The organism is Bacillus sp. FSL M8-0025, assembly GCF_037975475.1.
Lineage (GTDB): Bacteria > Bacillota > Bacilli > Bacillales > Bacillaceae > Bacillus > Bacillus subtilis.
On the sequence record NZ_CP150258.1, the window covers coordinates 2,118,314 to 2,174,573 of the forward strand.

General features: G+C 42.9%; 66 protein-coding genes, 1 other RNA gene and 1 riboswitch (2 of these 68 cut by a window edge). Of the genes, 16 read left to right on the plus strand and 51 right to left on the minus strand.

Annotated features, from left to right (window positions below):
* From ilvD to MKX38_RS10655, 4 genes are all read right to left on the minus strand, one after another.
* On the minus strand, nt 1-143 hold the 5' portion of the coding sequence (gene ilvD, locus MKX38_RS10640) for a dihydroxy-acid dehydratase (RefSeq protein WP_009967560.1). Its footprint begins 1,534 nt before the window's first position; 143 of the gene's 1,677 nt are visible here — the first part of the coding sequence; its start codon is at nt 141-143; its stop codon lies off the left edge, out of view.
* 288 nt (nt 144-431) lie between these two features.
* Entirely contained in the window at nt 432-1,565 is a 1,134-nt protein-coding gene (locus MKX38_RS10645; protein ID WP_032722021.1) for a conserved virulence factor C family protein, read from the minus strand.
* Nucleotides 1,566-1,624: 59 nt separating this feature from the next.
* Nucleotides 1,625-2,242, minus strand: coding sequence for an Mn(2+)-dependent (deoxy)ribonucleoside pyrophosphohydrolase (hdhQ, locus tag MKX38_RS10650; protein WP_003230787.1), 618 nt, complete (start codon nt 2,240-2,242; stop codon nt 1,625-1,627).
* Nucleotides 2,243-2,257: 15 nt separating this feature from the next.
* Nucleotides 2,258-2,740, minus strand: a complete 483-nt coding sequence (locus tag MKX38_RS10655; protein WP_339187115.1) for a glutathione peroxidase — start codon at nt 2,738-2,740, stop codon at nt 2,258-2,260.
* A gap of 342 nt (nt 2,741-3,082) precedes the next feature.
* On the opposite strand from MKX38_RS10655, the gene metA reads away from it, so the two are divergent.
* From metA to cspD, 4 genes are all read left to right on the plus strand, one after another.
* Complete coding sequence (gene metA, locus MKX38_RS10660) at nt 3,083-3,988, plus strand: homoserine O-succinyltransferase (RefSeq protein WP_339187117.1); 906 nt, start codon at nt 3,083-3,085, stop codon at nt 3,986-3,988.
* A 230-nt stretch (nt 3,989-4,218) separates the two neighbouring features.
* Nucleotides 4,219-5,367, plus strand: a complete 1,149-nt coding sequence (locus MKX38_RS10665) for a diglucosyl diacylglycerol synthase (RefSeq protein WP_003246153.1) — start codon at nt 4,219-4,221, stop codon at nt 5,365-5,367.
* Nucleotides 5,368-5,447: 80 nt separating this feature from the next.
* Entirely contained in the window at nt 5,448-5,579 is a 132-nt protein-coding gene (locus MKX38_RS10670) for a hypothetical protein (protein ID WP_339187120.1), read from the plus strand.
* Between the two features lie 30 nt (nt 5,580-5,609).
* Nucleotides 5,610-5,810 carry a cold-shock protein CspD gene (gene cspD / locus MKX38_RS10675; RefSeq protein WP_003230776.1) on the plus strand — a complete coding sequence of 67 codons (201 nt, stop codon included), beginning with the start codon at nt 5,610-5,612 and terminating at the stop codon, nt 5,808-5,810.
* Between the two features lie 51 nt (nt 5,811-5,861).
* Here the strand turns inward: cspD and degR are convergent, their stop codons facing one another.
* Nucleotides 5,862-6,044, minus strand: a complete 183-nt coding sequence (degR, locus tag MKX38_RS10680; RefSeq protein WP_003230774.1) for a transcriptional regulator DegR — start codon at nt 6,042-6,044, stop codon at nt 5,862-5,864.
* Between the two features lie 155 nt (nt 6,045-6,199).
* On the opposite strand from degR, the gene MKX38_RS10685 reads away from it, so the two are divergent.
* Nucleotides 6,200-6,469, plus strand: a complete 270-nt coding sequence (locus MKX38_RS10685; RefSeq protein ID WP_004398863.1) for a DUF2564 family protein — start codon at nt 6,200-6,202, stop codon at nt 6,467-6,469.
* Between the two features lie 27 nt (nt 6,470-6,496).
* On the opposite strand, the gene MKX38_RS10690 is transcribed toward MKX38_RS10685, so the two are convergent.
* Both MKX38_RS10690 and MKX38_RS10695 read right to left on the minus strand, forming a co-directional pair.
* Nucleotides 6,497-6,679 (minus strand): zinc-finger domain-containing protein, encoded by a 183-nt coding sequence (locus MKX38_RS10690; protein ID WP_004399003.1) that lies wholly within the window; start codon nt 6,677-6,679, stop codon nt 6,497-6,499.
* Nucleotides 6,672-7,352, minus strand: coding sequence for a ribonuclease H family protein (locus MKX38_RS10695; RefSeq protein WP_017696925.1), 681 nt, complete (start codon nt 7,350-7,352; stop codon nt 6,672-6,674). Before MKX38_RS10695 ends, MKX38_RS10690 begins: the two co-directional genes overlap by 8 nt.
* Nucleotides 7,353-7,434: 82 nt before the next feature.
* Here MKX38_RS10695 and MKX38_RS10700 point away from each other — a divergent pair, with 82 nt between their 5' ends.
* The 3 genes from MKX38_RS10700 to sspL are packed head-to-tail and all read left to right on the plus strand — an operon-like array spanning nt 7,435 to nt 8,692.
* A complete protein-coding gene (locus tag MKX38_RS10700; RefSeq protein ID WP_144530220.1) occupies nt 7,435-8,124 on the plus strand; it encodes a queuosine precursor transporter in 690 nt (229 codons plus the stop codon).
* The gene (locus MKX38_RS10705; RefSeq protein ID WP_080529452.1) at nt 8,124-8,522 is read left to right on the plus strand and encodes a reverse transcriptase-like protein; all 399 of its coding nucleotides are present in this window, start codon (nt 8,124-8,126) and stop codon (nt 8,520-8,522) included. The genes MKX38_RS10700 and MKX38_RS10705 overlap by 1 nt, the downstream gene beginning before the upstream one ends.
* A 41-nt stretch (nt 8,523-8,563) precedes the next feature.
* Nucleotides 8,564-8,692 (plus strand): small, acid-soluble spore protein L, encoded by a 129-nt coding sequence (gene sspL, locus MKX38_RS10710; RefSeq protein ID WP_256682843.1) that lies wholly within the window; start codon nt 8,564-8,566, stop codon nt 8,690-8,692.
* A gap of 7 nt (nt 8,693-8,699) precedes the next feature.
* Here sspL and exnP read toward each other — a convergent pair whose 3' ends face one another.
* From exnP to kdgR, 14 genes are all read right to left on the minus strand, one after another.
* A complete protein-coding gene (gene exnP, locus MKX38_RS10715; protein WP_003230763.1) occupies nt 8,700-9,590 on the minus strand; it encodes a 5'-3' exonuclease ExnP in 891 nt (296 codons plus the stop codon).
* A gap of 100 nt (nt 9,591-9,690) precedes the next feature.
* Entirely contained in the window at nt 9,691-9,837 is a 147-nt protein-coding gene (locus MKX38_RS10720; RefSeq protein ID WP_003230761.1) for a hypothetical protein, read from the minus strand.
* A gap of 74 nt (nt 9,838-9,911) precedes the next feature.
* On the minus strand, nt 9,912-10,169 hold the full coding sequence (locus MKX38_RS10725; RefSeq protein WP_003230757.1) for a YpbS family protein: 258 nt from the start codon (nt 10,167-10,169) through the stop codon (nt 9,912-9,914).
* Nucleotides 10,170-10,233: 64 nt separating this feature from the next.
* On the minus strand, nt 10,234-13,815 hold the full coding sequence (dynA, locus tag MKX38_RS10730) for a dynamin GTPase (RefSeq protein WP_339187127.1): 3,582 nt from the start codon (nt 13,813-13,815) through the stop codon (nt 10,234-10,236).
* A gap of 175 nt (nt 13,816-13,990) precedes the next feature.
* Entirely contained in the window at nt 13,991-14,080 is a 90-nt protein-coding gene (gene fbpC / locus MKX38_RS10735; RefSeq protein WP_100069434.1) for a Fur-regulated basic protein FbpC, read from the minus strand.
* Nucleotides 14,081-14,150: 70 nt separating this feature from the next.
* Nucleotides 14,151-14,657, minus strand: a complete 507-nt coding sequence (gene bpsB, locus MKX38_RS10740; RefSeq protein ID WP_004398552.1) for an alkylpyrone methyltransferase — start codon at nt 14,655-14,657, stop codon at nt 14,151-14,153.
* 3 nt (nt 14,658-14,660) lie between these two features.
* Entirely contained in the window at nt 14,661-15,758 is a 1,098-nt protein-coding gene (gene bpsA, locus MKX38_RS10745) for a type III polyketide synthase BpsA (protein ID WP_339187129.1), read from the minus strand.
* Between the two features lie 72 nt (nt 15,759-15,830).
* On the minus strand, nt 15,831-17,147 hold the full coding sequence (pbuX, locus tag MKX38_RS10750) for a xanthine permease PbuX (RefSeq protein ID WP_003230748.1): 1,317 nt from the start codon (nt 17,145-17,147) through the stop codon (nt 15,831-15,833).
* Nucleotides 17,144-17,728 (minus strand): xanthine phosphoribosyltransferase, encoded by a 585-nt coding sequence (gene xpt / locus MKX38_RS10755; protein WP_339187131.1) that lies wholly within the window; start codon nt 17,726-17,728, stop codon nt 17,144-17,146. Before xpt ends, pbuX begins: the two co-directional genes overlap by 4 nt.
* A gap of 89 nt (nt 17,729-17,817) precedes the next feature.
* Nucleotides 17,818-17,917, minus strand: a riboswitch (purine riboswitch).
* 140 nt (nt 17,918-18,057) lie between these two features.
* Complete coding sequence (ypwA, locus tag MKX38_RS10760; protein WP_339187134.1) at nt 18,058-19,563, minus strand: carboxypeptidase; 1,506 nt, start codon at nt 19,561-19,563, stop codon at nt 18,058-18,060.
* 111 nt (nt 19,564-19,674) lie between these two features.
* The gene (gene kdgT, locus MKX38_RS10765; RefSeq protein ID WP_014477146.1) at nt 19,675-20,667 is read right to left on the minus strand and encodes a 2-keto-3-deoxygluconate transporter; all 993 of its coding nucleotides are present in this window, start codon (nt 20,665-20,667) and stop codon (nt 19,675-19,677) included.
* A gap of 44 nt (nt 20,668-20,711) precedes the next feature.
* The gene (eda, locus tag MKX38_RS10770; protein WP_167408244.1) at nt 20,712-21,302 is read right to left on the minus strand and encodes a bifunctional 4-hydroxy-2-oxoglutarate aldolase/2-dehydro-3-deoxy-phosphogluconate aldolase; all 591 of its coding nucleotides are present in this window, start codon (nt 21,300-21,302) and stop codon (nt 20,712-20,714) included.
* Between the two features lies 1 nt (nt 21,303).
* Nucleotides 21,304-22,278, minus strand: coding sequence for a 2-dehydro-3-deoxygluconokinase (gene kdgK / locus MKX38_RS10775; RefSeq protein ID WP_167408245.1), 975 nt, complete (start codon nt 22,276-22,278; stop codon nt 21,304-21,306).
* Nucleotides 22,279-22,315: 37 nt separating this feature from the next.
* Nucleotides 22,316-23,335, minus strand: a complete 1,020-nt coding sequence (kdgR, locus tag MKX38_RS10780; protein ID WP_167408246.1) for a pectin utilization transcriptional regulator KdgR — start codon at nt 23,333-23,335, stop codon at nt 22,316-22,318.
* Between the two features lie 220 nt (nt 23,336-23,555).
* Here kdgR and kduI point away from each other — a divergent pair, with 220 nt between their 5' ends.
* Together kduI and kduD are read left to right on the plus strand one after the other, a co-directional pair.
* On the plus strand, nt 23,556-24,383 hold the full coding sequence (gene kduI / locus MKX38_RS10785; RefSeq protein ID WP_017696982.1) for a 5-dehydro-4-deoxy-D-glucuronate isomerase: 828 nt from the start codon (nt 23,556-23,558) through the stop codon (nt 24,381-24,383).
* A gap of 1 nt (nt 24,384) precedes the next feature.
* Nucleotides 24,385-25,149, plus strand: coding sequence for a 2-dehydro-3-deoxy-D-gluconate 5-dehydrogenase KduD (kduD, locus tag MKX38_RS10790; RefSeq protein WP_029726792.1), 765 nt, complete (start codon nt 24,385-24,387; stop codon nt 25,147-25,149).
* A gap of 40 nt (nt 25,150-25,189) precedes the next feature.
* Here the strand turns inward: kduD and MKX38_RS10795 are convergent, their stop codons facing one another.
* Both MKX38_RS10795 and MKX38_RS10800 read right to left on the minus strand, forming a co-directional pair.
* Nucleotides 25,190-27,115 carry an ATP-dependent DNA helicase gene (locus tag MKX38_RS10795; protein ID WP_326248309.1) on the minus strand — a complete coding sequence of 642 codons (1,926 nt, stop codon included), beginning with the start codon at nt 27,113-27,115 and terminating at the stop codon, nt 25,190-25,192.
* A 102-nt stretch (nt 27,116-27,217) separates the two neighbouring features.
* Nucleotides 27,218-27,409, minus strand: coding sequence for a hypothetical protein (locus MKX38_RS10800; protein ID WP_003246090.1), 192 nt, complete (start codon nt 27,407-27,409; stop codon nt 27,218-27,220).
* A 163-nt stretch (nt 27,410-27,572) separates the two neighbouring features.
* Here MKX38_RS10800 and MKX38_RS10805 point away from each other — a divergent pair, with 163 nt between their 5' ends.
* Nucleotides 27,573-27,725, plus strand: coding sequence for a YpzG family protein (locus tag MKX38_RS10805; protein WP_010327933.1), 153 nt, complete (start codon nt 27,573-27,575; stop codon nt 27,723-27,725).
* A 52-nt stretch (nt 27,726-27,777) separates the two neighbouring features.
* On the opposite strand, the gene MKX38_RS10810 is transcribed toward MKX38_RS10805, so the two are convergent.
* The 9 genes from MKX38_RS10810 to MKX38_RS10850 form a co-directional block, all read right to left on the minus strand.
* On the minus strand, nt 27,778-28,935 hold the full coding sequence (locus MKX38_RS10810; RefSeq protein WP_015483366.1) for a class I SAM-dependent RNA methyltransferase: 1,158 nt from the start codon (nt 28,933-28,935) through the stop codon (nt 27,778-27,780).
* A gap of 100 nt (nt 28,936-29,035) precedes the next feature.
* Nucleotides 29,036-29,417, minus strand: an RNA gene (gene rnpB / locus MKX38_RS10815) — RNase P RNA component class B.
* Between the two features lie 65 nt (nt 29,418-29,482).
* On the minus strand, nt 29,483-29,779 hold the full coding sequence (gene gpsB / locus MKX38_RS10820; RefSeq protein ID WP_003225629.1) for a cell division regulator GpsB: 297 nt from the start codon (nt 29,777-29,779) through the stop codon (nt 29,483-29,485).
* Between the two features lie 77 nt (nt 29,780-29,856).
* Nucleotides 29,857-30,399, minus strand: a complete 543-nt coding sequence (locus MKX38_RS10825) for a DUF1273 domain-containing protein (protein ID WP_339189417.1) — start codon at nt 30,397-30,399, stop codon at nt 29,857-29,859.
* Nucleotides 30,400-30,487: 88 nt separating this feature from the next.
* Nucleotides 30,488-30,715, minus strand: a complete 228-nt coding sequence (gene cotD, locus MKX38_RS10830) for a spore coat protein CotD (RefSeq protein WP_010886551.1) — start codon at nt 30,713-30,715, stop codon at nt 30,488-30,490.
* 83 nt (nt 30,716-30,798) lie between these two features.
* The gene (locus MKX38_RS10835; RefSeq protein ID WP_003230707.1) at nt 30,799-30,927 is read right to left on the minus strand and encodes a hypothetical protein; all 129 of its coding nucleotides are present in this window, start codon (nt 30,925-30,927) and stop codon (nt 30,799-30,801) included.
* 100 nt (nt 30,928-31,027) lie between these two features.
* The gene (mrfB, locus tag MKX38_RS10840; RefSeq protein WP_339187142.1) at nt 31,028-32,269 is read right to left on the minus strand and encodes a metal-dependent exonucleaseMrfB; all 1,242 of its coding nucleotides are present in this window, start codon (nt 32,267-32,269) and stop codon (nt 31,028-31,030) included.
* Nucleotides 32,270-32,284: 15 nt separating this feature from the next.
* Complete coding sequence (mrfA, locus tag MKX38_RS10845; RefSeq protein ID WP_181217145.1) at nt 32,285-34,534, minus strand: ATP-dependent helicase MrfA; 2,250 nt, start codon at nt 34,532-34,534, stop codon at nt 32,285-32,287.
* Between the two features lie 102 nt (nt 34,535-34,636).
* Nucleotides 34,637-35,143 carry a glucose PTS transporter subunit IIA gene (locus tag MKX38_RS10850; protein WP_009967573.1) on the minus strand — a complete coding sequence of 169 codons (507 nt, stop codon included), beginning with the start codon at nt 35,141-35,143 and terminating at the stop codon, nt 34,637-34,639.
* Nucleotides 35,144-35,280: 137 nt separating this feature from the next.
* Here MKX38_RS10850 and MKX38_RS10855 point away from each other — a divergent pair, with 137 nt between their 5' ends.
* Complete coding sequence (locus MKX38_RS10855) at nt 35,281-35,700, plus strand: Hsp20/alpha crystallin family protein (protein ID WP_004398640.1); 420 nt, start codon at nt 35,281-35,283, stop codon at nt 35,698-35,700.
* A gap of 20 nt (nt 35,701-35,720) precedes the next feature.
* Here the strand turns inward: MKX38_RS10855 and MKX38_RS10860 are convergent, their stop codons facing one another.
* Nucleotides 35,721-36,098, minus strand: coding sequence for a YppG family protein (locus tag MKX38_RS10860; protein WP_004398696.1), 378 nt, complete (start codon nt 36,096-36,098; stop codon nt 35,721-35,723).
* Nucleotides 36,099-36,285: 187 nt separating this feature from the next.
* Between MKX38_RS10860 and MKX38_RS10865 the strand changes: the two genes are divergently transcribed.
* A complete protein-coding gene (locus tag MKX38_RS10865) occupies nt 36,286-36,474 on the plus strand; it encodes a YppF family protein (protein ID WP_003230690.1) in 189 nt (62 codons plus the stop codon).
* Nucleotides 36,475-36,512: 38 nt separating this feature from the next.
* Here the strand turns inward: MKX38_RS10865 and MKX38_RS10870 are convergent, their stop codons facing one another.
* Together MKX38_RS10870 and MKX38_RS10875 are read right to left on the minus strand one after the other, a co-directional pair.
* Complete coding sequence (locus tag MKX38_RS10870; protein WP_003246080.1) at nt 36,513-36,884, minus strand: YppE family protein; 372 nt, start codon at nt 36,882-36,884, stop codon at nt 36,513-36,515.
* A gap of 45 nt (nt 36,885-36,929) precedes the next feature.
* The gene (locus tag MKX38_RS10875) at nt 36,930-37,175 is read right to left on the minus strand and encodes a YppD family protein (protein WP_004398488.1); all 246 of its coding nucleotides are present in this window, start codon (nt 37,173-37,175) and stop codon (nt 36,930-36,932) included.
* A 198-nt stretch (nt 37,176-37,373) separates the two neighbouring features.
* On the opposite strand from MKX38_RS10875, the gene sspM reads away from it, so the two are divergent.
* Nucleotides 37,374-37,478: an acid-soluble spore protein SspM gene (sspM, locus tag MKX38_RS10880; RefSeq protein ID WP_003225606.1), complete on the plus strand. Its 105-nt coding sequence runs from the start codon at nt 37,374-37,376 to the stop codon at nt 37,476-37,478.
* A gap of 24 nt (nt 37,479-37,502) precedes the next feature.
* On the opposite strand, the gene MKX38_RS10885 is transcribed toward sspM, so the two are convergent.
* Entirely contained in the window at nt 37,503-38,465 is a 963-nt protein-coding gene (locus tag MKX38_RS10885; RefSeq protein ID WP_080529462.1) for a DUF2515 domain-containing protein, read from the minus strand.
* A gap of 40 nt (nt 38,466-38,505) precedes the next feature.
* On the opposite strand from MKX38_RS10885, the gene recU reads away from it, so the two are divergent.
* Both recU and MKX38_RS10895 read left to right on the plus strand, forming a co-directional pair.
* A complete protein-coding gene (recU, locus tag MKX38_RS10890; protein ID WP_004399067.1) occupies nt 38,506-39,126 on the plus strand; it encodes a Holliday junction resolvase RecU in 621 nt (206 codons plus the stop codon).
* Nucleotides 39,127-39,147: 21 nt separating this feature from the next.
* The gene (locus MKX38_RS10895; protein ID WP_317680636.1) at nt 39,148-41,898 is read left to right on the plus strand and encodes a PBP1A family penicillin-binding protein; all 2,751 of its coding nucleotides are present in this window, start codon (nt 39,148-39,150) and stop codon (nt 41,896-41,898) included.
* 75 nt (nt 41,899-41,973) lie between these two features.
* Here the strand turns inward: MKX38_RS10895 and MKX38_RS10900 are convergent, their stop codons facing one another.
* The 15 genes from MKX38_RS10900 to bshB1 form a co-directional block, all read right to left on the minus strand.
* Nucleotides 41,974-42,468, minus strand: coding sequence for a YpoC family protein (locus tag MKX38_RS10900; protein WP_009967579.1), 495 nt, complete (start codon nt 42,466-42,468; stop codon nt 41,974-41,976).
* Nucleotides 42,465-43,124, minus strand: a complete 660-nt coding sequence (gene nth, locus MKX38_RS10905; protein ID WP_009967580.1) for an endonuclease III — start codon at nt 43,122-43,124, stop codon at nt 42,465-42,467. Before nth ends, MKX38_RS10900 begins: the two co-directional genes overlap by 4 nt.
* An 18-nt stretch (nt 43,125-43,142) precedes the next feature.
* Nucleotides 43,143-43,841 (minus strand): DNA replication protein DnaD, encoded by a 699-nt coding sequence (gene dnaD, locus MKX38_RS10910; protein WP_004398499.1) that lies wholly within the window; start codon nt 43,839-43,841, stop codon nt 43,143-43,145.
* Between the two features lie 92 nt (nt 43,842-43,933).
* Nucleotides 43,934-45,226 carry an asparagine--tRNA ligase gene (gene asnS, locus MKX38_RS10915; protein WP_004398777.1) on the minus strand — a complete coding sequence of 431 codons (1,293 nt, stop codon included), beginning with the start codon at nt 45,224-45,226 and terminating at the stop codon, nt 43,934-43,936.
* A 143-nt stretch (nt 45,227-45,369) separates the two neighbouring features.
* Nucleotides 45,370-46,551, minus strand: coding sequence for an aspartate transaminase AspB (aspB, locus tag MKX38_RS10920; protein WP_003230667.1), 1,182 nt, complete (start codon nt 46,549-46,551; stop codon nt 45,370-45,372).
* 22 nt (nt 46,552-46,573) lie between these two features.
* On the minus strand, nt 46,574-47,059 hold the full coding sequence (gene tseB, locus MKX38_RS10925) for a cell wall elongation/penicillin-binding protein regulator TseB (RefSeq protein ID WP_046381142.1): 486 nt from the start codon (nt 47,057-47,059) through the stop codon (nt 46,574-46,576).
* A gap of 8 nt (nt 47,060-47,067) precedes the next feature.
* Nucleotides 47,068-47,238, minus strand: a complete 171-nt coding sequence (locus MKX38_RS10930; protein ID WP_015251828.1) for a YpmA family protein — start codon at nt 47,236-47,238, stop codon at nt 47,068-47,070.
* A 142-nt stretch (nt 47,239-47,380) separates the two neighbouring features.
* Entirely contained in the window at nt 47,381-50,176 is a 2,796-nt protein-coding gene (dinG, locus tag MKX38_RS10935; protein ID WP_339187148.1) for an ATP-dependent DNA helicase DinG, read from the minus strand.
* Nucleotides 50,177-50,301: 125 nt separating this feature from the next.
* Nucleotides 50,302-50,685 carry an aspartate 1-decarboxylase gene (panD, locus tag MKX38_RS10940; protein ID WP_003225586.1) on the minus strand — a complete coding sequence of 128 codons (384 nt, stop codon included), beginning with the start codon at nt 50,683-50,685 and terminating at the stop codon, nt 50,302-50,304.
* A 1-nt stretch (nt 50,686) separates the two neighbouring features.
* Nucleotides 50,687-51,547 carry a pantoate--beta-alanine ligase gene (gene panC / locus MKX38_RS10945; RefSeq protein WP_015251826.1) on the minus strand — a complete coding sequence of 287 codons (861 nt, stop codon included), beginning with the start codon at nt 51,545-51,547 and terminating at the stop codon, nt 50,687-50,689.
* A 1-nt stretch (nt 51,548) separates the two neighbouring features.
* Nucleotides 51,549-52,382, minus strand: a complete 834-nt coding sequence (gene panB, locus MKX38_RS10950; RefSeq protein ID WP_003230652.1) for a 3-methyl-2-oxobutanoate hydroxymethyltransferase — start codon at nt 52,380-52,382, stop codon at nt 51,549-51,551.
* A 245-nt stretch (nt 52,383-52,627) separates the two neighbouring features.
* The gene (locus tag MKX38_RS10955; RefSeq protein WP_339187152.1) at nt 52,628-53,605 is read right to left on the minus strand and encodes a biotin--[acetyl-CoA-carboxylase] ligase; all 978 of its coding nucleotides are present in this window, start codon (nt 53,603-53,605) and stop codon (nt 52,628-52,630) included.
* On the minus strand, nt 53,590-54,783 hold the full coding sequence (locus MKX38_RS10960) for a CCA tRNA nucleotidyltransferase (protein ID WP_046663449.1): 1,194 nt from the start codon (nt 54,781-54,783) through the stop codon (nt 53,590-53,592). The genes MKX38_RS10955 and MKX38_RS10960 overlap by 16 nt, the downstream gene beginning before the upstream one ends.
* A gap of 4 nt (nt 54,784-54,787) precedes the next feature.
* Nucleotides 54,788-55,921 (minus strand): N-acetyl-alpha-D-glucosaminyl L-malate synthase BshA, encoded by a 1,134-nt coding sequence (gene bshA / locus MKX38_RS10965; RefSeq protein WP_003230645.1) that lies wholly within the window; start codon nt 55,919-55,921, stop codon nt 54,788-54,790.
* Nucleotides 55,918-56,260, minus strand: partial view of a bacillithiol biosynthesis deacetylase BshB1 gene (bshB1, locus tag MKX38_RS10970; RefSeq protein WP_003230642.1) — the final stretch only. It continues 368 nt past the right edge of the window; 343 of the gene's 711 nt are visible here — the last part of the coding sequence; its start codon lies off the right edge, out of view; it ends in the stop codon at nt 55,918-55,920. The genes bshA and bshB1 overlap by 4 nt, the downstream gene beginning before the upstream one ends.

Here is a 56,260-nt window from a genome sequence, read left to right on the forward strand (position 1 = left end):
GGAACGATATCAATGTATGAATTACACACCGCAATAAACGGCTTGCCGAAATCCTCTTCTTTTACCCCTGCTGCACGAAGCAAACTGCGGTGCGGAGCTCTATCGATTCCTTGTGTGATCATATTACTGCGTAATTCTGCCATGGTGATCCTCCTAAATTCTTTCAATTGTTTGATTGGATTTTATTTTGACAATTTTCAGTTTATTTATGGGCTGTTTTTGCAAATAAGATAAATACAGGCCGCCCTCACCTTGTTTTGTTCTTTCGTGTTTTTATATTTATATAGCTTTCTTTCGATTTGAACCCTCCAACTATTAATATTGTTACTTACTATAAATAGTTTTCAGATATTTTTCAACAATATTCGAAATAATTTTTATAAAAAGTGAATTCACATAAAAAAGGTGCATGATCTGCACCTTTTTTATTTCTATTCGCCTTTTTTTCTGCTTTCCGTCATTTGTTTCCAAACAGAACCTTTTGCTTCTTCTCCATGCTCAATACGTTCAAGCGCCATTTTGACTTGAAGGCTGACCTCAAATTCAGGGTCATCTTCGGCAGCGCGCAAAGCTTCAATTGCACTTTCATCGCCGACTTCGTACAGGAACATGGCCGCACGCCAGCGAACAAGCTTGCTGGAGTCGCTTAACGACTTGATCATAGCGGGAATGGCTTGAGGATCGCCGATATCAGACAGGCAGTCTCCGGCCGTTCTTCTGACTGATACAGCTTTGTCCTCAAGTGCTTTATACAATAGAGGAAGAACATCAGGTGTTTCAATCATCCCTAAGTACACAACAGCCTGTCTTCTGATGGACACCTTTGGATCATCCAATGCCTTCTGTAAAACCGGGATATCCTCTTCTTTCGGATCCATCTGTTCCAAGTGTGCATAACGCTTTTTCCAGTCCTCATCATCTAGCATGTCAAGCGTTACTTTATACGCTTTGCGCTGTACAGCTTGTTTTGCTTCGCCCTTTCCTTGAGCGGCTGCTTCAGTCAGTCGTTTCAGCCGTTCATCACTGTATGCCGCCTGAAGCTCTTCTGTCACATCATGGCCGATTTCATCAAAGTCACCGAATCTGACACCTTGTTCTTTCCAAGCCCGCTCAAACACAACATTAGAAGCTTCAGATCTAAGTTTTAAGATCGCCTGCTGAAAGCGTTCAGGTAAGCCGAAGCGTTCTTCCCGCTCTCCATCGGTTAATTTAACTTGCATAGGAATGCCGCTGAACATCTGCACAAAAACTTTTACCTCTCCAAAAGATTCTTGATCAGAACGATTTTCTTCTCCGCTTTCAGCACTTTCCATCCCAAATGCAGTGCGGACTTGCGGTAAAATGTCTTTCCAGTCGTATCTTGCATTCCGTTCAACAGCAAGAAAATCTGCGACGTGATATACCCCTTTAACTCCATCTATTTTAAGGATTTCCGCTATAACAGGCGGTGCGCCTTCTGCTTGCTCAGGTTTATAGTTATTGCTTTTGCCCGCCGGAAGCTCTTCCGTTAAGATGACTTTCATTGTATTCGGGCTTGGTGTAGGTTCAATTGATTTTATCTTCATGATCGTCCTCCTATAGCATATCTGTGACTTATTCTATCATAGTCGCTCCAAGCCTTCTATTACGACGTTTCGGCATCAATCCCGGGTATGTCTTTTTCTAATTGGCGGACAAATTGAAGCATAAAATTGTGTCTTTCTTCTGCCAGTTCCCGTGCAGTGTCTGTATTCATCATATCTTTCAGCCGCAGCAGCTTATGAAAAAAATGAGCGTAGGCGCTTTGCTCATCTCCATAAAGGCCATGCCCTTTTGCGCCCGCAAACATGAAAGCTCTCGCAATGCCGACAGCACCAATCGCATCAAGTCTGTCAGCATCCTGTACAGCTTTTCCTTCAATTGAGAGCGGCTCCTTCGCCAATTTCCCCCTGTCCCGAAAGGACATCCTTGTTATAATATGAATCACCCTGTCAGCATTCTCTTTTCCTACTCCGAAAAAAACGAGCTGATCATATACTTCGCTCACAGAAAGCCTGACCGTGTCAGGCAGCTTCACATCAATTAAATCATGAACCAAAGCCGCCGTTTCAACAATGAACAAATCCGCTTTTTCCTTTTCTCCAATATACGCTGCAAGATCTGCTACTCTTGATACATGATGCCAGTCATGTCCAGAGCTTTCGTCAGTCAGGATAGATTGAACCCATGTCCTGATTTGCTCTGCCTGCTTCAATTCCTTCACAAAAACACCCTCTTTTTATTGCTCTAATAGCTTCACGATACCGTCTTCCAACTCTTTCGGATTTGTATTTGGTGAATAACGGCCAACGATTTCTCCATTTCTATCCACTATAAATTTCGTGAAATTCCACTTGATCGCCTTAGTTCCCAGCATCCCTTTCGCATGTTCTGTCAAATACACAAACAGCGGGTGGGCGTTTTTCCCGTTTACATCCACTTTTGAAAACATAGGAAATGTAACACCGTAATTTGTTTCACAAAATTCCTGTATGTCAGCCTCTTCACCAGGCTCTTGGTTCATGAATTGATTGCAGGGGAACCCTAAGATCTCCAGCCCCTCCTGCTGATATGTATCATATAATTCCTGCAGCTGCTTCAATTGGGAAGTAAAACCGCACTTACTTGCTGTATTCACGATCATCAGTACCTTTCCCGCGAAAGGCTGAAGTGTCATGTCTTTCCCTGTGATTGTACGTACCTTCATATGATAAATAGACATGTAAGTCCCTCCTATGTCCCTGGTGCTGATTATTTTACCTTTTTTAAATCGCAATTCAAAATGTAAACATCAATTAAGAACTCATAAGAAACCTAACGATATAAGCGTCCGTTCATTATCAATTCATATGGCTCGTTTTTTATCTTATCATTCTATAAAACATTACAATTCCCTCTGACATCTTTGAAAATCATTTTACTGTGAAACCAAAAGGCGTGTCAGTGCGTTTTATTTAAAGAGTTTTCTGTTGTTTCCCCCTCAACACGTATAGATAGATTGAAAATTGGCGTGAAAATTCCTATAATGAAGAAAATTAAACGGGGAAATAATGGAGGTGGCACGTTGCCTATTAATATACCAACACACCTGCCGGCAAAACAGGTGCTTGAAAGTGAACATATATTTGTAATGGATGAAAGCAGAGCATTTCATCAGGATATCCGGCCGCAAAAAATTATTATATTAAATTTGATGCCGAAAAAAATCCAAACAGAGACTCAGCTTCTCAGATTGCTTGGAAATTCGCCTTTACAGGTTCATTTCACATTTTTAATCCCAAGCACACACACGCCGAAAAATACTGCGAGAGAACACCTTGACGAATTTTACACGACTTTTTCCAATATCCGTCACAAGAGGTTTGACGGCATGATTATCACCGGTGCGCCGATCGAGCATTTGGCGTTTGAAGAGGTTTCATATTGGGAAGAGCTCAAGGAAATCATGGAGTGGAGCAAAACAAATGTCACTTCAACCTTGCATATTTGCTGGGGTGCTCAAGCAGGTTTGTACTACCATTACGGTGTGGAAAAAATTCAAATGCCGAAAAAAATCTTCGGTGTGTTCGAACATACCGTTCTTTCAAAACAAGAAAGATTGGTAAGAGGTTTTGACGAGCTATACTACGTGCCGCATTCCCGGCATACAGATATAAATATGGAACAGCTTCAAGCAGTGCCCGAGTTAAACATTCTTACCGCATCAAAGGAAGCCGGGGTTTGCTTAATTGTGTCCAAAGACGAAAAACAAGTCTTTTTGACAGGGCACCCTGAATATGATACAAATACGCTTCTTCAAGAGTATGAAAGAGATTTGGAACGAAACCTTTCTACTGTCGAGGCGCCTAAACATTATTTTGCAAAAGGCAGCAACGAGCCAGTGAATCGCTGGAAAGCGCATGCCACATTATTGTTTATGAATTGGCTGAATTATTACGTTTACCAAGAAACTCCTTATGAATGGGACTAATTTTTCTTTTTTTAGTGATACGCTGAGCAAAAAATATGATAAAATACATCTGATTCAGTCTGCGTATAACAAAAATTTAAAATACTGGAATCCAAATCATTTAAAATTAGCTTAACTTTTTCACTGCATTAATAATTCGATTATGTATTTGTGTTATGTTTATGTATAGACAATAACTCCTTACGATGCATGAAGCTTGCTTGTTGTTGATTACATTGAGGTGAATTTACTTGAATACCAATAAAAGAGTATTAATTTTGACTGCAAATTACGGAAATGGACATGTGCAGGTAGCCAAAACACTTTATGAACAATGTGTACGGCTCGGCTTTCAGCATGTAACAGTTTCTAATTTGTACCAAGAGTCAAATCCGATTGTTTCAGAGGTAACTCAATACCTTTATTTAAAAAGCTTCTCAATCGGGAAACAGTTTTATCGTTTGTTTTATTACGGAGTTGACAAAATCTATAATAAACGTAAATTCAATATTTACTTTAAAATGGGTAATAAAAGATTGGGCGAACTTGTCGATGAACATCAGCCCGATATTATTATTAATACATTTCCGATGATCGTCGTGCCGGAATACAGACGCCGAACTGGAAGAGTCATTCCTACCTTCAACGTTATGACTGATTTTTGTCTTCATAAAATTTGGGTTCACGAAAACGTGGATAAATATTATGTGGCGACAGATTACGTGAAGGAAAAACTGCTGGAGATCGGCACTCATCCAAGCAACGTAAAAATCACAGGAATTCCAATCAGGCCGCAATTTGAAGAATCCATGCCGGTTGGCCCGATATATAAAAAGTACAATCTTTCACCAAACAAAAAAGTGCTTCTGATCATGGCAGGTGCTCACGGTGTATTAAAGAACGTAAAAGAGCTGTGCGAAAACCTTGTCAAGGATGACCAAGTGCAAGTAGTTGTCGTGTGCGGGAAAAATACGGCTTTAAAAGAATCTTTGAGTGCGCTTGAAGCGGAAAATGGTGACAAATTAAAAGTTCTGGGCTATGTGGAGCGTATTGATGAGCTATTTCGGATCACAGATTGCATGATTACCAAGCCCGGCGGCATTACTTTGACAGAAGCCACAGCCATTGGAGTGCCTGTCATTCTGTACAAACCCGTGCCTGGCCAGGAAAAAGAAAATGCAAACTTCTTTGAAGACCGCGGAGCTGCCATCGTTGTGAACCGTCATGAAGAGATTCTCGAATCAGTCACTTCCCTTCTTGCAGATGAAGATACCTTGCATCGCATGAAGAAAAACATTAAGGACCTTCATTTAGCAAACTCCTCTGAAGTGATTTTAGAGGATATCCTGAAGGAATCAGAAATGATGACTGCCAAACAAAAAGCCAAAGTGCTATCGTAATGGCGTACTTGAGAGCATACGAAGATCGTGTGCTCTTTTTATTTATATTCAGCCATTAATAAAAGCGGTTACATTTTTTTATGAAACTTGCCCTTCTTTTGAAAAATAAGCCGTTTCGAAACTTGACGGGTGCTCCCAGATGGTGTATAGTTGAACCATCATTTAACAATGAATCAAAGTTAGATGATAACAAAATTTTTTTTAGCACATGAGTGCTACAGTACTAGGAGGAATTAAGCAATATGCAAAACGGTAAAGTAAAATGGTTCAACAACGAAAAAGGATTCGGCTTCATTGAAGTTGAAGGCGGAGACGATGTATTTGTTCACTTCACAGCTATCGAAGGAGATGGATACAAATCATTAGAAGAAGGACAAGAAGTTTCTTTTGAAATTGTCGAAGGTAATCGTGGACCTCAAGCTTCTAATGTTGTAAAACTCTAAACTCAATACATGATGATGAGATGACAAATAGAGGAGAGGCATTCGCCTCTCCTATTTGATTTTCATCTGGATTTCAATCGCCAAAATGTTTTGTTTACACCTCTGTTCAATCTCTTCAACATACTTTTCCATTGATGGTTTTCCTTTTTTCGCGATATCCGCCAGTTCTTCTAAATCACTGTATATTTCTATAAATGTTTTGTGAAGGATCAACTTCAAGTCTTTATCATCCATAGCTGCGTTCCCCTTCTCTATCAAGATACCTCAAATAGTAAAACGGTCCTATTTATTCTGGTTCAATAGTTATATCGGCTTATTTTTATTTTCTTTTCTATTTTGGTACATAAATTTCAAAAAAACTCTGCAAAATAATGGCGGAGGTGTTTTTTGTGACTTCAGAATTTCATAATGAGGATCAGACTGGCTTTACGGATAAGCGGCAGCTGGAACTAGCGGTGGAAACAGCGCAGAAAACAACAGGAGCTGCGACGAGAGGCCAAAGCAAAACATTAGTTGACTCTGCATACCAAGCCATTGAGGATGCTAGAGAACTGTCACAATCTGAAGAGCTGGCAGCTCTCGATGATCCTGAATTTGTAAAGCAGCAACAGCAGCTGCTAGATGACAGCGAGCATCAGCTGGATGAATTCAAAGAATAAAAACCGCAGCTTCTGCGGTTTTTATTTTTAGTGATTGGTTAAGACATCTCCGTATTGTTTCAACTTTTCACCAACCGTACATTTATTGATACAAAATGAATGCGCATAAGTTTTGCCAAATTCTTTGCGAAACTGCTTCTTAATAAAACAGTCCTTGCAATATTCATCGTGCAGTTCTGTCAGTTCTTTAAAGATCATTTTCTTATCCAATATCGTCATCTCCGTTACGGTCTAATTTCGTGTGGCTTTCTACGAATTGATGGGATAGAATTTTTTTAGCGAGGCCGTCAGCTTCCTGATTGTCTTTTCGTTGTATTGTTTCGTAGGTTGGAGTAAGCTTCAGCGATTCAAGGAGTGCTTCTATTTTGTCCAGCCATTCATTATGAGATGGATCATAACAAGGCCAGCTGCCGTCAAGCTGATTCAGCACAACAAGCGAGTCCCCTTTGATTGTAATTGAATTTCTGCTTGCCCCCAGCTCTCTTACTTCTCTTATTGCTTCATAAAGCGCTGCGTATTCAGCTTCATTATTGGTTTTCAGCCGGAAGCTTTTATTTTTTCTTAAGCGATGCCGGGTTCCTCCCAATGAATAATAGATGACGATCCCGAGACCGGCCAGTTCGCTCTCTTTATCGAAACTGCCGTCAAAATAAACAGTAATGTCATCAGGCTCTTGAGCAAGCTCCTCTGTCAGCTTTTCCAATTCCTTCAGCGTCCAGCTGCCGCCTTTCTCGTCTTCGAACTCTAGCTCCTTCATGTATGGAAAACGGCCAAGTTCTCTGGCGAACATACGTGCCTGCTGTGCTGTCAGCCAGTCTTCGCTAAAAAATGAGACTGATCCCGTTCCTTTTGCTTCTATTTTCAAATGCGGTCTGAGCTTCATTACAATCACCTTACCATTCATTAGTTGCCGGGCTTATGCTATAATCAAACCAATCTTACCCCGGAAAGGAAGCTTTTTCATCTTGTTTAATAATTCGTTTTGGATCTTTTTTGCGATCATTCATTTTATCATTGTTCTTTTATTTTATAAAGGATTTGGCAAAATGGGACTGTTTGTTTGGATCGGTTTTGCGACAGTCTGCGCCAACCTCCAAGTCGTCAAAACAGTCGAACTGTTTGGCTTAACAGCGACACTCGGGAATGTGATGTATGGCACAATCTTTTTTGCGACAGATGTGCTGAATGAAAAATACGGACCAGCTGAAGCCAGAAAAGCGGTATGGCTCGGATTCTCAACGCTCCTGACGCTGACATTTGTCATGCAGGGCGTGCTGCTTTTCGAACCGGCTTCCAGCGACATATCACAAACAGCGCTGGAAACGATCTTCGGATTCCTTCCGCGAGTTGCGTTAGGAAGTCTGCTTGCCTTTATCTTCAGCCAAACGCTGGATGTTTATGTATATTCGGCAATTAGAAGGATATTTCCTTCTGATCGGCTTTTATGGCTCAGAAACGGCGGCAGTACAGCAGTCAGCCAGATGTTTGATACATTCATATTCACTGCAGTCGCCTTTCTCGGCATTTATCCGGCAGGCGTGTGGCTTCATATTTTTATTTCTACATATTTGATTAAGTTTGCGGTATCTTTGATTTCATTGCCTTATGCTTATGCAGCCAAAAAAATGATACCTAAAGATGAAAGGAGTTCATAATGCCTACAGAAATATACGTAGACGGCGCAAGCGCTGGTAATCCCGGACCTTCCGGTATCGGCATTTTTATCAAACATGAGGGAACAGCAGAATCCTTCTCTATTCCAATCGGAGTGCATACAAATCAGGAAGCGGAATTTCTTGCATTAATTGAAGGGATGAAGCTATGTGCAACGCGCGGGTATCAATCGGTTTCCTTTCGAACCGATTCAGATATTGTGGAACGCGCCACTGAGCTTGAAATGGTTAAAAATAAAACGTTTCAACCGTTCGTAGAAGAAATCACCCGATTAAAAGCGGCATTCCCTCTTTTTTTCATCAAATGGATACCGGGCAAGCAAAACCAAAAAGCCGATCTTCTGGCAAAAGAAGCGATTCGGCTGAATGAAAAGAATTAAATCTTGATCATTGGTTCATCCTAATGGCGAGGTGAACTAACATGAACAAGAAAGATAAAGGCCGGCTGACCGGCGGTGTTACTCCGCAAGGCGACCTGGAAGGCAATACACATAATGACCCTAAAACAGAGCTTGAGGAGAGAGCAAAAAAAAGCAATACAAAACGCTAGAGAAGATCTAAACGATCTCTCTAGCGTTCAGCTTTTCAAGCATACGCTCAATTCCTTTGATTTGGTGGCGGCGAAGCATGTCAGCCGCCTGCTCCATTTGCAAAGTAAATAAAGCGTCTTTCAGTGTGCAGGCCAGCGGCACTGAGCAATGGATTTCCGCAAGCTTCCTCGACATCTCCAAATCGCTTAAACCTTGCTGAATTTTTCCCTGTTGTCCTTTTGGAAGAAGAGAAAGATTTTCCAATAAACGGTCAATCGTTTCGTATTCACGAATCAATTTGTAGGCTGTTTTTTCTCCAATGCCTTTGACTCCGGGATAGTTATCACTGGAATCACCCATAAGCGCTTTAATATCAATCAAAGCCTTCGGCATTACGCCTGTTTCTTCATAAAAAGTCTCTTTTGTATAGACTTTATAATTTCCGATTCCTTTTTGAAGCAAAGCAACGCTTACTTTATCCGTTAACAGCTGAAGTAAATCTCTGTCCCCTGTTACGACCGTAATGTCCGCTTCATTCGCAAATAAATCGGCAAGAGTACCGATACAGTCATCCGCTTCATAGCCGGCAAAGCCAATATTCATGATTCCAAGCTCTGCGGCTGCTTCCTTTGCCAAATCAAACTGCGGAATCAGCTCCACAGGCGGCGCGCTGCGGTTGGCCTTATAATCTTGGAACAAGTCATTTCGGTACGTTTTGCTCCCCATGTCCCAGCAGCAGACGACGTGTGTCGGCTGGAATGTTTCCACAGCTGTAATCAAATGCTTTAAAAAGCCGTTGACGCCGTTCGTCGGCACCCCGCTGTCATTTATCATAAAGTTGCGATGTACGGCAGTGGCAAAAAAGGCCCGGAATAAAAGAGCCATGCCGTCAACCAGCAATAGTTTATTATTATTCATCAAATAACTCCCTTTTCTTTCATTCCTTCTATTTTATCATAAAGCAGCCCAAAAATAAAAAACAGTATCTCTTTAATTAGAGATACTGTTTGGATATTTATCAATCGTTGTGTCTTTTGTTGCTGGCGATCAGCTTTTCAGCTTCGCGTCCTGCGTAAGAGTCAAAATGGGTTTGAAATCCGTTTTTCTTTTTGGCATTGTTATTCGCCTGTGCATTTCTGTTTCCGAGCTTTGTTCTTCCCAACATGAATCCCCCCTTACGTCGGATGCATATAGTATATGCTTCCGGCAGGAGGTTCACTCGCGACAGGATCATCCAGCTTACATGCGGCTTACGTATTCTCTGACCATTTCTTTTGATACAAGCCGTCTTGTCGGGACGATGCCTTTTTTAGCGAGCTGATTCATTTGCTCGGTAATTTCATTAATTGCATCTGTAGTATAAGGCTCATCGTTTCTGCATTTAGCAACAGCTTCTTCAATCGCCAATTCACGCATATTTTCAAGACGCATAAATGCTTTGATATGCTCGTGCTGTTTTGATGAATGTGCTGAAATTGCTTTATGTACCTCTGACATTAATCGTTCATCTCGCTTTTTTCTATTTAGTCTATCATGACTTGAAATACAAGCCAACTGAATTTTACATTTTTATTGTATTGTCTGAATTTTTCCAGGAGATGCAAGCCTGATACGCCATTTCAATCTCTTTCGCATGTTCCCCTTCCGCATATCCTCTTAAATATGTCTCTTTTTGATCCGTTATTTGCGCGATTGCTTTTTCACCCATATCTTCCTGTAAGCGTCTGAGGTGAGCTGTGTAATGAGAGATCAGGCTTTCTTCTTCATTTTTTATCCATGCCTCTGTGATTTTCGTAAGTTTCATCCGTACAGCTTCGATAAAGGCCGCTTTTCCTTTCTGCTCAAAAAACTGCTTCGGTGATTTGACCTCTTTTAGTTCCTGCTCAAAAGCACGTTCTTCTATTTCCGGTTCAACTTCCTTCAACTGTATGCCGTTCGAATGCTGATCACCCGCATAAACGGAAAAATAACCGTCCTCGTTTAATGTTTTTTGAAATTGATCCAGCCATTCTTCATTGATATGCCGTTCGATGAAACCGCTCATGCGAACATCAAGCGTTTTGATTTCCTGAATATATTCAAATTGATATTCATGTAAGGCTGTTGTCATCGCTTTACTGACGTTCTTTTTCCAATCCCCATTTTGCAGTCCAGGATGAAATGCCGATTTTAATAAATCATTTGCAAAATATGATAATCGCTGTGCAATGTGATATAGCTGCTCTCTTGTATCTTTTTTTACTTTTTCAATGATGGTTTTTGAGTTCCGCCGTTTCTCGATATCGGCCGCTGTCCGCTCAAATGACAGCATAAGGCGCTGTTTCTGCGCTTCCTTCTCTTCTCGGGACTGATGCTGGGATTGGTGAAGCTGAAAAACAGTTTCGCATAGTTTGTCTGCCTCCGAACTGAGCTGCGCTGCTGACGCTTTTTTTACATCCACTTCGATAAACCGGTCTAAGTGTTTTCTTACTTTCGAGAACTGATTGTAAAATGACTCCGGTTTTCCCACCAGTTCCTCCTTACTTGATACGGTAAAGAGCTGCGGCTCATAAACCCCTTCTTTTACAAGCTCTGCGCTGACATAATCGGTCACTGTTTCGAGCTCTGTTTTATCTTTTGCAAGGTCTGCAGCATTAATAATAAAAAACATTTTATCCATGCTGAGCGATTCTTTCACAAGTCCAAGCTTTCGCAAAAATGAACGGTCTCCTTTTGAAAAAGAGTGCTGATAATAAGTCATATAAAAAAATGCATCAGCATCTTTGATATATTGGAATGCCAGTTCTGTATGCCGTTTATTCATGCTGCTCGCGCCGGGTGTATCAACGATCGTAATCCCTTTTTCAGTGAGCGGGCATGTATAGTAGACCGTTACCTCTTTCACAGCACAGGCCGTTGTTTCCTCTGCTACATACGGCTCTAATTCAGAGAGCGGAATCGTTAATTTCTTCTGTTCCTGTATATACTGCTGATACTTCTCGTATGCAAGCAGGAAATTGCTGATCAATTTCACGTGTTCTTCCTGCAGCCTGTTTTTTTTGACTGCCTTTTCCCACTTCTCTGTGAAGGAACGGCCTGCCGGCTCCTTTGGTATTCCGGTGAGCTGCAAAATTTCAGCCGTTAAGTCATCCTCTGTCTTAAACACTACATTCGCTGTTTTGTTTAAGTTGCCATTGATTGGCTTTGTGATCTTGTTAATTGTCGCTGTGGTTGGCGTTGGTGAGGATGGCAGCACTCTTTCGCCGACAAGCGCATTGGCAAATGATGATTTCCCCGAGCTAAAGCCTCCAAAAAGAGCGAGTGTAAATTTACGTTCCTCAAGCCTTTTCACCCTTTCACGAAACGCTGAAGTTTGCTTTAACAACATGCTGCATTCGCCTAAAATGTCAGACAAAGTGTAAAAGCGTTTGATTTGGTCTTGAAGCGGCATTTCTTGTTCCATTTTGATTTCTGATTTCGGCATCGGCTGCGCCGTCAGCTGGCTTCGGCCTTGTTTCTGCTCTGGAGCCGCCACTCTTGTTTTCTTCGATTTAAACCATTCTGTGTCTATATGCATTGGGCATGCGGACTCTTCTTCCCAAATGGCCCACAGGCGATCGGTTTTCTCTCGGGCATTATTCTCTAAACGTGCCTGTTCTTGAAGAAAGACAAGTTTTTCTGATTCTTGGACGAGCCGGTCGTTAATTGTTTGCACATCTTTGGAAACACGCTCTTTCACCATAGCGGAGAGCACCTTTATGATGTCTGCGGCTTCTCTTTTCGCCTCTTTCCGGATGAGCTCTGCCAAGTCTTTTGTATATTGCAATACATATTCAGAGGAAAAGGCTGCACCATGCTTGACCGCGCGTTCAATGATGCTTATATCAAGCGGTGTGCGATAGGCCTGAATCAGCTTTTCACTTTCAGCGGTATAGACATCAAATGCCTTGGCGAGTTTATGAAGCGTGTCTATTATATGCCAATCCGCTTCGGCCTCTGTTCGTTTTGCCACATCAGAGAAAAAAGCATTCCGCCTTTTATCTCTTTCCTGTGCAGTTTTCGCTTTAGAAAAGAAAAAGCCGGTTTTAAAGGAAGGCTCTTGTGATTCTAAAAATGCAGCCGCCAATTCACGCATTTCAAAAGGCGTCAGGTTGGCGTTTTTTAAAATACGATTGATTTCTTCCTGCATCCTCTTCTCTGCCTCAGTCATTTGTTTTTCGGCCTCATCCAATTGATCACGCAGCGATTGGACCAGTCCAGTATGGATATTAAGCTGTTCAGCGAAACTCGGAGCGCCTGTTTCGTCTTTCTTCAGCATTTCCGTATGTTCCTTTAGCAGATTACGGACTTTTTGTTCGGTTAAAGCCTGCATATTGCTTTTTGATTGCTGTTCTATTCTGCTTAACTCTTCTCTCAGGGCCCCCATCTGATTGAACGGGTGATCCGGTTCTGTTACTGATGTAAAATAGAGCGCTTCCCTTGAAATCCCTTCATTGCAAAGCATCTCCTCTACCTGCGCTTGATAGTCTCCAAATTTCGTCTCCGTCTCATCATGGCGGTCAATTTGATTGACGATAAAATACACATTCGGAATGCTTTCTTTTATTGATCTGAGAAACTTTACATTTTCCTCAGAGTGCACGTGATTATAGTGAACGACGTAAAACAGCGCATCCGCTTGGTGAAGAATTGAAGCAGCCGATAGAAAATGAGCATCATCTGTTGAATCTATCCCTGGAGTATCAATATACGCAACCCCGGAATCGATCTCAGTATACCTGTCAAAAATTTCGACGCTTTCAATCTGTTCCCCGTCTTTACAATATTGCTGCACCTTGTCTTTCTGGTAAGTCCCTTCCAGCTCAGCACACGCTCCGTCTGTTGTATGAAGCCGAACTCGCTTTTCCCCGTTTCTGATCACAACAAGGTTAGCGCTTGTCGGAATCGGGCTTGTCGGCAAAATATTCTCCATTAACAGGCAGTTCAGCAGTGACGATTTCCCCGCTGAATAATGCCCGGTAAACGCGATATAAACCTCTTCATCAGCCGCTTTTTTCATGACCGCAGCCAGTTTAGCAGCCCTTTGTTCATCTTGATTCTCAATAAATTGCTTATAAAGTTCCCCGGTTTTATGCAAAAGCTCTTTTCTGTTTTGATCTGTCATAAGTCTGAACCCCTTTGTGCCGTTTCAATTGTGAACCTTTTTCGAAAGATCTGAATTCATTCCCTTTTCATTTTACACAAGAATAAACCAAATTTCTTTAGGAGAATAGAAAAAAGCCGCCATTACGGCAGCTTCTATAAAAGAAAATCTGCAACTTTTACAAGTTCCAGATTCATCAAACAGATTTATTAGAGATTCCTTTTAATACAAAACCAATTAATACACTATATGTACAAACCGCTCCAAGCAAAAACAGCATTGTCATTTGCTTCACCATCCTGATTGAGAATCTTTTTCAAATCCATTTTAACATGGTTGAGAATGATTTTCAATCGCTATTTTACGCTGTATTCCTGTAATGCTTTGTCTTCTGCGCGAATTCTGACGCTTAACAACACGGCATTGAAAATGGAAAACAGACACATGGTGACGTATGCTTGATAAAGCAGCGGAATCAGCAAAATTTCGAGGATAACAACGGCATAGTTTGGATGTTTCATCCATTTATATGGACCTTTTTTTACAAGCTCTACACCTGGAACAACAAGGATTTTCGTATTCCAATATGCTCCTAAGGAACAAAGCGCCCAATACCGTACGATCTGTACGCTTAAAATCACTGCAGCGATACCGAGCCACCAGCTGGACGGCTGTTTATTCATCAGCAGCACCTCGGCAATTAAGGACAGGAAAAAAAGGATATGCATCGTAATGATATACGGATAGTGGCTCTCGCCAAATTCAATTGCTCCTTGCTTCTTTACCTTTTGTTCGTTTTGCCTGGCCACTGCCATTTCTGCTGCTCTTTGAACAATGAGAATGGCGATCAACAACCAAAACATGAGTCAGGCCCCCTTTTCCCAGCTGAATAATAGCAACTCTGATGAGAAACCCGGCCCTAATGCGCCAATCAGTCCTCGTTCAGCTTCCTTTTTATGTCCGTTCTGCAGATGGTCTTTGATCACATACAAGATTGTGGCTGAAGACATATTTCCGTGCTTTTGCAAAATGCTTTGCGCAGATGAAAGCTTTTCTGACGACAGCCCGAGACTTTTGATGTATGCATCGATCACTTTTTTTCCGCCTGGATGCGCCAAAAAAACACTGATATCATGGAATGACAGCTTATGTTTGTCCAAAAAAATCTGTACATTTGTTTTGAGCCATTTTTCCACCAAGGTCGGAATGTCTCGTGAGAAAATGACTTTGAATCCTTGATCGGTAAAGTCCCAGCCCATGACATCTTCTGATTGTTTCATCAAAACAGATTGGGCGTCCATTATCTTCGGCGCAAGCTTCAGCTTTGACACCCTGCGGTCCGCCTTCTCTCCGCATAATAAAGCTGCGGCAATGCCGTCACCAAAAAGCGAGGTGCCGATCAGATTGCTTTTTGTTTTATCTTCCGGCTGGAATGTCAGGCTGCACAGCTCGGCAGAAATGACAAGCACAAAAGCCTCAGGATACGCTTTGCAGTATTCGGCTGCACGCGCAAGTCCGCTGGCTCCTCCTGCACAGCCAAGCCCCCAAATCGGAATCCGCTTCGTATATGGAGAAAACGGAAGTTCATTCATAAGCCGCGCCTCGATACTCGGTGTGGAAAGACCTGTACTGGAGACGAAAAAAACAGCTTCCACTTTCTCATAAGGAATGGCTACTTGAAAAAATTCCGGATGAGAGAGGCACTCACGAACAGCCGCTCTGCTGTGTTTAAGTGTTTCTTCTATGTATATTTGATTTTTTTCTTCAAAGCTGTGCCCCTCTTTATACCATTCAATCGGCTTAACAAACTGTCTCGAATGGATTTGCCCGTTTTTAAAGGAGGATAACAGCCGGTCAATATCCTTAAAAGAATGCTGAAACATATAGCGGGCGAACTCGGCCGCTTTCTCTTGGTTTACATTATACGCAGGAAGACTTGTTCCAATGGATAAAATAAACGCCATGCGATCACCTCTTTGCATACATTGTGCCGCAACAATCTTTTTTATATGCAAAAAAACTCCGCCGCGGCGGAGTTAGACTGCTGTTTTTTGTTCAGCGAGGTCAGCTTCTTGTTCTATTTTTTTAGCTTTAGAAAAAACGTTATATACAATATTTAAGACGACTGCAGTAAAGCTGCCCGCCACAATGCCATTCGTTGTAAGCAGCGTTAAGGCACTCGGAAGCTGTTTGAAAATATCCGGCACAACGGTCACACCGAGCCCCAATCCCACTGAGCAAGCAACAATCAGCAGATTTTCCTGTTTCGCAAAATCAATGCGGCTGAGCATTTTAATTCCGTAAGCAATCACCATTCCAAACATCGCCACCATTGCACCGCCCAAAACAGCGGATGGAATAATAGTCGTGAAAGCAGCGATCTTTGGAAACAGCCCAAATGCCATTAGGATCACACCTGTGACCACAATGACGGCATTTTTTTTGATCCCTGTGAGCTGAACAAGCCCGACATTTTGAGAGAATGCTGTGTAAGGAAAAGCGTTAAAAATACCGCCCAGAAGCACAGCCAGTCCTTCAGCTCGATAGCCTTTAGACAAATCTATCTCTGTCAAACGGCGGTTTGTCAGGTCACCTAAAGCAAAGTAAACACCAGTTGACTCCACAAGGCTGACAATTGCAACGATGGACATCGTAATGATAGGCGCTGCGTGAAAAGACGGCGCTCCGAAGTAAAATGGCTGAATCATTTGAACAACTGCCGCGTCCGAAACATTATCAAATTGAACTTTTCCCATAAAATATGCGATGAAGGTGCCAATCAAAATACCGATCAAAATCGAGACGGACTTGATAAAGCCTTTTGTAAAACGGTATAGAAGCACAATGATACTCAACACGGTAAAAGCAAGTGCAAGATTGGAGAGATCTCCGAAATCTGCACTTCCTTCTCCGCCGGCCATGTTATTCATGGCAACCGGCATCAGTGTAATACCGATAATCGTAACAACAGAGCCTGTCACGACCGGCGGAAAAAACGATACGAGCTTTCCAAAGAAAAATGAAATAAGAATGACAAGAATGCCTGAAGCGATAATGCTGCCGTAAACTGTTGAAACCCCATATTCAGATCCAATCGCTATCATCGGCGATACAGCTGTAAAGGTACAGCCAAGCACTACCGGAAGCCCGATCCCAAAAAATCGGTTGCTCCACACTTGCAGAAGTGTAGCCACACCGCACATAAAAATATCAATCGATACTAAGTAAGTCAGCTGCTCGACAGTCAGTCCCATTGCTTTTCCGACAATCAGAGGAACGACAATGGCGCCGGCATACATGGCAAGAACATGCTGAATCCCTAAAGACAGCGTTTTGCCGAATCCATTTCTCATGAATGAGCCTCCTGTACGAAGGACACTTTTCCTTCTTCTAAAGACTGAATTCTTGCCAAAGATTCCACTCGGTAGCCCAGTTTTACAAGTTCATCTCTTCCCGGCTGAAATGACTTTTCAATAACAATGCCGATTCCCGCAATAGAAGCTCCCGCTTGCTTCACAATCGACACAAGCCCGTGCGCTGCCTGTCCATTTGCCAAAAAATCATCGATAATCAGCACATGATCCTGATCCGACAGGTGGGTCCCAGACACTGCGATTTGGCTTTCTGTTTGCTTCGTAAAGGAATAAACAGACGCTGTCAGCAAGTTGTCGGTGAGTGTTAACGATTTATGCTTTCTCGCGAAGACAACTGGCACACCCAGCTTCAAGCCCGTCATTACAGCGGGAGCGATACCTGATGATTCGATTGTCACAATTTTGGTAATACCGTCTTTTGCAAACCTAGACGCAAATTCATCACCAATTCTCTGCATAAGCAGCGGATCAATTTGGTGATTCAAAAAAGAATCCACTTTCAATACCTGATCAGATAATACGACGCCTTCTTCCTCTATTTTCCGTTTCAGTGCTTCCATCCTGTCTACCTCCGTTATGAGAATAAAAAAAGCATTGCCCGCTCAAATAAAGAGCAAGCAATGCTGATATCACAAAAAACCGTACACGTGCGGTTCCATTGCTCACCCATAGTCGGACATTTACGGTGCCCGGTAGAAACTTGCGTGCCATATCCACGCGATTATATGAGTGTTCCTATTATATTGTAATAAATTATATCAAGATTCTAATCTCTTGCATAGGCTGAAAATAAAAATTCCCGAACTTTAATTTTGTTTTTTTAGATATCATTCGTATTTCAAGGGGATTCGATATAAAAGAGCCTGACGACGCGCCGCCAGGCTTTTGATTATGACAGATAGAGATTTGAATATTTGTTTGATAAATAATCAATTAAATAGCGAACATTCAGCTCTTCTCCTGTTGCATCTTTAATAATGTCTAACGGCTTTTTCCGTTTTCCGTGAATGTGCACCTTTTCCGTCAGCCATTGCTTTATCGGATGGAACTCTCCTCTTTCCAAGAGAGCGTCAAATTCAGGGAGATCCTCAAGCATTTTTTGTTTCAGCTGAGCCGCATACATGTAGCCGAGCGCATAGGATGGGAAGTAGCCGAAATCTCCACCTGCCCAATGGACGTCCTGTAAAATCCCCTCTGCGTCGGTCTGCGGTGTAATCCCTAAATAATCCTGGTATTTTTGATTCCAAAGCGACGGCAGATCTTCCACAGACACTTCATTGCTGAAAATCGCTTTTTCAATTTCATAACGGATGATGATATGAAGAGGATACGTCAATTCATCCGCTTCGACCCTGATAAATGAAGGTTTTGATTCATTGATTGCCCGGACAAAATCATCCAGGGAGATGTCCTTGAACTGTACAGGTGATGCCTCTTGAATCTTCTTATAGTACGGAGTCCAAAAATGCTTGTTGCGGCCGATAAAATTCTCGTAAAATAATGATTGCGATTCATGAATTCCCATCGATGCGCCGTCTGACAAGTTCGTGCCACTGAGTGCTTCATCAATATTTTGCTCGTAAATCGCGTGCCCGCACTCATGAATGGTGCCAAAGATCGCCGTCCGGAAATCTTTTTCATCATATCTCGTCGTGACCCGAACGTCTCCCCGATTCAGCGTAGTTGCAAACGGATGAACGGTTTCATCAAGTCTTCCGCCATCAAAATCGTAGCCAAGCTCCTGTAAAAAATACAGACTGAGCTCTTTTTGCTTTTCTTTCGGGAACGCTTTTGTAATAAAGCTTGTATCTGGTTTATTTCCGGAAGCTGTCACCTGTTTAACAAGAGGGATAATCGCTTCCTTCAGCTCAGCAAACAACTGATCAAGCACCTTTACCGTGACGCCGGGCTCAAACAAATCAAGCAATGCATCATAAGGATGCTCTTGATATCCCCAATACGTAATAAAACGTTTATTGAATTCAATCAGCTGTTCTAAATAAGGAGAAAACAAGCTGAAATCAGATTTTCCTTTCGCTTCCTCCCACGCTGATTCTGCCTTTGAACACAGAATCACGTATTCTTTGTATTCAGCCTCAGGGATTTTCTTATTCTCTTCATACTCTTTTTTCGCCAGTTCCACTGCTTTTTTCGTATCTTCCGACAAGTCATCAAATCGTTCATACAGGACATCGATAAGCTCCTTCATTCGATCTGATGTTTGGATATTGAATATATCTGTTGAAAGCTGGCCGATACTTTCGGCACGATCCTCTGAGCCGTTTTTCGGCGCGCCTGTTCTGGAGTCCCAGTGCATTAACGCAACTGCTTCGCTGTAATGTGAGATTCTTTTTAAAAGATCAAAAAATTCTTTTTCATATGTATGTATCTCCATATCCATTCCCTCCCTATTCTAGCCGTTCCATTACAGGCTAATGGAAGGGGGTATGAAAGTCAAATTGTTTGTATAAAAGGCTGCCGGTATGTTTTGTGGCAGCCTTTTTATTCAGTTGATCGTCATTTGATTTTTTGGCGGAGGTGTTCTCCGCTTTTTCTGCTTGATTTTTTTATCTACCCACACTGTTGCCAGCGGGGTTAAGAGCGAGGTGACAATAACGCTTGTCGCGATAATTGCAGTTGCCGACTCAGCAACTGGCGCAAATGAGGCATTCGCTTCCGCTAATGCATATGGCACGGCTACAGCCGCCCCTGCCGTAGAAGAAGCGGCCACTCCCGCGACACCATCTCCCCGCGCAATAAAACGATCAAGCAAAAACAAAGAACTGCCCGATAAAATGACGACAGAAACTCCGATAAAAATGCCGAGCAGCCCTGATTGGATCAGCATTCCAAAATTCAAGGTATTGCCGAGCGAAAAGGCGAAAAATGGAATGATCGCCGGCACAACCTTGCTGAATAAGTCTCTGAGATCATGATCCAGATTTCCAAGTATACATCCAAGTAAAAACGGGATGACTGTCGCTGCCAGCGTTTCCCATGGGAATGCGGCAAGTCCCGTCACACCAAACGTCACCATGGTCATAAAAGGACCAGATTCTGTACTGATAAAGGCGAAAGCGCCCGCATCCTCTTTTCTTCCCATGTGATTCATGAGCGCCAAATACAGTCCGCCGTTCGTTTCATTCATTACCGCGACAATTGCTAAAACAGAAAGGCCTGCAAAAAAGCCGGATTGTATGCCTTCGTCAGGTATAAATTGCGCTGCGATCACGCCGAGCAGTGCCGCAAATCCGACCTTTCCCAATAATAACGTGATTCCTTTTCTTGCGATATAGCCTGAAGAACGAAAATCAATCGTTGCTCCTACGCAAAAGATAAAAACACCCAGTATCGGCAACGTTCCGGTAATCAAAGCACCCGTAAACCCTCCAAAGAACTCCGCTGTTCCAGGCGCAAACGTGTTGAGCGCCGCTCCAAGAAATAGCGGAATAATCATCATTCCGCCAGGTACCCGTTCAATTGTCGCCTTGATTTTCATATTGTGGATTCTCCCATCCTCCGGTTATGAAAAAACAATTCCACTTACACTTGGAAAACAGCCTGCAAATCCTCTTTTGAACAGCTGCCCAACTGGCTGCCGACTCCGACGGCGCCAGCTCCGGCTCTAAGCCAATCAGGCACTTCAGACGGATGTATCCCGCCTGTCGGAATAAAGGTCACCTGCGGGAAAGGACCCGCTAAATTTTTCATAAACGGAATGCCAAACACACCGCTTGGGAACAGCTTTAATGTCGTGAACCCGAATGTCAACGCTTCCATAATTTCGCTCGGAGTCAAGACGCCGGGGATATAATGTGTCTTTACAAAAGATAGATGTTCAGCAAGATCAGCTGAAAAACCCGGACTGACAATAAACTGCGCGCCAGCCTCAGCAGCTTCCCCAGCTTGCTGCGCGCTGATGACCGTGCCCGCGCCAATTAAAATATCTTCCCTATTACGGAAGGATTCGATAATATCTGATGCCCCGGGGGTCGTATACGTCACTTCAACTGCACGAATCCCTTTATCTAACAAACTCTCAATCTGCTGACAGGCCTCCTGCGTATCCTTTGAACGAATGACTGCAATCAGCTTTGCTTCTTTCAGACGGTTTTCAACGACTTTGGACTCCATATTAATGATCCCCTTTCTTTTGGTGAACCGTTCTTTGAGCAGATAAAAAAGAAGCTAATTTCTCCCTGGTCGGCAAACCGTCCATATCCCCCGGTGCCTGCACTTGCAAAGCGCCAATCGCATTTCCCCTTTGCACCGCATCCTTGTACGACAAACCGTCTAGGATACCGCTGATTACACCGACTGCAAATCCGTCTCCGGCGCCGACCGTATCAACCACCCGGTCGACCCGGCAGCCTTCTAGAAATCCTTCACTTGTCCCCGTTTTAAAGTAAGCGCCTTCTTTTCCAAGTTTAATAGCAACAAAGCTGGCACCTTTTTTCAAATAATAGTCGGCAATGCCTTCAGGTGTTTTTTCTCCGGTCAATAGCTCTCCCTCTGCGATACCCGGGAAAAACCAGTCTGCAAGCCCAGCCAGATCATTGATTGTATGTACCATTGTTGCTTGATCAGGCCAAAGCGAAGGTCTTACATTAGGGTCGAATGAAATGGTCTTCCCTGCGTTTCTCATGTCGTTCATGACATGATACGTGAAGTCTTTCATCTCGGCTGATAAAGCAGGCGGAATACCTGTCACATGCAAATGGCCTGCGCATTGAAAATAATCTCTCGGATATTCAGCTGAAGTTAATGTGCTTGCAGCTGAGTTTTTCCTATAGTAGGTAACTTGCGGGTCGCCTTCTTTCACTTTTGACTTCAGCAGCAGCCCGGTGGGATTTTCGTCCTGCGAGCGGATCACGCGGGACACATCCACTCCCTCTTTTTTAAGCTCTTGTAAAATAAACGTTCCGAGCTGATCATTGCCGACCTTGCTCATCCATCCCATTCGGAATCCGAGTCTGGCAAGGCCGCAGGCAACATTGCTTTCTGCTCCGGCAAGCCCTTTAGAAAAAGTGGATACTTCATGAAGGCCTCCATACTCATTTGCGTAAAACATGGCCATTGATTCCCCGAATGTCACCGCATCAAGCTTCATCTCTTCCCAACCTCCTCTTAGTTGAGGGCACCTAGGATTAAAGTGACTTTCTCATGATGACTTTTGCCTCTAATTCAATGGTTTGAGGCGCTCCTTTGTCACCTTCAATCCTTTTTAATACACGTTCCATCGCCGTCCTGCCCATATCATGTGACGGCTGGGCGATCGTTGTAATACCTGGACCGATCAGTTTATACCATTCCGTATCATCGAATCCTGCAATCCCTATATCTTGAGGGATGCGCAGGCCAAGCTCTTCCATACAGCTGATGATTTTCAGCATAATCAAGCCATTCAAAGCCAGAACCGCTTTTTTTTGCTCCGGCATTTCCTTGTGAAAAGAACGAAGCGCCGCCTTAAGCTGCTCCTTGTCCTTTACGTCAATTTCATGCAATCTGACAAGCCCGTTCACATTTTGAACCGAAGCCATTTCCTGATACACAGCTGCTCTTTCTGCACGAGGGCTGATAGAGGAAATCGGTTCGGTAAACAGCGCGACATCAGTATACCCTTTGCTGTACACCTTCTGAAGAATCTCTTTTGTGATCCATCTGTTGTCAGTCGTTACGGTATCCAGTTTCAGATCCGGCAGTTTCCGGTCAATTAAGATTGTTGGAATTTGCTGTTCAGCAAAAGCGCGGAGTACATCCTTGTTTTCCCCTGTTGCGTTTAAAATCAAGCCCTCAACCGAATGGGCTTCTAGCTTTAAGAGCATTTCCCGCTCTTTTTCAGGACTGTTATCTGTGTTGCACACCATAATGCTGTAACCATATTGATCACAAACCTCTTCGACTCCCCTGAAAGCAGCGACCGAAAAAGGATTTGTAATGTCAGCTACAACAAATCCGATTAACTTGCTTTTTTTTATTTTCAAACCTTGCGCCATTTTACTCGGCCGATAATTCAATTCTGCGATTGCCTTTTTAATGTTTTTCACTTTTTCAGGAGAAATCGCGTCAATTTTTCCGTTAATATAGCGGGAAACTGTCGATTTCGAAACTCCTGCACATTCAGCTACATCTTTAATGGTTGTATGGCCTGTTGTTTTCTTTTTCATTCAAGTGCTCCTGTATCTCATATATTTGAAACCGATTTCAAAACCGTTACAACAAAAGAATACCATAATTTTAAAATTTGGAAAGAGTTTTTTTAATAATGTGTCAATTCATTATTTTCCGTTGACTCTTTTCACTATTTATCCTAAAATTTTCTTTGAAACCGTTACCAAAATATTTTCATTCAAGTGATGCTGAAATCCTAACCAAGGGGGAAATATAATGGAAAATCGTTATTCTGTACATCCTGAACAAGTAAAACGCTTTACAACAGAGGAGCTTCGCAGTCATTTCTTAATGGATCCTTTATTTACAGAAAATAAACTTTCGATGTATTACTCACATGAAGACCGGGTTGTCATCGGCGGAGCGGCTCCAGGGCAAAGTGAACTGAAGCTTGATGCAGGTGATTTTCTAAAAACAGACTTCTTTTTGGAACGGCGTGAAATCGGGATTATTAATGTCGGCCAGCCTGGTGCCGTTAGAGTCGGCGATGATGAATATGTGCTTCAAACAAAGGATTTTCTCTATATCGGAATGGGTAATCAGGATGTATCATTTTCAAGCCTGAACGGTGAAAAAGCGAAGTTTTACTTCGTCTCCGCTTGCGCCCACAAAAGCTATCCAACACAAAAAGCCGCCCTAGCTGAACTGACACCGGACCGCCTTGGTGATGATGCAGCGTCTAATGTCAGAAGTCTGTACAAAGTTATTCATCAGGATGGCATTAAAAGCTGTCAGCTGATGATGGGAATAACGATGTTAGATCAAAACAACAACTGGAATACCATGCCAGCACACGTTCATGACCGTCGGATGGAGGCTTATCTTTATCTGGATCTTGAAAAGGATTCAAAGGTATTTCATTTCATGGGCCAGCCGGACGAAACACGCCATCTTGTTGTTGGAAATGAGCAGGCTGTCCTTTCTCCCGCCTGGTCTATTCATTCTGGCGCAGGAACATCAAACTATAGCTTTGTGTGGGCGATGGCTGGAGAAAATTACACATTTACGGACATGGATCTCGTTCCGATGGATGGGCTGAAATAAGATGGGTTATCTACATGACGCCTTTTCATTAGAAGGAAAAACAGCGCTGGTGACAGGCCCTGGAACAGGGATCGGTCAAGGAATTGCCAAAGCCCTAGCCGGTGCTGGCGCTGATATTATCGGCACATCACATAAAAGCAGCCTGTCTGAAACACAGCAGCTTGTGGAACAGGAAGGCCGGATATTTACATCTTTTACATTGGACATGAGCAAGCCGGAAGCGATAAAGGATTCTGCAGCTGAGCTGTTTGAAAACAGGCAGATCCACATCCTTGTCAATAATGCCGGCATTATTCATCGGGAAAAAGCGGAAGATTTTTCAGAAGAGAACTGGCAGCACGTACTGAATGTCAATCTAAACAGCCTGTTTATTCTGACACAGCTTGCTGGCAGGCACATGCTGAAAAGAGGTCATGGAAAGATTATTAATATTGCCTCTCTCCTGTCTTTTCAAGGCGGCATCCTCGTTCCGGCTTACACCGCGAGCAAACACGCTGTTGCCGGTTTGACAAAATCATTTGCAAATGAGTGGGCAGCGTCAGGTATTCAGGTCAACGCAATCGCCCCAGGCTATATTTCTACTGCGAATACAAAGCCTATTCGGGATGACGAAAAGCGAAATGAGGACATTTTAAAGAGAATTCCTGCCGGCCGCTGGGGCCAAGCGGATGATATCGGGGGGACTGCAGTCTTTTTGGCATCACGTGCTTCAGATTATGTAAATGGACATATTTTAGCAGTTGATGGCGGCTGGCTATCCCGCTGACAAATAAAAAAGCTGACGAACGATCGTCAGCTTTTTTCCATTACATCATGTGCGGTTCAACAGGCAAGACCTTTTTGACCTCATCAATGATGCGTTCATTTTCTCCGCCAGCGTAAATGTGAATCGAGCCGCTGTCTTGATTCGAGCGAATCAGGCGCCCGATGCCCTGCCGTACACGTAACAACATATATGGCAGATCAACTTCTTCGAACGGATCTTTTTTCGCTCCGTTGCGCTTCGCTGTAAATACAGGATCGTGTGGCGGGAACGGTAATGACCAAATGGTAACATTCTTCAATGCGTCACCGGGAATGTCGAGTCCTTCCCATAAGTGAACTGAACAAAGTACTGTTTCTTCTTCCTCTTGGAATTTCTCTACTAAGCTGCTGATTTCCTCATCACCTTCGAAGAAAATTGGATACGGCAGCTCCCATGCCGCCGACAGCTCTTTAAACTCGTTTAATTCTTCAAAAGAAGGGAAAAGCACCAGCGTTCTTCCTTTGTAACGTTTGATTGTTTCAATCGTTTCAGCCGTTTTTTGTTCAGCGTCCATATCTGTTTTTGCGTATAAATTAATACTCATTTGCTCGTCATAATCATAAGGGGAATCAACAGTTAATGACAAATAATCATGAATCCCAAGACTGTCGGCAATATAATCAAACGAACCGCCTTCTGACAGCGTAGCAGAAGAAAAGATATAAGGAATTTTCTTAGAAAACACTTTTTCGCCAAGTACTTCTGCTACCGTTCTCGGCATCACGACAAAAGTTGATTCTGCTTCCTTTTTCTCCAGCCAGCTGATCGCATCCTTTTGATATAGAGATAATGAATACGCCATTTGTTCAACATATTCTTCCACTACTGACAGTTCGTATTGATCAATCGTATACATTTCAGACTCAAATACAAGTGCCTCACCGATTTTATCAAGTAAACGGCAAAGCTCGTCCGCCGCCTTTTTGACACGCTGATCATTTTTTATTTCTAAACGGTGTGAACCGGCTACTTCCTTTGATTCTTCAGAAAGAACATAGAAAAATTCGTCGTTTGCAGCAAGCGCATCTTCAATCAATTCTGCAAACTCTTCTCTGATGTCATTTTGCAGCAATCGTTCTAAAAACAATTCAAGAGTAGACTGCTTCACTCTATAGGTTAGCGCTTTTTGCGCAGCAAACTCTAACAAATGCCCCTCATCAAATACAACTGCACTATGATCAGGCAAGAGCGGCAGCTGGCCCTCTCGTTTGCGTGATTCTTCCGTCCACACATGCTCCATATAAAAATCATGGGAACAAATGATTAAGTCCGTTGACTTGCGGTAGTAATCTCTGGAAAGTGTCAGACCGCATCTGTGTCTCATATCACAAGTCAGACAGTCCTGAAACGAGTCGTAGCTTACGTCAGACCACTCTTCATTCGATAGATTTGCGTACTGCTTACGGTCGCCATACGGATAAAAGCGCTGCATCGCCTGGGACTCGTGGACAAATGACGGTAACGACTCATAAAGATCCAGCCATTTATCATCATCAGAACGCTGCATTGTTTTTTCAAGCTTCTTCAAGCATAAATATTGCTCATGTGATTTTGACAGCCTTGTATCAATTTTCAGATCAAGATGCTCAGCCAGCTTAGAAATATCGCCCTCTTTTTTCACCAGCTGTTCAATTAATGTTTCATCCGCACAAGCGATGATGGCAGGTTTGCCGACATACCTTGCATAGCTGATTGCAAAAAGAAGATATACCAGCGTTTTCCCCGTTCCCACTCCAGCTTCGGCGAACATTACTTTTTTCTCTTTAAACGCCCGCTCCAGCTGAAAAGCCATAAATACTTGCTCGTCCCGAAGATCAAACCCTTTTTCGGGAAGGATATCGTAAAACACGTCACCAATCCAATTGTTCAATTCTTCATAAAAATTCTTTGTTTTCGTTAAAGAAAAAGGCAAACGTGATGTTGTCACCTAGTTCCAACCCCCAACTATTCGACATTCAGACCACCAATAATATCATTTTCCGCTGATGAATACAATAAAAAAACTTGGCAATGCCAAGTTTTTTGCAGTTTACTTACGATTGATCACATGCGACGATAAAAAAGGATGGTCTGTTGAATAAATATGTTCTACCGCTTTTTCTAAATCAGTTTGCGCATGCGAAATCACAGACGGAGACGAATCAGTCCCGAGCTCCTTCAGCTCGTTTGCTGTTGCGTCAAGCGCCCTTTGAATAAGATTAAAATGTTCGCTGTTCAGCATGAGATCACCTCTGATGGAAATAATCATCATTGTATGCGAACTTTTCATTTTATATACATGCTTTACCGCATGTTATCACCGAAACATGCACAAACTACACTTGATATTCCGTCTCCGGATTATCCGTCTTATCAACAATATTCTATCAGGGAGTGATGTTGACATGAGTTATAGAAACCGATTAGATCAGCATTCTGAACTGTTTCATCACAATTGGACGCGGCCTAAACGTTCTAAGTCTCAAGTAAACGGTCACACTGAAATGTCCCAAACCAACATTATATTGAGAAGCAACGCGAAAGCTCACCGTTGGTAACGATAGAATAGGGCTGAAAGATGAAAGAAGACGCATGCAGAGCGTCTTCTTTTTATGCGTTTTCTGTTTTCTTGCGCTGCGGCCTTACTTTTGACCAATATTGATAATAATCCGTTTTTATAAACCCGTTAAAGAGTTTTCGTTTCTTCGTTGCTTTTCTGCCATATGCTTCCTCAAAGTTTTCATTTGATGTCAGCATATACACAGACCAAGTATCAAGCGGCTCGAACGCCTTCCCCATTTCTTTGTACATCTGCTCAACGGCTTTTTTCTCGCCGAGACGCTCTCCATATGGCGGGTTGCCGACAATTACGCCAAACTCCAGATTTGTGGTAAAATCTTTGACCTGCATCTGCTTGAACTGGATTAAATCTCCCAGTCCTGCTTCCTCTGCATTTTCTTTTGCGATTTCAACCATGCGGTGGTCTATGTCGCTTGCGAAAATTGTAAGCGGCTGGTCATAATTTGCCTTTTCTTCGACTTCAAGCCGCGCTTTGTTCCACAGATCTTTACCGATCCATTCCCAATCCTCTGAAACAAAATCGCGATTGAATCCCGGGGCGATGTTTTGGCCGATTAGCGCCGCTTCTATCGCGATTGTTCCGGAGCCGCAGAAAGGATCAACAAACGGGCGGTCTGGCGTCCAATTGGTTAATTGCACCAAAGCGGCAGCAAGTGTTTCTTTAATCGGCGCACCGCCCTGATCGACACGGTATCCTCGTTTGTGAAGGCCTGTCCCTGATGAGTCCAGTGTAATCAAAGCCTGATCTTTCAATAAAGAAATTTCGACTTTATACTCGGCACCTGTTTCTTCAATCCAATCATTGGCTTTGCCGGACTGCAGCTTGAGCTTTTCGACAATTGCTTTTTTGACGATCCGCTGACAGTCGGGAACGCTTGCAAGTGTTGATTTTACCGATTTTCCGATGACAGGGAATTTCCCGTTTTCAGGTATAAATGAGCGCCAGTTAATCGCTTTCGTTTTTTCAAACAGTTCATCAAATGTTTTCGCTTTAAAAGAAGCAACCTGAACCTTTATGCGGTCGGCTGTTCTAAGCCAAAGGTTCGCACGGCAGATGGCAAGTGCATCACCTTCAAAAATAACTTTCCCGTTATCAACCTTGCATTCGTATCCTAAATCTCGTACTTCCTTTGCGACAACAGCTTCAATGCCCATCGGCGCCGTTGCAATTAGTGTATACTTCTTCATCGTATCACCCTGTCTTTTAAAACTTTTCTCTTTTCAAGATAAAAGCTCTCCTTATACGGGAGAGCTTGTTTTCATCATTTTAAATGTAAGTGGTCTAACGTTCTGTAAGCCATGTTTTGTTCCGTCGTACTGCAAACGGCTCATCACCTCGTACTCAGGCGGCAATCATCTATCTACAGAAAGCATTCTGTCCTTCTCTCCGTTGAATTCCGTTAAGAAGGTTCCCCTACCAAAATTTGGGTTTCTCGCTCGAGGGGTTTACCGCGTTCCACTCTCACCATTTCTAGTGAGACTTCGTCACTGTGGCACTTTCAAGGATACTCAGCCATATCCGAAGGACGTAGGCTTTTTTCCTGCCGTCAGCCTCTAAAGGCTGCCCTAGCTTATGACTTCGCTAGGCACGAACACTACGGGCATCTCAGCACCGTGCGAGCATGGACTTTCCTCTACAGATTCAAGATCTGCAGCGATTACCCGAACGTTAAGAACATGAATTATTATATAACAACTGTTTACAATTTACAAGCGCCATTTTTTTCAAGCGTGATCAATCATAAAGCTTGCTGCCAAAAACGTGTTTTTCTAAGTTAGACAGCCGTTTTAAAATATCAAAGTTTGTTGTGTTAGATTGCACAGGCTGTTTTTTGCTGGCTTCTTCAAGCTGTTTTTTCAGCTGCAGATTTTCCTGCTGCAGTTCTTCAATTTCTTGATGGAAGGTTTCATAATCCTTAATAATCATATCTAAAAATTTGTCAACGTCTTCTTGCTTGTAGCCTCTAACGCCTGTTTTAAATTCTTTTTCCAAAATTTCTTTCGCAGAAAGCTTTACTTTATCAGCAAGCATCTTTTTCACCTCGTATCGTGAATCATCACATATATTTTTTCAGAAATCTGTACGGTTGTCAAATTTCTCTCTCATTGTTAGTAGCTGTCTTCCTCCACTGTCACTCTCAAGTCATCCATTGTAATAAAGTAGATGGGATAGCCATCCTGTTCGCGCCTTTTTTCCGCTGTCCCAAGCATATACTTAGGGGAGCCTTCCTTTTCCGGGTCATATAAAAGCAGAAGCCCGTCGGACTTATCAATGAAGAACTGATTTTTTTGTTTGAATTGAAGCGGGCTTTCATAAGGACGGTGAGTCAGGCTTGCTTCATAGTCTGCCTGAGACAGAACTGCTTCATACTGTTCCTTATTCCGTTCTTTCCAGTTCTTTTCCTGCTCGTAAAATGGTGTGATGACAGCTACCTTTAAGTCAGGGAATTCCTCCTGCAAATCATATGCAGCTTCTGCCGCCCACAGCTCCGCTCCAAGCTGGCCCGAAATTAAAATCCATTCTAATCCTTCATCCAAAAAAGCAATCAGCCGATTCTTAATGGCTTTTTTTATGTAATACAGCGCCTTGTCATCCTGCTTAAATATCCCGAGTTCAAACGGTTTATAGCCCGTTATTGCCAATACTTTCATCATTTCACCTGCTTTAAAAAATGGGGCTCCCGTGGGCCCCATTTGTTGTGCTGCATTGTTTACACCATCAAGCTGCACGTTTTCCATACTAGTAGTCGCAGCAAGGTTTTCCTGCTTGAAAATGCTGATGCGTAGCCGGGTCAACATTTGAGAAAGTGTGTGGAAAGTAGTGAACGTGCTGAAAATGCTGGTGGTTTACGTTTGTTGTATGCTGTGGGTGAATGTGCGGCACGATAGTCTTCGAAAACGTATGGTGTTCACAGCAATGAGTAGGATGGACAATTGGCGCCATCATATGCGGTCTGCAGTGATGCATGATAAAATCCCCTTTCCATAAACTTTATTACAATACTAAGCTATGAAAAATAAGGGGTACATGTTCTGATGCAAAGACCTATTTTAAAAGTGTGCAATTAAGCTGTCTTTAAAGTTTGAAAACACAAAAGCAATCAAAAATACCACAACAAAGAACAAGTAAAAAACACCCTTATACATACCAACTCTCCCTTTAAAAATAACTAACGTCATTTTACAGGATTCGCCGCTATTCTACAACAAAATCAATGTGAATTCAGCAAAAAAAATTCATGGCGAAACAAGTCGTCTTTTGCGCTTTCCCGGGGAATATTTAAGAGGAATATTTCCTCTTCAGCCGGGCAATTCTCACATGCAGTTTTTCAGTTTCTTTCTCTGATAAGCATGCCGCATCGCTAAGCAATTGCTCTGCTACTTGCAATGCTTTTCCGAATTCTTTTTTCTTATGCTCAAAATATTTCGCGAGCTCTATTACAGCAGCGTATCTGCACTTCTGGTTTTGCGAGCGGGACAGCTTTTCCCAAAGCGGCACTGCTTCTTCCAAGCGGTTTTGTTTTTTGTACAGGAGCGATAAATCCAGCCGTGCACTGTCCTGATCCTCAAACGATTTTTCTATAAGCCTTTCCAACTGCTTGATCGCTTGGTCCGTTTCCTTATGAGCTATAAACCATTTCGCCATAGCATAGGCTTCACTGTGTTCTTTTGGCGCATGTGATTCTGAAAGGATTTTTTTAGACATATGGATGTACAATGAAATGAGTGATAACACATCCATTTCATTATGATGCAGGACACCTTTTAAAAGATCCGGCTCTTGCGCCTTGATAAAATGAAAGTAAAGCATTGGCGCCAAGTAGCCCGGTGTGTCTTCTAGTCTGCGGATGCCGAGCTCCTCTTTTTCAACCGTGCCAAGAGATACGCGGTCCATTTTGTGTTTCCAGAGGCGTCTAGCTCCATGCAAAAGATCAAAGTGGCCAAATTCCGGAAGCTTCGGAAGTCTGTCACGGATCAAGGTGTGTCTTGTTTTCACCTGCGGCCAATCAAAGGCTTTGCCGTTGTAGGTCACAAGTGATGTAATGTCAACCTCGCTTAAAAAGCTTTGGTACAAGGCGACTTCGTTCCCCGGTTTGGGCAAAAGATGCTGTTTGACTGTCACTCGGTCTTCATATACTCTCGCATGCCCAAGCAAAAAAATGGTATTCCCAGCTCCACCCCCAAGACCGGTTGTTTCTGTATCAAAGAAAAAGAGGTTGTTTTTGTTATACCCTTTTGCTGACAATGTATGCGACAGGCCGCTTTGATTCCACATTGTGATCACTTCCTCAAGCTCAGAAAAGCTGTATAACCCATGGCGGTGAGAAAGCGGATATTCTACTTCTCTGATGAGGCAATATTCATCTTCGAAGATGAAAGGCTTCATGCCAAAAGCCTCCCACTCTTCTAAAAACGGGATGTCATCAAAGTGGTTTTCTTGTTTGCCTGCTTCTATTTTTTGTTCTCCTTCGTCGAGCGCCATGTGCTTTTTCATCCGTTGGAGTTTCCCTTTTAATGACATATCCGGCCTCCCTCCTTACGACATTTGATCCAACAGCTGCAAAATTCTTTCCTTTGCTTTTATCCCTTCTATTTCCGTACCTATACAAGACGGACAGCCGTCATGACAAGGACAATGTGTAATCAGTTGTTTCGCCGCTTCATTAATGTCTGAAAAACGTTTAAAGACTTCCTCCGCCAAACCGATACCGCCCGGATAATGATCATATAAAAATATGGTTGGCAATCCGGTATGGGCTGCTTTAATTTGAGAAACAACATGAACATCATTTCGATCACACATGATATACACAGGGACAATATGCTGCAGCACATTCGAGATGCCAAGAAGCAGCTGTTCCAGTGTCTTTTCCCCGATGTCTTCATCCGCTGTTTTGATTTCGAGCCAAGCTGCACTTGTATGCAGTTCTTCTTCCGGCAAATGAATAGGTCCAGACCCAATATTTTCAAAAGTGGTCATTTTTATTTTTTTAAAAATGGTCGGCAGGGCATTGACAGTGACGTCTCCGTAGTGCAATGACGTACGGCTTTTTTCTTTCGTTTTATCGATTTCTAATACCTTCAGCTGAACTGCCAGGTTTGCATCCGTATAATATTCGACATCGACTTTTCTGACATACGCCTTTTTATGGTCCCAATCGAGCTTCTCAACTTGATACTGAACGCCTTCATGCAAATAAATCGCTTCATCATGCAAAAGGGTCATCGCACTAAAACGGTCCATTTCACCGATAATCCTTACATTTGCAATATCCGACTGATCAACTATAACGACATTTTCCTGGGAGGCGGAACGCAAACTGATGTTTGAAGCAGGAAACGACTCACTTGCCCAATGGTACTGTTCGCCGTTGCGGTGAAGAACAGCCTCTTCCTGAAGATACTCAAGAATATCACTGACTTCCATGGGTCCAAATTCTTCATCAGCTCTAAAAGGAAGCTCATAAGCCGCACACTTTAAGTGGTCTACTAAAATAATCAAATTCTCCGGATTGATTCTTGCAGATTCAGGCGAACGATTAAAGAAATATTCAGGATGCCGCACAATATATTGGTCAATCGGTGTTGAATTGGCTACCATGATAATCAAAGATTCACCGTGTCTTCTGCCGGCTCGTCCGGCCTGCTGCCAAGCACTTGCAACACTTCCGGGATACCCCGTCATTACACACACTTGCAGCTGTCCGATATCAACACCAAGCTCTAAGGCATTCGTACTGACCACTCCTAAAATGTCGCCTTCTCTCAGGCCTTTTTCGATTTCTCTTCGCTCTTTCGGCAGATAGCCTCCCCGATAGCCTCTGATTGATTTTGTTCCAATCTCTTTTTTCACAAGCTCCTGAATATGGCTTAAAATAATTTCCACCCGAACTCTGCTTCTGGCAAAAACAATGGTCTGCACTTTGTTTTTAAGGAACTCTTTCGCCAGTTCATTCACTTCTGCGGTTGCGCTCCTTCTAATATTCAGCGGTTTGTTCACAATTGGCGGATTGTAAAACACAAAATGCTTGCGTCCGCTCGGTGCGCCGTTGTCATCGACCAGCCGCATCGGTTTGCCTGTCAGCTGCTCTCCCAATTCCTTTGGGTTGGCAATTGTTGCGGAAGTACAAATAAAAACCGGATCACTTCCATAAAACCGGCAGATCCGCTTTAGCCGCCGGATCACATTTGCCACATGGCTGCCGAACACACCTCGATACGTATGAAGCTCATCGATGACGATATACTTAAGGTTTTCAAACAAACTGACCCATTTCGTATGATGCGGTAGAATGGCAGAATGCAGCATATCGGGGTTTGTAATGACAATATGACCTGCTTTTCTCACCTTTTGTCTGATTGCCGGAGACGTATCCCCGTCATATGTAAAGCTTTTAATATCAATGCCCATTTCATCAATAATTTCATTTAGCTCGCTCTTTTGGTCTTGTGCCAGCGCTTTAGTCGGAAATAAATATAACGCCCGGTTTGTTTCATCTTGGGCGATGGACTGCAGGACTGGGAGGTTGTAGCATAACGTTTTTCCTGATGCTGTTGGCGTTACGGTAACGATGCTCTCTCCTTTTTGCACATATTGAAAAGCGGAATATTGGTGAGTATATAGTTCATCAATGCCCCTTTTCGAAAGGGCCGCTTTGATTCTCTCGTCTATACTTTCGGGCATAGGCCTTGTTTTTGCTTCCCGAGGCTCAATTTCATGCCAATTCACAACGTTTTCATTTCCTTTTAAATCAGAAATGAGTTCAGTCAGTGATTTCTTTTTCATTCTTTACACCTCTTTGTCAAGTACAGTTTACCGAATATTTGTTTGCATGGCTAGGTGCAAATTTTATACAGTTGAATAAAAAAAGCAAGGCATACGCCCTGCTTATTTCGCTTTTATTGTAAAGAGCTTTGATTCGCCTTTACGAGCAGCCTTTTCGCCTGCCGATACCATTGATCCTACAGCCTCACCATTCATTATAACGATTGGGATGACTGTGCTGCTCGCTTTTTCTTTTATTAATTCCAAATCACATGTAATCAGCGGGTCACCGACCTTCACTTTATCCCCTTCTTTAATGTGGGCAGTAAATCCTTCTCCGTTCATATTGACTGTCTCCAGCCCGACATGAATTAACAGCTCAATTCCCGAGCGAGTCCGAATGCCAACGGCGTGTTTGGTGTGGAAAATCTGAATGACTTCACCTTCAGCGGGAGAAACGATTTCACCGCTAGAAGGTTCCACCGCTATTCCTTCTCCCATCATTTTCTGTGAAAAAACAGGGTCCGGTACATCTGACAGGTCCATTACTGTACCGTCTGCCGGAGAATAAATAACCTCTTCTGTCACCTTTTCCTGAATTTTGCCCATTCCGAATAATTTTTTCAGCAATGTATTTTCTCCCTTCTCATTCACTTCAACCGTTATCCCTTCATTCACCACTATTTAACCACACTTTCAATTTTGCTTCAATTTATAACAACATCTGGCATAGACGCATAATCTGGTTAAAAAAGGCGGTGGCGATATTGGAATTCCATGATGACAAAAAGAACGAACTGCAAAAGAAAGAAGAAATCATAACGGAGGCAATCGATACTCTTTTTCAATCCTCAGCGTTCGGCAACCTTATAAACGGATTTCAGAACCTAATCAACTCGAGTTTAAAGGATGTGCAGACGACCATACATGTCAGAGAAAGAGATACTGGGCTGTATATCGATATTACCATTCCGGCGACGTTTCGAGATGGCGAGATCGTCGTTGATGTTAAATCGAGGTATCTCCATGTAACACTCCAAGAAAAACAGAAACACCAAAATGAGGCTACCTTTACAAGCATGACAAGAACGGTTCAGCTGCCTTATGAAGTTCGCCAAGAAGATATGGAAACGTCTTGGAACGAGCAGACAATGACACTTTTCTTTCCAAAAAATAAGCATGAATGAACGATTCATTCATGCTTCTATCATTTAAAAAAGCTGGTAAATCCCTTTATTAAAGATCCGACCTGATTCATTGCACTCATTACTTGACCTGTCGTATCCATCATTTTATTAAAATCAAATTGCCCATTGGCTTTTTTGAACTGCGACATAATGCTTTGAAATTGTGAAGGCTGCTGTTGATTAGGCCTTGGGATAGGATAAGGGTTAGAAAATACAGGCGGCTGCATAGGCATAGGCTGGATCGGAGCATAAGGCTGATAATAATCCTGCTGTCCATAATGCTGCTGAGGCAGTTGTTGCTCTAAATAACCGGGTGCAGCCTGCTGATAATATCCTTGCATATGCTGAGGATAATAATAGCCCATTTGCCGAGGATAGCTTCGAGAGCTCCCGTTCATTGCGATTCCCCCCTAAACACAACATATTTCTCTTCTATATATGTATGAATGACTTCTATTGTTTGTGTCACAAGTGATGATTAGCATTTGTCAAATTGTGTCGAAAGTTTAAATTTTTTAAAAACAGAAAAAAGTCGAATCATTATGGTACCATATTTTCAATACAGATGAGAGGGGATGCACCATAATGAACGTATCATACTTAAGCAAACGTTTTGCAGAAATGAAGAAATATGAAACAGACTGTATGAATAAACTGATGGACTTTGCCAAGTTCCTCTATATTCAAGGACATCTCAGCATAACTGAGTTTCGTAACAGTATGAAGGTTCTCGAAGCAAATGGAGCAGAAAGCCCGGCATATGAGATGAATTAACGTCCGGCCCCCTATAAAAACGAAAAGAAGACAGCCTTTTACCGGCTGTCTTCTCTTGCAATTTCATCCTTTACTGCGTGCAATGTATAAAGGACTGACTCAGTGATGTCCTTGAATCGTTTTTTATGAATATGATGAACATAAGATTGAAGGACCAATTCCAGGAAATTATCCTTTACGGCCTCAATTTGCTCTTTATGCACATATTTTGGCCGGCGGACTTTTATCAATTCAAGAGCACCCTCTGCCCAGCGAGCAGCCAGTTCATCATTCTCTTCAACTGCAGGCTTTATCGTCTCAAAAAAATCATAAGAATGATTACTGTTTTTTCCTTCCTGATACCGATCAGCGCCTTTTTCAGCAACTTCAATCATTTGCTCGGTCATTTCCAGCAAAGTTTGTGATAGCAATATCTTTCACCTCAATGCCTATCGTACCAAATTTCACTCGCAAATTCAGCCGATGCGGTATACCTTCTCAAACGCATACCTGTGTTCAGGCGATTGATACAGCTCATTTATACAAATATGAAGATCTATAATTTCTTCTTCCAGCACACTCAGGCGATCGTTTTCCGTTTCCCGCATCTCAGCCTCTAATGCATTTACAGAATGATTCAGGCTTTGCTCAGCTCGCGTTAATTCATCTTCTATATCAGAAAGCATACGGAGAATATCTGTCTTGCATACATAACCGGACATTCGTGTACCTCCCTTTCCTTGTCTCTCCCGGTTAACATTCTTTGCTCTCAAGGCTCTTTCCTTCCTCATGACAAAACTAGAAGCAAATCGCCAAACAAACAGGTATTCCACGAAAAGCTGAAGTTTTCGACAAAAACACCCGCAAAAATTGTATGATCCTCCTCGTTAATGCAAACGATACTTGTGAGGAGGTGCCGTATGAAAACAAGACCGAAAAAAGCCGGCCAGCAAAAAAAGACTGAATCAAAGGCAATCGATTCTTTAGATAAAAAATTAGGCGGCCCGAACCGCCCTTCTACGTAAGAAGCAAGGAATTTCCTTGCTTCTTTATTTTTTCAGCCACTGCTCCACCGCAAAAAGCGCATGAAGCTGGCGCTTTTTATGTAAATACCAGTCTGTCAATTCAATCTGCTTCGGCAATTCCTCGCGCCTAAAGAACGTTTTCTTTATCTTTCCATGAAACCAATCTGTTTTCGTTCCGTCTAATGAGTGGATTAACTCAGGGTAGCATGTCCTTAGCATAGGAGATGTTCTTTTTGTAATCCCGATCATCTTTTCCATATCAAAACGGGAACCTGAGTGCGGCACTGTGTGCAAAAAGTGATAAAAAGAGGAGAACAATTCTGGATTGAACAGCAATTGAGACAGCTGCTTACCCAGCCTTATCCTTTCCTCCGCCTTTGAAAAGCGTTTCACTGAAATGCCATAAAGAAACCCATTTGAGGAAGGAAAAATAACGGTGTTAAAATGAAACCAGTCACTTAAATAAAAAGGAATCGTGTCAAAAACATTCTTTTTAAACGAAGGATTTTGTATAATAGGTGTTTGGATAGTGTTTTGTTCATTTATAATGAGGGCATACATTAGCCGCTCCGTATTTCGCTCATGCCAAAAACGGGTCCATTCTTCCGACATAAATTGTGAGACGCCAAACACATGCAGAAGATGAAACAGCGGTTTCCCGACTCTTTTTGACCAGTGGTATAAAAGAAGCTGCGGATAGGCATCCGAAAAAATAAGCCAGTTCGCTCTTTCATAGGCTAAAAAGAACCATTCTTGCTGTCTCTCACGGAGTCCAAGCTGAAACAGACTGCCTTTTAAGTCAGTCATTGACCAGCCGGCATTACGAGAAACGAAAGAAGCCAAAAGCGACCATTTGATTTCCGGGTGACGGTCGTAAAATGCTTTATAAGCATTTGTTCTTGAAATGTTATCCGCGTTTTTTATTTTTGTCTGCCGCTCAATCCGGCTCAGAATCTTTCTGATGGCCTGTTGTTCTTGCACGTTCATTCACTTCCGTCATGATTAGTTTAATAAGGAGGATGAGAAAGTGATTCGGTATCCTAATGGAAAAACATTTCAGCCGAAACATTCGGTTTCATCCCAAAACAGTCAGAAAAGGGCCCCGTCTTACAGTAATCGCGGAATGACCCTCGAAGATGACTTAAACGAAACGAATAAGTATTATCTGACAAACCAAATTGCCGTTATACACAAAAAGCCGACACCTGTTCAAATTGTAAATGTCCATTATCCAAAAAGAAGTGCCGCAGTGATTAAAGAAGCTTACTTTAAACAATCATCGACAACAGACTACAATGGGATTTACAAAGGGCGGTATATTGATTTTGAGGCGAAAGAAACGAAAAACAAGACCTCTTTCCCCCTGCAGAATTTTCATGACCATCAAATCGAGCATATGAAGCAGGTAAAGGCTCAAGACGGTATTTGTTTTGTTATTATATCCGCTTTCGACCAGGTTTATTTTTTGGAAGCCGATAAGCTGTTTTATTTCTGGGACAGAAAAGAAAAAAACGGCAGAAAATCAATTCGAAAAGATGAGTTGGAAGAAACAGCTTATCCGATTTCTCTTGGATACGCACCCAGAATTGATTATATTAGTATTATTGAACAGCTTTATTTTTCGCCATCATCTGGTGCGAAAGGTTGATTAACGAAAGGTTGAGATGTTATGTCAGATCAATTTAACAGCCGTGAAGCTCGACGAAAAGCGAACAGCAAGTCGAGTCCTTCACCGAAAAAAGGCAAGAAACGAAAAAAGGGCGGATTGTTTAAAAAGACCCTTTTCACTTTACTCATTCTGTTTGTTTTAGGCGTAGTCGGCGGTGCTGTTACATTTGCCGTCATGGTTTCTGATGCGCCGTCCCTTGATGAAAGCAAATTGAAGACGCCTTATTCATCAACGATTTATGATAAAAATGGAAAAGAGATCGCCGAAGTCGGCGCCGAAAAACGGACCTACGTCTCGATAGATGAAATTCCCGATGTTGTAAAAGAAGCCTTTATCGCGACAGAAGACGCTCGTTTTTATGAGCACCACGGGATTGACCCTGTCCGTATCGGCGGTGCTTTAGTTGCCAACTTTAAAGACGGCTTCGGGGCTGAAGGCGGAAGTACGATCACCCAGCAGGTCGTCAAAAACTCCCTTCTTTCACATCAGAAAACGTTGAAACGGAAGGTGCAGGAAGTATGGCTTTCGATTCAGCTGGAGCGCAATTACTCTAAAGATGAAATTTTAGAAATGTATTTAAACCGGATTTATTTTTCTCCTAGAGCATACGGAATCGGAAAAGCGGCGGAAGAATTTTTCGGCGTTACAGATTTAAGCAAATTGACTGTCGAACAGGCTGCGACGCTTGCAGGAATGCCGCAGAGCCCAACAGCGTACAACCCGGTCAAAAACCCGGATAAAGCGGAAAAACGACGGAACATCGTACTCAGTCTGATGAAAAAGCAAGGATTTATTTCTGATTCTCAATATAACAAAGCGAAAAAAGTGGCAGTGAAAGACGAAGGCGTCGTGTCACAGAAGGAATATGAAAAAGCAAGTACAAACAAATACAGCGCATTTGTTGAAGAGGTTATGAAGGAAATTGATGAAAAATCTGATGTCGATCCATCTGCTGACGGATTAAAGATCTATACGACATTAGATACAAAAGCACAAGATAAACTAGATGAATTAATGGACGGAGACACCGTCGGATTTACTGAAGGCATGCAGGGCGGCGTTACCCTTCTCGATACGAAAACCGGAGAAGTGCGGGCGATTGGCTCCGGAAGAGATTCTACGGTTGGTGGCTATAATTACGCGACCCAAGCCCAGCGACAGCCTGGGTCTACCATTAAACCTATTCTCGACTACGGTCCAGTGATTGAAAATAAAAAATGGTCAACTTACGAGCAAATTGATGATTCAGCTTACACGTATTCAGATGGAACACCTATTCGAGACTTTGACCGTTCCTATAAAGGGGTCATGTCTATGCGTGAAGCCCTCGCCCAATCACGTAACATTCCGGCTCTAAAAGCATTCCAAGCAGTCGGAAAAGATGCAGCAGTTGATTTTGCTAATGGACTGGGGCTCGGATTAAATAAAGAAAAAGTGTATGAATCATATTCTATCGGAGGATTCGGAGAAGGTAATCCCGGTGTCTCTACTCTAACTATGGCTGGAGCATACAGTGCATTCGGAAATAACGGAACATATAACGAACCGCATTTTGTAAAGTCTATTGAATTTAACGATGGCACAAAGCTTGATTTAACACCAAAATCAAAGTCAGCAATGAGCGATTATACTGCGTTTATGATTACAGATATGCTGAAAACAGCTGTTAAAACAGGTACTGGACAGCTTGCACAAGTTCCGGGAGTGGAAGTTGCAGGTAAAACAGGTACAACCAACTTTGATGAAGCGGATATGCAAAAATACAATATTGCACAAGGCGGTGTACCAGATTCATGGTTTGTAGGATATACACCTCAATATACCGCTGCTGTTTGGACAGGTGTAGATTCTCAAAATAAGATAGGAAAAAAATCTTTAAATAAAACAGAGCAACAGATTGCAAAGCGCATCTTCGCCCAGCTCATCGCCGATGTCGATGACGGAAGCGGATCATTTGAGAAACCTGACAGCGTAGTGGAAGCCTCTGTAGAAAAAGGCTCAAACCCTGCAAAACTGGCAGGGCCAAATACGCCAAGCGATAAGAAGCTCACAGAGTACTTTGTTAAAGGCACAGCTCCTTCTACTGTTTCTAAAACATATGAGAAAGAAGAAAAAGAGGAAACAGCTAAACTGTCTGGTTTAAACGTGAAATACGATAAAGACAATCAATCTTTAACGTTAAGCTGGAATTATGACGGAGATGCGACCTTTGCTGTTAAGCAATCTGTTGACGGCGGCAGCTACTCAGAAATTCAAAACAGCTCTGCAAAAGAGGCAGTCATTTCGGGTGTGCAGCCAGGTTCTGTGTACAAATTCGAAGTAACAGCCGTCAGTGATGATGGCAAAAGTACAGCTTCCACATCCTATGAGGTGCCAAAAGCTGAAGACGATGAAGATAAAAAAGACCAGCAACAAACGGATGATGAAAAACAAGATGATGAGAAGACTCAGGATGATACACAAACTGATGATTCTCAAAAAGATGACGGTCAGACGGATCAAGATCAGACAGATGATTCAACAAACGATCAAGACAAAAAACAAGACAATACGAACACCAATCCGTCCGACAACAATAACCAAGACCAATCAAACAATAACGATAACGACAACAGTAACAACCAGGATACGTCGGATGGTGATTCGAACTCTGGTAAGAATGATTCAACAGGTTCTGACACGAATAAAAATAAAACAGACACATCTAATAAAACACAAACAAACTCATCATCAATTGAAAAAACAAATTAACCAAAAAAGCCGTCACCTTTGGGGTGATGGCTTTTTTGGTACACAATAAAAAACCTCCCGTTTTAACAGGAGGTTTTATCGATTCATCGCATGATATTTATAAAAATGCTTTTTCATTTCGGTAATCAGCTCATCAAGCTGAATAAAGCAATGGTATTGGGTCGGCTTAAGAAGAATAAATTCCACTCGTTCAGCCCAATTAATCGGCTTTGCGGGATATGATTTCTCCCTCAGTTCTTGCCAATCGAGCGATTTCACCGGCTCACCTGCTGTCCAATGTAACGAAGCCAGCAAACACACAATGCCCTTTAACATTTCGTTTTGGTCACATCTCGATTTTCGTGTTTGAAAGACTGGGAGAAGTGATGCTTTGATGTCATCCCACACTTCAAATAAAAGCGGAACGTATTTCCCGCTGTCCTCCCATGGCAAATCGCCTTGTAATTCCGTGCAGAAATCAAAATACACGGGATTGGTCTGCAAGGTTTTCTTCATATCCGAGGAACTCTTCTGGCCAAGACTGCGCAAGTATTGCTCATAGGAAGCCAACACTTCTTTTGCTTGCGTCATCGTTTCACCAGTCCTTTTTTATCCCTCTTCTGCCCTTCTCTGCACAAAGAAAGCAGCGGACACTCCGCACAGCGCGGAGATTGGGCTTTACAGTGATATCTGCCGAAGAAAATAAGCCGGTGATGCGTAACGGACCAATCTTCTTTGGGAACCTTGCGCATCAGCGTCTTTTCAACTTCCAGAACCGAGTCCTTCCACCGGCAAATGCCCAATCGTTTGCTGACTCTCTCCACATGGGTATCTACGGCTATGGCCGGCACGCCAAACGCAACGGATACCACTACGTTTGCGGTCTTTCTCCCGACCCCTGGCAGTTTGACAAGCTCATCGCGGTCTCTCGGCACTTCTCCGCCGTAATCTTCAATAATCATTTTACTCAGCTTTTGAATATTTTTCGCTTTATTACGATATAAACCGATTGATTTAATATCCTGCTGAAGCTCTTCCAGCGGAACAGCCAAATAGTCTTCCGGCCGTTTATATTTTTGGAATAATGTTTTGGTCACTCTGTTTACAAGTGCATCTGTACATTGCGCAGATAAAGCAACAGCCACCACTAATTCAAAAGGATTGGAATGAACCAGTTCACACTCCGCATGAGGAAACATGTCACCTATCTTGTCTAAACAGAATTCAATTTGTTTTAGATTTAACACGATTGTCACCTTTTCACTTTATTGTTCAAGCCAATTGTAAAAAGGAACCTGCCTTTTATACTCTTTTTGCGGTTCATTCTGCTTTGCTTGTACACGCCGGAATTTTTGGCTGTGTATTTTTGCCTGCTCCACAGTTTTAAGCCCGTTTTTCTTCCATTCAAACAAAATCCGGTCAATGTAGCGGAAACTGAGTTTTCCTGATAGTACAGCCTCTTTTAACGCGTGTTTGATCAGTTGTGCGTCATGCTGATCCTGGTCCTGCCAGATCGCCAGCGTTTCACACTCCAAAGGCGATAACGGCCTTGCGAACTCTTCCTCAAAAATGGTATAAAGGCTTTTTTGTTCCCCTTCTGCTTTTCTTTCCTGTGTTTGATTCTGTGCAAGCTGAATATACTCGTACAGCTTGCCCCATAAAGGCTGAAGAGAATATTTCTCAAATTTGATGCCGTTTTGATCCTCGCATTCTTCAATAAACAGAAAGCCTTTTTGAATAAACATCCGCAATCTGTTTGTACATTCTTCAACAGAAATTGACATACCTTCCTGCAGCTGATTCGGTGTAGGAAAATATGATCCTTTTTCTAAATGCATTTTAATTTTTAACAGCAGAATAAGTTCTGTTTCATTAAGCCCAAGCTGTTTATAATGCGTGAGCAGAAGATTGGGGATGGTTGATGTTCCCTGCTCCTGCATATCAATAAATTGCTGTTTTTTCATCGTCACACCTCTTACTGTAAAGGATTGTGATTGCCCCTTTACTGTAAAAAGTCTCCCTTGCAGGAGACTCTTTTTTGTTTCATTTGAATGTATTACGGATACAGACGGTTTAACAGTCTTGGGAACGGAATCGTTTCACGAACGTGAGGCGCTCCGCTGATCCAAGCTACTGTCCGCTCTAATCCAAGGCCGAAGCCGGAATGAGGAACTGATCCATATTTTCTAAGTTCAGCATACCATTTATATGCGTCAGAATCCAGTCCATGTTCTTTAAGACGCGATTCCAAAAGTTCCATATCGTGAATTCGTTCAGACCCGCCGATGATTTCTCCATAGCCTTCCGGCGCAATCAAGTCAGCGCAAAGCACAACGTCCTCACGGTCAGAAGCCGGCTGCATATAGAACGGTTTTAAGGACGTCGGATAGCGAGTGATGAATACCGGTTTGTCATAATGTTCAGCAATCGCTGTTTCATGAGGCGCTCCGAAATCATCTCCCCACTCGATATCGTCAAAGCCTTTTTCTTTCAGAAATTCAATCGCTTCATCATATGTGATTCTTGGGAACGGGGCTTTGATTTGCTCAAGTTTTGACGTGTCTCTTCCCAATGTGTTTAATTCAATTTTGCAATTCTTAAGAACTGATTGCACGATGAAAGAAACGTAATTTTCCTGTACTTGAAGGTTTTCTTCAAATTCTACAAACGCCATTTCCGGTTCGATCATCCAGAATTCGATTAAGTGACGCTTTGTTTTAGACTTTTCCGCTCTGAACGTCGGTCCGAAAGAGAATACTTTTCCTAAAGCCATTGCCGCAGCTTCCATATAGAGCTGGCCGCTTTGAGACAGATAAGCATCTTCATCAAAGTACTTTGTCGCAAAGAGTTCTGTTGTTCCTTCAGGTGCGCTTCCAGTCAGAATCGGCGGATCCACTTTTACGAAGCCTTCGTTATTAAAGAATTCGTAAGTCGCGCGAATGATTTCATTACGGATTTTCATGATCGCATGCTGGCGCTTTGAACGCAGCCATAAATGTCTGTGATCCATCAAAAATTCCGTTCCGTGTTCTTTTGGTGTAATTGGATAATCGGTCGCTTCGTGAATGACTTCAATATCTGTCACAGCAAGTTCATATCCAAGCGGAGAACGCTCGTCCTCTTTGACAATTCCTTTTATATAGAGCGACGTTTCCTGCGTCACTGATTTAGCTGTTTGGAAAATGCTTTCTTCCACTTCCGCTTTTACTACGACACCCTGAATAAAACCGGTACCGTCCCGAAGCTGTAAAAACGCAATTTTCCCGCTTGAACGCTTATTAGCGACCCAAGCTCCGATCGTTACTTCCTCACCTACGTGCTTGTACACTTGGTTGATTGTTGTTTTCAACATATTTCCCTCCAAAACAAGAAAGACATTCGGAAGCTCATTGCCCCGCGAACTCTTTTATCATCACTTTATTATACCCGCTCTTAACTAACCGGGTCAATGCAGATAAAAAGCGGCTTTTCTGTCAGCCGCTTTTTGATCTGTTAGCTATGTTTTTCTACAAAACGCTTGATTCTTTCAATGGCTTTTTCAAGAAGATCTAACGATGTTGCATAAGAAAGACGGACATTCTCAGGAGAGCCAAATCCGGATCCTGGAACAATCGCAACTTTTTCCTCCTCGAGAAGCGCTTTAACAAATTCATCTACATCTTTGAAACCGCAAGATTGAGCTGCCTCTTTTGCATTTGGGAACAAGTAAAAAGCACCTTCCGGCTTCACACAGCTGAACCCTGGGATTTCTATGAGCTTTGCATAGATCGTATTTAATCTATGTTCAAATGCTTCTCTCATTTCTTCCAATGGCTCAGAAGGCCCGTTATAAGCAGCAATCGCTCCGTATTGTGCGATTGATGTCGGGTTTGACGTGCTGTGGCTTGCAAGGTTCGTCATCGCTTTAATAATGTCTTCAGAGCCTGCCGCATAACCGATTCTCCAGCCTGTCATGCTGTGGGACTTCGATACGCCGTTTATAATGACCGTTTGCTCTTTCAGTCTGTCTGACAGCTGTGCAATGGAAACATGTTTCTTTCCGCCGTATGTAAGTTTTTCATAAATTTCATCTGACACAATCAAGATATCATGTTCAAGGCACACTTCACCGAGTGCAGATAGTTCTTCTTCCGTATACATGACACCAGTCGGGTTGCTTGGAGAGTTAATAACGATTGCTTTTGTTTTTTCCGTAATTGCATTTTTCAGCTGCTCAGGCGAAATTTTGAAGTGATTTTCCTCAAGCCCTTCTACATAAACAGGCTTTCCGCCAGCGAGTTTCACCTGCTCCGGGTAGCTTACCCAGTAAGGCGTTGGAATAATAACTTCATCTTCTTCATCCAAAATCACTTGGAAAAGGGTATACAGAGCATGTTTGGCACCAGTGCAGACAATAATTTGAGACGGTTTGTATTCAATATTCTGGTCGCGTTTAAATTTCTCTGCAATGCTGTTTTTCAGTTCAGCCAAACCACCGGAAGGCGTGTATTTCGTATGGCCCTCGTTCATCGAACGCACAGCGGCATCAATAATATGCTGCGGTGTATTGAAGTCAGGTTCGCCTGCTCCTAAGCCGATGACATCATGGCCTGCGGCTTTCAGTTCTTTCGCTTTCGCTGTGATTGCCAGTGTGGTTGATGGTGTTAATGCGGATACTCTTTTTGCCAGTTTCAACTTGAACTCCCCCTAATTCGTCTTAAGGCGTGATATTTTTGAGAATCTTTCCAGTTGTAAAGTCCACATAACTTAAACTGTATTGCCCTTCTTTGTCTAAGTACGTCACTTCCCAAAGCAGGACGTTTCCTTCTCTTGCCAGATGAACCTCTTTTTGCTTTGAAACCAGCCCTTCATCCTTTATGATTTTCGCCGCTTTGTCTTCAGAGATTCCCTCTTTCGCTTCTTTTGAGAGAATTTTTGCTTTTTTATCAGCAGGAACCCAGACATATAATGCAGTGCCTTTTTTATCCGTTCCCTTTACAACATAATATTTTTCTTTTCCGACAAATGTTTCGACTTGATCAACATCGGCGAGATCGGTTTCTTTTTTAGCTTCAGCAGCTGCTGCTTCGTGCCCCTCTTCCTTTTGTGCCATGGCTGATTTATAAATGCTTGCCGAGACAAGAAGTACTGCTAAAAAAATAATACCAAAAATGACGGTAAATATTAATGCTTTTTTTCTCATCTTCTCACCTACGTACGATAAATGGTAAAAACGGCTTGGTTTTTGTTTTCTTCATCCAGCGCAAGGCCGAACATCAGATTTTCTCTTTTCAGTGTACGATTCAATGTGTCCACAATTTTATACAGATCATCAGAATGCTCTACATTAATTGTTGAAAGAATTTCGATTTTACTTTCCATTTTTTCATCCTCCAGTTTGAACAAATATTGTTAGTCATACTCCATTTCAGGACACGCCATACTAGTATCACAGAGCGGGAAATCCGCTTTTAAATAAAACACCATCCTACTCCCACACCGCAAAAGCCGCTTTATGCGGCTTTTATTCTTTTCTCCCTGCAACATAAGCTTCAAGCTCGCTGTCAGTCATTTCGGATACTGAGGTTGTCGGCAAGGCATCAAGAAACAGCCGGCCGTAACCAGCGGTTTTAATCCGTCTGTCCAATATAATAATCGTTCCCTTGTCTCCCGCAGAACGCAGCAAGCGTCCGATTCCTTGCCTGAAGGTCAGCACAGCTTCCGGTAATGACACTGTTTGAAACGGATTCTTTCCTTTTTTGCGGGCAAGCTCACATTTTGCAGCATGAAGCGGGTGATCAGGGGACCGGAATGGGAGCCTCACGATCATTACTGTCGTCAGCTCATCACCAGGGAAATCAACGCCTTCCCAAAAATGATTTGTTCCGAGCAGGATCGCCTGATTGGATGTTTTAAAAGTCTTCATCAGCTTGCCGGGACTTCCGCCTGTAATCCCTTGTGCCAAGAGCTGAATGCCGGAAGCACTCATGTTATGCTTAAGCTCCTGGTGAACCTTTTTCAGCATATCATGGGATGTAAACAGCACAAGGATTTTAGGCTGTTTTTCCTTTGCCATCAGTTCGATATAACGGGCTGTATCCTGTATAAATTCAGGTTGCCCTGTATCCTGAATTGATTTCATTTCTTTTGGAATCATCACCTGCATACGCTCATCGTAAGAAAAGGGTGACTCAATTCTCATTGTCCGCGGGAAAAAGTCACTCAGTCCCAGTCGTTCAATCATAAATTGAAAAGAACCTTCGACTGTAAGAGTTGCAGATGTCAGCACCACACTATTTTTGCGCGCGAAAAACTGATCAGCCAGAAGTTCACCAGGTTCAAGAGGCTGTGCGTAAATGGCCACTGCATTTTTCGCACCCTTTGCATCTATTTCAATCCAAACCGCTTCATCGTCATCAGAGCCAAAGAAGAGCTTCTGCAACGTCTGACAGTAATGCTGCAAGCCTTTCATGCTTCTTTGGTATTCATCGGCTAAAAAGACGGTTTTGCTCTTCATGCCCTTCAAATGTTTTTCCATAAGGGATGACTGCGCCTCAAAAAGCTGCTGCAAATGTGTCAGCATGGAACAAAGCCTCTCCGCACCATCTGTTAAGATCGACCAGCTTTTATCCTGGCTTTCTTTGTTCACCTTAAACACTAGACGGTTTAAGTCTTCTTTAGGTTTTCTTCGTTTGACAAAAGAATGTACAGAGCTAAAGAAAGCATCACTTTCTGCTTGAACGTGCTGAAGCCACTCTTCCAATTCGAAAAATGAATCAACCGGCAGGCTGTTTCGCTGGAATAGCTGTCTCATCTTTTTTAGAAGTCCCTGCTCCTTCAGAGTGCCGATTCTGCTCAATTTCGTATGCAATTCTATGTACGTGGCTCTTTTCCCTAAATGTTCGCTTGCCGCACGTTCAAAATGGTGTGCTTCATCAATAATAAATGTGCCGCTTTCGGGAAGCCTTTTTTTATGGCTGCCTTCATCGGTCAGCAAAAGAGAATGATTGGTGATCACCAAATCGGAACGCATAGCAATCTGTTTGGCCCGCTCGTAAAAACCGATCACATGCTCACTGCGACTTCTTTTATAGGAGTCATCGTCATAAGCCAATCTGTCCCACAGCAATTTTCCGCCTGAAGGCAAATTCAGTTCCGCTACATCTCCTGTATTTGTCTCTGTCAGCCAAACGAGAAGCTGTGCCTTTGTCAGTACGGCATCATAATTATCATCTTCTTCATGAAGCACCTGCTCAAATTTATACAGGCATAAATAATGCGATTGCCCTTTTAAAATCGCCGCTGTTACCGGAAATGGAAACAGATCTTGGACAATCGGCAAATCCTTTGTGAGAATCTGCTGCTGTAAAAGCGTCGAATACGTGCTGATTATGACCGGCTTTTTTGATTTCTTGGCAAAAAGCGCAGCCGGAATCAGATAGCCAATCGTTTTTCCGATGCCTGGAGGAGCTTCAATCAGCGCATGCTCACGATTGGCAAACGCATCAGCCACCTCTCTCATCATCATCATTTGGCCGTCTCTTTTTTCATACCCAGGCATTAACTCTGACAGCGCTTTTTCATTTCCCGCTTCCCAGCTTTCGATCTCAAATGAGAAGTTCTCGTCCTCATTTATACGAACATCGATAGCTTCAGGTTCTCTGACAGAAAACGAAGAAAAGCGCGTATAGCCCGGTATCTCGGTATGTCTGTTTTCATTAATGAACATATCCAACAAATGCGTCAGATCACTGATGAAATGCTGCGAAAGCCTTCTTAACTGCTTTAAAGTCGGATAAGGAAGCTGCCGCAGCTTTTCAAGGATTTCCAAAAAAATAAGCCCTGTCACTTCAGCATCGCTGTCAGCCCGGTGCGGCTGATCATGCCGCAGCTGAAGCTCCTCGCTTAATTCCGTCAGCTTATACCCTTCAAATCCCGGAAAAACAATGCGTGAGAGCTCGACAGTATCAAGCACTTCACAATCTGGGAGCTGAAAGCCCGCCTTATGTAGCTCATACTTGACAAATCCAAGGTCAAAATGGATATTGTGGGCGACAAAATAAGCGCCATCAAGCAATTGGAATACTTCTTCAGCAACTGCTTCAAATGGCTGTTCATTTTCTACCATTTGATTAGAGATTCCAGTAAGCTGCTCAATAAAAGCAGGGATTGATTTATTTGGATTAATGTATTTTGAAAACCGCTCAGTAATTTGTCCATTTTCGATTACAACCGCTGCGATTTGTATGATTTTATCGCCTTTCTTCGGCGAATTCCCTGTTGTCTCTACATCTATAACAACGAACCGTTGCTTATTCATTAAAATGGACACCTCAATTCTTGCATACGACAAAAGTGTAACACGTTTTGTACGGAAATGGAGCGGCAAAACCGTTTTACTCTCAAAATCTTAAAAGAAAACCCCCGATAAAGGGGGATTTTCTTCTACAAAATTGTACGTGCTGGTTCGTTTCCCAGCATTTGTTCAATTTTGTTTTGATCATTCAGAACAGCCACTTTCGGCTCGTGGCTTGCCGCTTCTTGATCAGACATCATTTTGTAGGAAATAATAATGACCTTATCTCCTTCCTGCACAAGGCGTGCGGCTGCACCGTTTAAGCATATGACGCCGCTTCCCCGTTTACCAGGAATAATATACGTTTCAAGACGTGCTCCATTATTATTATTCACAATTTGTACTTTTTCATTAGGAAGCATTCCCACAGCATCAATGAGATCTTCATCAATTGTAATGCTTCCCACATAGTTCAGGTTTGCTTCCGTAACAGTTGCCCTGTGAAGTTTGCCGCTCATCATTGTTCGATACATATTATATTCTCTCCATTTCTCGAATATCAATAATGATATTATCTATTAAACGCGCTTTTGAAAAAGCAACTGCAACAGCGAGAATCATCTTTCCAGCAATTTCATTCACAGGCTCGAGTTCCGGATAGGAATAAAGCTCTACATAGTCTATGGTTCCGCTAGTCGTTTCAATGATTTCTTTTGCAGCTTTTATCACCGCTTCAGGATCTCTTTCACCGGCTTGGATCAGTTCCGCACTTGTTTGAAGGGCCCGATACAGCTTAGGCGCTTCTTTTCTTTCCTCAGCTGTTAAGTATACATTGCGAGAGCTTTTGGCTAAGCCGTCTTCCTCTCTGACCGTATCGACAGGAACCAATTCAATATCCATGAAGAAGTCACTGATTAACCCATCAACAACAGCTACCTGCTGCGCATCTTTTAAACCGAAATAGGCACGAGTCGGCTTGACTAGATTGAAAAGCTTCGTCAGTACGATCGCGACCCCGTCAAAATGTCCTTCTCTTGAGCGCCCGCATAACACGTCTGTGCGTCTTTCTACATGAATCGTGACATTCTTTTCACCGGGATACATATCCTTAGTATCTGGCGTAAAAAGAATATCAACTCCGGCGTTTTCTGCAAGAGCTGCATCCCGCTCAATATCGCGCGGATATGCTTCAAAATCTTCATTAGGGCCGAATTGTGCAGGATTCACAAAAATACTCATAATAACGGCGTCGTTTTCTTGTCTTGCTTTGTCTGCTAAGGTTAAATGCCCCTCATGCAGAAACCCCATCGTCGGAACAAATCCGATTGACTTGCCCTCTGAATGGTATTGTTTTATGGCTTCTTTCAGCTGTGTAATATCAGTAATCTGTCTCATCTTATTTTCCCCCGTACAAGCCGTCAAGCACTGTCTGGTTCATTTGAAAGGAATGCTTTTGTTCAGGGAAAGCACGATGTCTTACATCCTGAACATATCCGCTGATTGCTGTTTCGATGGTTTCATCAATGCGCGTATATTGCTTTACAAATTTAGGTGTTCTCTCAACACCGTGGCCGATAATATCATGATAAACGAGAACTTGTCCGTCTGCTTTCACACCAGCCCCGATTCCAATGACCGGTATGCTTAGCGTCTCGGCAATTTTGGCTGTGAGTTCTGCCGGCACACATTCCAGCACAAGCATCATAGCTCCTGCTTCTTCGCATTTTATACTGTCTTCTATTAATTTTTTGGCGCTTTGTTCGTCTTTGCCCTGTACTTTATAGCCGCCCAGTACGCCGACTGACTGCGGTGTCAAACCTAAGTGACTGACTACTGGAATGCCTCCAAGCGTCAATGCGCGAATGGATTCAAACACGCCTTCTCCGCCCTCAAGCTTCAGTGCGTCAGCTCCGCTTTCCTGAACGATAGCCGCTGCATTTTTCAGCGTATCTTCCTTGGACAGGTGATAAGACATAAACGGCATATCTGTCACAATAAAGGTATTCGGCGCACCCCTTTTAACGGCTTTTGTATGATGGATCATGTCCGCAACTGTCACACCGACAGTTGAATCAAGGCCGAGGACGACCATTCCGAGTGAATCACCGACTAAAATCATGTCAACTCCCGCTTGTTCAGCAAGTTTAGCTGCCGGATAATCATAAGCGGTCAGCATGACAATCGGTTCTTCAGACTCCTTCATTTTTAGAAAATCCAGTTTTGTTTTCATGTTTTCTCCTCCTCATGTTTAGAGGAGATGATCTGCCGTTTTCTTCTGCAAGCCAAAAAACCTTCCGTTACAACGAGAAGGATTCTTCACTTTCTAAAGTTCGGCGAGTTTCATCCCTCTGTCCCAGTCCTTTTTTGGATCAAGGCAGACTGCTGCAATGTCTATCTATTTTAACAATAGGTGCAGTTCGCAGGCGATACTGCCCAATGGAAGTATACCAAAATCAACGGGCTTGTACCAACACATTAGCCCAATTCGATATCGGCAGAGTAGATTTTTTTAATGCCTTCGTTCGTTTCTAAAAGCAGAACGCCTTCATCATCTATACCTAACGCCTTACCGTAAAAGGTTCCGTTTAACGTTCTGGCTCTCATATTAGTGCCAATACCGAGCGCATAGCTTTCCCATAAAAGCTTAATCGGCGTAAATCCGTGCGTCATATAATCCCGGTACCGTTTCTCAAAGCATAGTAAAATATGCTGGATGACGCCGGCCCGATCAATTTTTTCCCCAGCAGCTTGGCAGAGGCTTGTCGCGATGTCCTTCAATTCATCTGGAAAATCATTAGGCTGCTGGTTAACGTTAATGCCGATCCCAATGATCACTGAACGTACGCGATCTTCTTCAGCCTGCATTTCCGTTAGGATGCCAACTGTTTTTTTTCCGTTAATCAAAATATCATTTGGCCATTTAATATCCGTTTGGATGCCTGCTGCCTCTTCTATTCCCTGCACAACAGCTACTGCAGCAAGAAGAGTCAGCTGCGGTGTTTTTTGGAGCGGAATGTCAGGCCGCAAAATCAGGCTCATCCAAACACCGTTTCCTTCTTGAGAATGCCATACCCTAGACATTCGGCCCCTTCCGGCTGTTTGTTTGTCAGCCACCACGAGGGTGCCTTCCGGTGCGTTATTATTCGCGAGCTCATGAGCCGTTTTTTGCGTGCTTGAAAGAACGTCATGGTAAATAAGATGCTGGCCCATCACTTCCGTTTTTAATCCAAAATGAATTTCGCTTTCACTGAGTTTTCCGGGCTTTTTGATGAGCCGATATCCTTTTCTTCTAACGGCTTCTACTTCATAACCCTCTTTCCGAAGCTCTTCAATATGCTTCCACACAGCAGTTCTTGAACAGCCGAGAGCATCACTGATTTTTTGGCCGGAAATAAATTCATTGCCGGCCTGAGAAAATAATTCAATAAGGTCTTTTCTTAATGTTGACCGCATGTCTTCAGCCACTCCTCTATGTGTTTCTTTTGATTGGAGAGCTTCCCTGTCACAACAGCCTGCTCGATCCGCTGTAATTCTTCTGACACCCATTTTCCGGCCGGCCGGTTTCGAAGCGCAAGCAAGTCCTTACCCGTGATATCAAGATCCTTAAGGCTTTTGATCGGCAGGTTTTGATAAGCGTACTGAATGTCCTTCAGTTTCTTTTCATCCAGTTTTTCGTTTTGCCGAAGCTGCGATATTTTGGCCGCTGAGAGCAGTGCTTTTTCCCCAGCTCTGTACATTGTCATTACGTCAAGGCTCTGGCCAAACGTATCGGCAATGTGAATGGCTTCCTTGATCACTTTTCCCGGGAGCTTCCAGGCTTTCAGGAAAAGGGGCGCGTCTTTCAAGACTATGTCAAGGTTAATTAAAAGAGCAGCCCAAAGTTCCTCACGGGATGTTAAAGAGAAGAATGGAAACTCACTCGTTGAAATCAGGTTTTCTCGTTTATGATAAAAACCAGGAAGCTCTTCATACAATCTCGTTTGAATGAGTGTTTGAAGCGCCTGGCGAGAAGCTCTTCCCTGCAGCAATTTCTCGAACTCTATAGTTTTTCGTTCGACTGAAACATGGGAGAGGAGTGATTTTTCTTTCGCAATGGCTTCTTCTGTTTCCGGTGAAAGCGTAAAGCCAAGCTGGCTCATAAAGCGTACGGCTCTCAGCATACGAAGCGCATCCTCTTGAAATCTATCCTCAGGCTTTCCAACGGTTCGAATCACTTTCTGATCAATATCTTTCTTGCCGCCAAAATAATCAAGCACCTTCCCGTCCGCTGTCATGGCCATCGCATTGATCGTTAAATCTCTGCGTTTTAGATCCTCTTCTAATGATGAGATAAATTGCACTTCTGACGGTCTTCTGAAATCAACATAATCAGATTCAGTCCGGAATGTCGTGACTTCATAGGTTTCATCCTCCCAGAGCACAATAATGGTCCCGTGCTCTTTGCCTACATCAACAGTCCGCTGAAACAGCCGTTCTACTTGATCAGGTGCCGCATCTGTCGCGATATCGACATCTCCGATCGTTCGTTTCATATAGCTGTCACGAACTGCGCCCCCGACAAAATAAGCCTGATGGCCCGCTTCGATTAAGATGCGGAGCACGGGAAGTGCTTTGATAAAAACTTTTTCCATGTGATCACTCCGGTTCTGCTAAATCGGCATAAATCTGTTCATACTGGCTGACAATTTTTTTAGAAGAAAATTCATTTTCAAGCATCTCTATTGCCGCCTTTGTAAAACGATTGCTTAGCTGTTCATCTTCTAAAATGCTCATCGCGCGGGCTGTTGCGGCCGTAACATCACCGACATCCACCAAAAATCCGCTCACATTGTTTTTTATAACCTCAGGGATACCGCCAATGTTTGTTCCAATACAAGGCACTCCGCAAGCCATCGCTTCAAGCAGGACAAGGCCAAAGCTTTCTTTTTCAGATAGCAGCAGCTTCAAATCGCTAATAGAATAAAGATCTTCAACACGGTCTTGATTTCCAAGCATTAAGACTTGGTCTTCCAAGCCATATTTTCTGATAAGCTCGCAGGCTGTCGATTTCTCCGGACCGTCTCCGACTAAAAGCAGCTTCGCTTTCGTTTTGCCAGCGATATTGCGGAACACACGGATGACATCCTGCACGCGTTTAACTTTTCTGAAGTTGGACACATGGATGACGACTTTTTCATCTGGTAAAATTCCATGTTTCTCTTTAATTGCCGCTGTGTTTTTCTTCAGATACACGCGCTCGTCTATAAAGTTATAAATCGTTTCAATTTTTTTCTCCGGTTTAATTAAATCGTATGTTTCAGCCGCAAGCGCTGAGGAGACGGCCGTCACCCTGTCTGATGACTCAATAGCAAAACGGATCAGATCTTTTAGAGACGGATCATAACCTAACACCGTGATATCCGTGCCATGCAAAGTGGTAACAATGCCGATATTGCGTTTCAGCATTTGTTTTGCAAGATAGGCGCAAACGGCATGCGGGAGAGCATAGTGAGCATGGATAATGTCTAAATTCTCCCGTTCCGCCACCTCAGCGATTTTGCTTGCCAATGTCAAATCATACGGAGGATACTTAAAAACAGCATATTGATTAACCTCAACTTCATGAAAATGAATATTGGGATGATATGTATTCAGTCTAAACGGAATGCTTGATGTGATGAAATGGATTTCATGTCCCTTTTCAGCAAGCTGCTTCCCCAGTTCTGTCGCAATGATACCTGAGCCTCCAACGCTCGGATAGCATGTGATTCCTATTTTTAGTTTTCTCATTGTTCCCCCCCAAGCACATCATGATCAAGCATCAGCATCCGTTTGGAAAAGAAACCTTCGGCATACTCCACGCCCGCTTCTTTACCGTAAAGCTTTTCTCTCGCTTCAACGATTTCAATATACCCATTCGTCAGAGGAGTAGAAACGGAATCCTTTGACGGGATAAACTGGCTTTTGTAGGCGTTGAGGCTTTGTTTCTTTGCCTCTATTGTATCCGAGATATCAATAACAAAATCCGGCTGATGAAAACCATTTATCATATAATAGTAAACCTTGCTGACTTTATGCGCCGGAAGGCTTTTTTCGTCTTTATATTTATGGATTCCGGCGGAAAAGATC

Coding starts and splice junctions, on each gene's coding strand:
- MKX38_RS10955 (WP_339187152.1), bottom strand. CDS start 53,605: ATGCGGTCAACATTAAGAAAAGACCTTATTGAATTATTTTCTCAGGCC.
- MKX38_RS10810 (WP_015483366.1), bottom strand. CDS start 28,935: ATGAAGAAGTATACACTAATTGCAACGGCGCCGATGGGCATTGAAGCT.
- dnaD (WP_004398499.1), bottom strand. CDS start 43,841: ATGAAAAAACAGCAATTTATTGATATGCAGGAGCAGGGAACATCAACC.
- MKX38_RS10655 (WP_339187115.1), bottom strand. CDS start 2,740: ATGTCTATTTATCATATGAAGGTACGTACAATCACAGGGAAAGACATG.
- kdgR (WP_167408246.1), bottom strand. CDS start 23,335: ATGAAAAAGAAAACAACAGGCCATACAACCATTAAAGATGTAGCTGAA.
- sspL (WP_256682843.1), top strand. CDS start 8,564: ATGAACAAGAAAGATAAAGGCCGGCTGACCGGCGGTGTTACTCCGCAA.
- MKX38_RS10800 (WP_003246090.1), bottom strand. CDS start 27,409: ATGCTGAACAGCGAACATTTTAATCTTATTCAAAGGGCGCTTGACGCA.
- cotD (WP_010886551.1), bottom strand. CDS start 30,715: ATGCATCACTGCAGACCGCATATGATGGCGCCAATTGTCCATCCTACT.
- MKX38_RS10875 (WP_004398488.1), bottom strand. CDS start 37,175: ATGTCCGGTTATGTATGCAAGACAGATATTCTCCGTATGCTTTCTGAT.
- eda (WP_167408244.1), bottom strand. CDS start 21,302: ATGGAGTCCAAAGTCGTTGAAAACCGTCTGAAAGAAGCAAAGCTGATT.
- fbpC (WP_100069434.1), bottom strand. CDS start 14,080: ATGACAATGCTGTTTTTGCTTGGAGCGGTTTGTACATATAGTGTATTA.
- MKX38_RS10645 (WP_032722021.1), bottom strand. CDS start 1,565: ATGAAGATAAAATCAATTGAACCTACACCAAGCCCGAATACAATGAAA.
- xpt (WP_339187131.1), bottom strand. CDS start 17,728: ATGGAAGCACTGAAACGGAAAATAGAGGAAGAAGGCGTCGTATTATCT.
- MKX38_RS10835 (WP_003230707.1), bottom strand. CDS start 30,927: ATGACGTTAGTTATTTTTAAAGGGAGAGTTGGTATGTATAAGGGTGTT.
- kduD (WP_029726792.1), top strand. CDS start 24,385: ATGGGTTATCTACATGACGCCTTTTCATTAGAAGGAAAAACAGCGCTG.
- MKX38_RS10825 (WP_339189417.1), bottom strand. CDS start 30,399: ATGAAAGTATTGGCAATAACGGGCTATAAACCGTTTGAACTCGGGATA.
- pbuX (WP_003230748.1), bottom strand. CDS start 17,147: ATGAGAAATGGATTCGGCAAAACGCTGTCTTTAGGGATTCAGCATGTT.
- MKX38_RS10895 (WP_317680636.1), top strand. CDS start 39,148: ATGTCAGATCAATTTAACAGCCGTGAAGCTCGACGAAAAGCGAACAGC.
- sspM (WP_003225606.1), top strand. CDS start 37,374: ATGAAAACAAGACCGAAAAAAGCCGGCCAGCAAAAAAAGACTGAATCA.
- tseB (WP_046381142.1), bottom strand. CDS start 47,059: ATGAGAAAAAAAGCATTAATATTTACCGTCATTTTTGGTATTATTTTT.
- MKX38_RS10695 (WP_017696925.1), bottom strand. CDS start 7,352: ATGAAGCTCAGACCGCATTTGAAAATAGAAGCAAAAGGAACGGGATCA.
- MKX38_RS10865 (WP_003230690.1), top strand. CDS start 36,286: ATGAACGTATCATACTTAAGCAAACGTTTTGCAGAAATGAAGAAATAT.
- mrfB (WP_339187142.1), bottom strand. CDS start 32,269: ATGTCATTAAAAGGGAAACTCCAACGGATGAAAAAGCACATGGCGCTC.
- panD (WP_003225586.1), bottom strand. CDS start 50,685: ATGTATCGAACAATGATGAGCGGCAAACTTCACAGGGCAACTGTTACG.
- MKX38_RS10860 (WP_004398696.1), bottom strand. CDS start 36,098: ATGAACGGGAGCTCTCGAAGCTATCCTCGGCAAATGGGCTATTATTAT.
- MKX38_RS10670 (WP_339187120.1), top strand. CDS start 5,448: ATGAAACTTGCCCTTCTTTTGAAAAATAAGCCGTTTCGAAACTTGACG.
- kdgT (WP_014477146.1), bottom strand. CDS start 20,667: ATGAAAATCAAGGCGACAATTGAACGGGTACCTGGCGGAATGATGATT.
- bpsA (WP_339187129.1), bottom strand. CDS start 15,758: ATGGCGTTTATTTTATCCATTGGAACAAGTCTTCCTGCGTATAATGTA.
- MKX38_RS10725 (WP_003230757.1), bottom strand. CDS start 10,169: ATGTCAGAGGTACATAAAGCAATTTCAGCACATTCATCAAAACAGCAC.
- dinG (WP_339187148.1), bottom strand. CDS start 50,176: ATGAATAAGCAACGGTTCGTTGTTATAGATGTAGAGACAACAGGGAAT.
- MKX38_RS10705 (WP_080529452.1), top strand. CDS start 8,124: ATGCCTACAGAAATATACGTAGACGGCGCAAGCGCTGGTAATCCCGGA.
- MKX38_RS10960 (WP_046663449.1), bottom strand. CDS start 54,783: ATGGAAAAAGTTTTTATCAAAGCACTTCCCGTGCTCCGCATCTTAATC.
- exnP (WP_003230763.1), bottom strand. CDS start 9,590: ATGAATAATAATAAACTATTGCTGGTTGACGGCATGGCTCTTTTATTC.
- MKX38_RS10805 (WP_010327933.1), top strand. CDS start 27,573: ATGAGTTATAGAAACCGATTAGATCAGCATTCTGAACTGTTTCATCAC.
- MKX38_RS10900 (WP_009967579.1), bottom strand. CDS start 42,468: ATGACGCAAGCAAAAGAAGTGTTGGCTTCCTATGAGCAATACTTGCGC.
- bshA (WP_003230645.1), bottom strand. CDS start 55,921: ATGAGAAAACTAAAAATAGGAATCACATGCTATCCGAGCGTTGGAGGC.
- MKX38_RS10720 (WP_003230761.1), bottom strand. CDS start 9,837: ATGTTGGGAAGAACAAAGCTCGGAAACAGAAATGCACAGGCGAATAAC.
- bpsB (WP_004398552.1), bottom strand. CDS start 14,657: ATGTTTTGGTTGTTGATCGCCATTCTCATTGTTCAAAGAGCAGCAGAA.
- MKX38_RS10885 (WP_080529462.1), bottom strand. CDS start 38,465: ATGAACGTGCAAGAACAACAGGCCATCAGAAAGATTCTGAGCCGGATT.
- mrfA (WP_181217145.1), bottom strand. CDS start 34,534: ATGAAAAAGAAATCACTGACTGAACTCATTTCTGATTTAAAAGGAAAT.
- degR (WP_003230774.1), bottom strand. CDS start 6,044: ATGGATGATAAAGACTTGAAGTTGATCCTTCACAAAACATTTATAGAA.
- MKX38_RS10930 (WP_015251828.1), bottom strand. CDS start 47,238: ATGGAAAGTAAAATCGAAATTCTTTCAACAATTAATGTAGAGCATTCT.
- kdgK (WP_167408245.1), bottom strand. CDS start 22,278: ATGAAGCTTGATGCGGTGACATTCGGGGAATCAATGGCCATGTTTTAC.
- panC (WP_015251826.1), bottom strand. CDS start 51,547: ATGAGACAGATTACTGATATTACACAGCTGAAAGAAGCCATAAAACAA.
- gpsB (WP_003225629.1), bottom strand. CDS start 29,779: ATGCTTGCTGATAAAGTAAAGCTTTCTGCGAAAGAAATTTTGGAAAAA.
- panB (WP_003230652.1), bottom strand. CDS start 52,382: ATGAAAACAAAACTGGATTTTCTAAAAATGAAGGAGTCTGAAGAACCG.
- cspD (WP_003230776.1), top strand. CDS start 5,610: ATGCAAAACGGTAAAGTAAAATGGTTCAACAACGAAAAAGGATTCGGC.
- dynA (WP_339187127.1), bottom strand. CDS start 13,815: ATGACAGATCAAAACAGAAAAGAGCTTTTGCATAAAACCGGGGAACTT.
- kduI (WP_017696982.1), top strand. CDS start 23,556: ATGGAAAATCGTTATTCTGTACATCCTGAACAAGTAAAACGCTTTACA.
- ypwA (WP_339187134.1), bottom strand. CDS start 19,563: ATGGAGATACATACATATGAAAAAGAATTTTTTGATCTTTTAAAAAGA.